This window comes from Devosia oryzisoli (assembly GCF_014837245.1).
GTDB lineage: Bacteria > Pseudomonadota > Alphaproteobacteria > Rhizobiales > Devosiaceae > Devosia > Devosia oryzisoli.
In genome coordinates this window covers 110,111-166,106 of record NZ_JACYFU010000005.1, presented here as the reverse complement: position 1 = coordinate 166,106, position 55,996 = coordinate 110,111, and the positions used below count along the sequence as shown (strand labels likewise).

Sequence of the window (55,996 nt, the reverse complement as noted above, 5' to 3'; positions counted from 1 at the left end):
GATGACGGGCAAAGCCGCTTCATCAACGAGCGGGTGCACGCCAACATCCAGAAGGACGGCACCTATTCGGTGGTGCCGCGCATGTTCGGCGGGTTGACCAATGCCGCCGAGCTGCGCGCCATCGCCGACGTGGCCGACAAGTTCAACATCCCCACCGTCAAGGTGACGGGAGGGCAGCGGATCGATCTTCTGGGCGTGCGCAAGGAGGACCTGCCTGCCGTCTGGGCTGACCTCAACCGTGCCGGGATGATGTCGGGCGCCGCCTATGCCAAGGGCTTGCGGACGGTCAAGACCTGCGTCGGCTCGGACTGGTGCCGGTTCGGCACGCAGGATTCTACCGGCCTGGGAGTGCGGATCGAAAAGTTCATGTGGGGCTCCTGGACGCCGGCCAAGCTCAAGCTCGCCGTCTCCGGATGCCCGCGCAACTGTGCCGAGGCCACCTGCAAGGATATCGGCGTCATCTGCGTGGACTCCGGGTACGAAATCCATTTCGGCGGCGCTGCCGGGCTCGAGATCAGGGGCACGGAAGTGCTCTGCCATGCCGCGAGCGAGGACGAGACGGTCGAGATCATCGCCGCCCTCACCCAGCTCTACCGGGAGCAGGGCTGGTATCTCGAGCGCATCTACAAATGGATGAAGCGGGTCGGGACCGACAGCATCAAGGCCCAGGTGGTGCAGGACAAGGACCGGCGCCGCCAGCTCTACGAGCGCTTCGTCCACTCGCAGACCTTCGCCCAGGTCGATCCATGGGAAGAGCGCGTCAATGGCAAGGATGCGCATGAGTTCGCCGCCATGGCCGACGTCCAGCTCATGCAGGCCGCGGAGTGATCGGCATGGCACGCAAACTTTCCTGCACCGCTGCTGCCCGGGGAGAAAACTCATGACCGACTGGATCGATATCGGCGCTCTCGCCGACGTGCCCTCTCGCGGTGCGCGATGCCTGACGACACCGCTTGGCAAGATCGCGATTTTTCGCACCGCCGATGACCGCGTCTTTGCCATCGACGACCGATGCCCGCATCGGGGCGGGCCCTTGAGCGAGGGGATCGTGCACGGCGCGCAGGTGACTTGCCCCCTGCACAACTGGGTCTTTTCGCTCGAGACGGGCGAGGCGCAGGGCGCCGACGCGGGCGCGGTACGGACCTATCCGCTGCGCCTGCATGACAACCGCATCCTCATCGATGCGCAAACGCTCCGCGCCCGCAGCGCGGCCTGAACGACCCCCACCACCGACCGATTTCGGGAGAGAACCATGGACTACGTAGCCCCCTCAGACTTCATCAAGAAGATGATCGATGCCGGCGAAGCCAAGATCTTCATGTCGACGCGCGACACCCTGATCCGCGCCTTCATGGCCGGCGCCATTCTGGCGCTCTCGGCCGCCTTCGCCATCACCATCACCGTCCAGACCGGCCAGCCTTTGCTGGGCGCCGTGCTGTTTCCCGTCGGCTTCTGCCTGCTCTACCTCATGGGGTTCGATCTCTTGACGGGTGTCTTCACGCTGGTGCCGCTGGCGTTGATCGACAAGCGGCCCGGCGTGACCCTCATGGGCGTCCTGCGCAACTGGGGACTCGTCTTTATCGGCAATTTTGCGGGTGCCCTGACTGTGGCGCTGATGATGGCCGTCATCGTCACCTTCGGCTTCAGCCAGGCCCCGGACGCGGTGGGCGAAAAGATCGGTCACATCGGGGAAGGCCGGACGCTCGGCTATGCCGCCCACGGCGCCGCGGGCATGCTGACGCTCTTTATCCGGGGCGTGCTCTGCAACTGGATGGTGTCGACTGGCGTGGTCGCCGCGCTGATGTCCAATTCGGTGTCCGGCAAGGTGATCGGGATGTGGATGCCCATCATGCTGTTCTTCTACATGGGCTTTGAGCATTCCATCGTGAACATGTTCCTGTTCCCCTCCGGTATCCTTTTGGGCGGCAATTTTTCCTTCCTCGACTACATGATCTGGAACGAGATCCCGACCGTCGTGGGCAATCTCGTTGGCGGCCTCACCTTTGTCGGCCTGACGCTCTATGCCACGCACGGCCGGACTGCGCCCTCCCGCGAAAAGGTGGTCCCGCTGCAGCGCGACATCGACGCCAGCGCCGTCGCCGCTGAATAAGAAGGAGGACCGGGACATGCATGTCGTGCCGCGCGTGCCCACGCCAGCTTCGCGTCCCCGCATGGCGCCTCTTGCCGTGCTCCCGGTCTTCTATGCCCTCGCCGGCAAGCGCGTCCTGCTTGCCGGCGGCTCGGAAGGGGCCGCCTGGAAAGCAGAACTCCTCGCCGCGGCAGGCGCTGACGTGGAGCTTTTCGCAGCGTCTGACGATCTGTGCCCCGAAATGCTGTCCCTGCTCGAAAGCGGCCAGGTCCGGCGTCGCGCCAATCACTGGAGTGCTGCCGCGTGGGCGGGATACGCCTTGGCCGTGGGCGAGTGTGAAAACGATGACAAAGCCATCCGCTTTTCATCTGCCGCGCGTGGGCACGGGGTGCCGGTCAACGTCATCGACAAGCCCGCCTTCTGCGATTTCCAGTTCGGCTCGATCGTCAACCGGTCCCCTGTGGTGGTCGGCATTTCGAGCAGCGGCGCAGCACCCATTCTGGGGCAGGCCGTGCGGCAACGGATCGAGGCGCTGCTGCCCCATCGCCTAGCCGATTGGGCCGCGCTTGCCCGCGATGTTCGCGAGCGGGTCACGCGCCTCCTGCGGCCGGGCGCCGAGCGGCGGCATTTCTGGGAGCGTCTGGCGCAAGCGGCCTTCAGGAGCGGAATCAGCGTCTCGGCCGTCGACGACTGGCTCGCTGCCGCAAAGGGGCGCGCTTCTGGTCGGGTCACGCTCGTCGGGGCCGGTCCGGGCGACGCCGAATATCTGACGCTCAAGGCCATGCGGGCGCTGCAGGCGGCAGACGTGATCCTGTTTGACGATCTGGTGTCCGATGAGGTGCTCGAGCTGGCCCGGCGGGAGGCAAGGCGCATCCTCGTGGGCAAGCGCGGCGGGCGCGAGAGCTGCCGTCAGGAGGACATCAATGCCACGATGATCGCTCTGGCCAGGGCCGGCCGGCACGTCGTCCGGCTGAAGTCGGGCGACCCGATGATCTTCGGTCGCGCCGGCGAGGAAATCGCTGAACTCGATGCCGCCGGCATCGCCGTGGAGGTCGTGCCCGGCATCACCACGGCGCTGGCGCTCGCCGCCGAGCTCAAGGTGTCGCTGACGCACCGGGACTGTGCCCAATCGGTGCGGTTCGTCACCGGCCACGCCCGCGATGGGCGATTGCCACGCAACCTTGACTGGGGGGCCCTGACGGATCCGGCGACGACGACGATCTTCTATATGGCTGGCCGGACGAGCGCGGAACTGTTCGCGCATCTGCTCGCGTACGGACTGTCGCCGCAGACGCCCGTGGTCCTTGCCAACAGCGTGGCCCGCCCAAGCCAGATCATCCGCAGAACCACGCTGGTTCAGGCGAACGTTGACATGCGGACCATGGACCTGACGCAGCCGATCATCATCGGTGTCGGGGCCGCCCTGGGCGAGCGCCAGGTCAGCGCCATGCCGGGTGCGGTGGCCGTCTAAACTGCGCGCCTCAGGCCGAAAGGGCCAGGGGTTCGTTCCGGGGCAGCCGGAGCGAGGAGACGAGCGCCCGATATTCCTGCCGCGCATTGACATGCGAGAGCGACGGCGGCCCGCCCAGGAGGTCCGCTTCGAGCGGATCGAACACCGTCATGCCGACCAGGAACAGCGAGCGGAAGATCACCCGCTCGGCGATCCCTTCGGCGACCCGGCAGCCCAGGCCCGCGGCCAGCCGTTCGACGGCATCCTGCACGCGGTTGGTGTTGCGGGAGGCCAGGCCCGAAATGCGGTTGCGCACCAGCACCCAATCGGTCCCGCTCCCGGTGCGAGCCTGCCGCTCGGCCCGGGCCTTCTGCACGTTGCGCGAATAGGGGCTGGCCTCGAGCGGCTCGCCGGTCCTGGCGTCGATGCGGGCCAGCACATCGAGGTCGATCATACTGTCATTGATGGGCGTGATCAGCGTGTCGGCGGCGGCATGGGCCAACCGGCCGAGATTGCCGTCAAAGCCGGGCGTGTCGATCACCACGAAGTCGACTTCCCGGCGCAAGCCATCCATGGCGCGGTTGAACAACTCCTGTTCGACGCGCTGGTTTTCGCGGATGGAATCGCCCCAGGCGGTGGGGAGATGGACATGCCTGGGCATGAGGATGTCGCGCCCGTGCGTGTCGGCGGTGGCGCGGCGATTGCGGATGTAGCGGGTCAGGGTCTGCTGGCGGCTATCGACATCGATGGTGGCGACGCTATGGCCCTGATGCAGCAGGTAGATGGCCAGGTGCAGCGCGGTGGTGGATTTCCCCGATCCGCCCTTTTCATTGCCGACGACGATGATATGCGCGTCGCGGTCCGTCATTGGTGCTGCTCCGAAGTGTCCCACTGCCACTGCGCATCAGGCAAGATTATGGTTAATGGAGTGCTAACGGATGGCTCCTGCGGGCCCGCCCGCCGGCTCTGGCGTGGTGATTTCCACAAGCATTCAGTCAGCGGTGACTTCGGAGAGGCTCAGGGTGAACCGGAACAGCGCATCGCCTTCCCACCACATGGGAAAATTGGTGCCCCATTTATTGTTGTAGAGATTGACCCGGAGCCCACCCGAATAGTCCGGAGGCTCTGGCTGGAAGGGCAGGAAGGGCGCGGTGGCAGGGCCAACGAGGGCCGCATCGAGCAGTTCCAGTTCAAGGCCCGAGCCCACTTTGCCTGTCCGCGCCGCCCCAACCGCCTGCAACTGGCCTCCGCCACGGCGGGCAATGTCGCCGCTCCTCTGCCAAAGGCCCATCTTGCGCAACTGCCACTTGGCCGCGTCGGCCGGCGTGAACTGGAAAAAACCCGCTTCCGGCATGCGATTGGCCGGCTTGTTGCGCAGGACGAGGGTGATGGCGAGGCGGTTCTCGTCGATGCCGCGGATGCCGATCTCTATCCGCTCGGGTGCGCCAAGGCGGTCATGCGCTTGGACCGGCAAGTGCGCCACTGAGATACGTCCATCTGCAATTCCATCGGCCTGGGGGACGAAGCTGGCCGTGCGCGCAGTTCTTGCCCGCTGGAGACCGGGCTTATCGTGATCGAGAATGGCCCAGACTTCCCGGTGCAGCAGGTAGCTGTCGAGATGGGTCTGCAGCGCCGCCCAGTCGTAGCTTTCGTGGGTGAAGCCGAAGAGAATGCCGTCGCGGCCCGGAATAGTCTGGCCGTCGGGTGTTACAAGCGACGCGATGCCGCCCTCGGGTGACAGCGTGGCTTGCCAGCCGCCATCTTTCAGAGTGTCACCCGGCAGCGGCGTAGCTGGCGCAGGCGGATGCGTTTGGGCCAGCGCAGCGTCGGCGTCCTGCCGATCGGCCGGGCCGAGCTGGTCCAGCGCGGTCTCCATATAGGCGCGCTGCTCGGCCCAGGACTGTTCGGTGTAGGCAAAGCGCGGATCGGTGCGGCGGGCGGTTTCGAAAGCCTCCCGATCCCAGGCCGTCTCGTCGCGCAGATAGGTTTTGATGTCGACGCCCCAGGTGTGCTCGGGCACCATGGTGAGGCCCCGGGCAAAGGCGAGCCGGGATGGGGAGGGAGATCGCTCCCATTGATCCACGAGGCGCTGCAGCGCGCGAAACCGGGCGAGCTTTATCGGATCGCTGGCGGTGCCATGGATCCAGCTATCGCCGATCTCCGATGTGACGATGGGGAACTGCTCGCGCCGCGCCCACATCTCGGCCCCGAAGGCATCCAGCGTCGAGGCCCGGATTTGCGCCTCGGGATGCTCATGGCGGAGGTGCCGCAGCGCCTCCACCGTCTGCCCCACGCTTTGCGGCCCGATATTGTCGTTGGTGTGGGCAAAGCTGATGCCGACGTCGGCGCCGGCCGGAAAGTCGGTGCCGCCATAGGACCCCTGGTACATGACCACCAGCTCGCTGCCATCGGGCGCGCGCCAGCGGAAGATGGGCGGTACATCGGGGACGGGGCTGGCGGTATTGACCCCCAGGTGGAGGAAGCGCACGCCCGCCTCGGCCAGGATGGGAACCATGCCCAGCGTATGTCCCGGCACGTCGGTCATCTTGGCCGCAGTCGTAGTGCGGCCGAAGCGCCGGTCGAGCTCCTGGGAAAAGGAGAGGCCGGCCCGCAGCAGGGCCGGGGACATCAGCTCGGTGTGCGTGGTGAAGGGCAGGGCGTGCCAGGTGATGAGGCCGCGCTCGATGGCGCGTTCAAGGCGCTGGACGCGCTCAGGGGGCTGCGAGGTGAGGTGGTCCCAGATCAGCCAGGCGCCCGTGGTCCAGATGAATTGGGAATCGTGCGGGTTCTCGAAGAAGAAGTGTTCCCCGGTGGCGATCGCCTGCGGGATGAACTGCTCGTGGTATTGCCGGCGCACCCGGGCGGCATGGTCGGTAAAGCCGATATCGAGATGGGTCTTGAAGATCAGGTGGATCAGAGGCGGGGTCATATGGTCATCCTACGGTGCCGCGCACCACGAGACGGGTGTCGAGCGTCTCCACCAGGCTCTCGGCCTGCGGATCGTTGAGACGGCGCAGGATCAGCCGGACCAGGGCCCGCACGCGCTCGTGCAGGTCGAACTTGACGGTGGTCAGGTTGTAGCTCTTCCAGTGCGACTGGGCGATGTCGTCGAACCCCACCACCTTGACGTCGCCCGGCACGCGCAGGCCGAGTTCGTGGCGGAGCGCATCGAGCGCGCCGAAGGCGCTGACATCGTTGGCCGCGAAGACGCCGTCGGCACCGCCGCGGACCCGGAAGAGATCGATGGTCGCCTGGTAGGCGGTCTCGTAGCCGAAATCGCCTGGGGCAAGGATGGGTGGCTGAAAGCCGCGCTCCTCCAGGACCTGGCGTAACGTGGCTTCGCGTGCGGCGCTGGCGCGGGACTTTCCGTGCCCCGAAAGATAGGCGATCCGCCTGGCGCCATAGCCCTGCAGCAAGGCCACCGCCTGATCGATGCCGCTGTGCTGGAGAATGTTAAGCCGGTCGTAGAGCGGCCCGTGCTCGGGTTCTGCCGGGGCGCCGGCCATGGGGTAGTCGACATAGATGGGAACCGCCCGATCGAGAAACCGGGTCAGCGTGACGGGCTTGACGTTCTCGACGAAGGCGATGACGGAGTCCGGGTTGAAGCCGCGCATATAGGCCAGCAGCTGCTCGTCCATGCTGTAGTCGGTGCGCGTCTTGAACAGCAGCGTGGCAAACCCCTCGTTCTGGAGGGCGGTTGTCAGCGCGTCGATCTCCTGGCTCTCCCAGTAGCTGTAGACGTCGGGAACGATGACGCCGATCAGGTGCGTGCGGCCGCTGACCAGGGCGCGCGCGGCGCGGTCCGGAGTGTAATTGAGCTCGCGGGCGACCCGCAGGATGCGCTCGCGCTTGTCGGCCTTCAGCGAGGCATGGGGGTTGAACGCGCGCGACACCGCCACGCGCGAGACCTGGGCCAGGGCGGCAACCATTTCGGCGGTCGCCCGCCCGCCGCGCGTCTCCTGCTCCTCGGGCATGTGGCTCCGTGACATGTATTGACAGCGTGTTCAAAATACTGCCAGTTTTCTTTCGGCAGCAAAAGTGGCGCGCAAGGAAAAAGACGCAGTACCCACCCATTATGGGGCGCAAGCGACGGTTGTGTGACGGGCGGAACTGTCCCCAGCGATCGGCATGTTTGTACACGCGTTCATTCTGCTGTCATCTGACCCGCATATGGAGGACGGGTCGCGGCGAGGCATCCCGCCTCGCTTTTCGGGAGAGGAATCCAGATGAAGACATTTGCGACCGTGAGCTTGTCGGTGCTCGCCGCTGCCCTGATGGCCGGCACAGCGCTGGCCGCCGATCTGCGCATTCTGACCGCCGTCAGCGGCGGCAAGGATGCCGCCGAGCATGAGCAATTCGTGGCGGAGCTGGAAAAGAAGCTTGGCCTCGACATCGAGATGGTCAAGCCCGCCTCGGACTATGACAACGTGATGTTCACGTCCCTGGCCAGTGGCGAGAAGTACGACCTGATCTACGGCGACTCCAAGATGCTGCCGGGTCTGGTCGAGCAGGGCGCCGTGATGGACGTCACCGATCTCGTCGCCAACTCTTCCGTGCTTTCGGATGAGGCCGAGATTCCCGCCGACGAATGGGCACTGTTCGATATCGAGGGCCGCAAATGGGCGGTGCCGAACAAGTTCGAGGGTGGCACGCTGCCCACCATCCGCCAGGACTGGCTGGACGAAGCGGGCATGGAAACGCCCGTGACGCTGGAAGACTGGCACAAGTTCTTCCAGTGGGCCAAGGAGAACAAGGACGCCTACGGGCTTTCGACCTCCAAGCTCTACGACATCCAGGGCTTCATGTCGGCGGCCGGGATCAAGGCCGGCTACGTGATGGATGGGGACAAGCGCACCATTCCCTATGCGACGCCTGCCGCCGCCGAAGTCTATGACTGGTTCGGCATGCTTTCCAAGGAAGGGCTGCTCGACCCCAACTTCACCACCAATGGCTCGGGCGATTTCCGCAATCTGTTCATGACCGACCGCGTGGCAGCCGTGACCTATTGGGACGCCTGGGTGGGCCTGTTCAACAACATCATGGCGACCGACCACCCCGACAGCCCGTTCGAGGCCAAGGGCGTCGCTGGCGTGCCGGGGCCCGATGGCGACATCATCCTGCGCCGCGGCGATGCCTCGCTCTGGATGATCCCGGCCAATGCCGAGCATCCGGAGAACGCCATCAAGTTCCTTGAATTCTGGCACTCCGAGCCGGGCTATATTCTGGGGACGTTGGGCATCGAGGGCGTTGACTACACCAAGACCGCGGACGGCAAGTACGAGCTGACCGAGCAGGGCAAGGCGCACGGCATGGACCACGGTTCGCCGCGCGTTTCCTCCACCACTTGGAAGAACCCCTTCCCGCCGCTGCCGGGCGTTCAGGAAGCGCAGGACATCATCATGGAACACGCCACGATGGAGTATCTGCCGCCGGAGTGGTCCGAGGCACAGCCGATCGTGGAAAAGCACGCGTTCCAGGCGATGCTGGGGGAAGTCACCGGTGCCGAAGCGGTCCAGGCCATGCATGACGAGCTGATGTCGGCGGGTCTGATCGACGAGTAAGTATCGCGGGCCGCCCCACCGGGCGGCCCACCCTCCCTCTGCTCGAGAGGCTCGCCATGATCGACCGCATCCGCCGGCACTGGATGCTCTACGTGCTGATCGCCCCGATCCTGGCCTATTTCGGCGCCTTCCTGTTCTATCCCATGGGCCAGGGCATCTTCCTGTCCTTCCAGAAGGCCGGGCTCCTGGGGCCGGTCGGCTTCGTCGGCTGGGACAATTATGCCAAGGTTTTTGCCACGCCCATGGTGTGGCAAGCCATCTGGAACACGCTGATCATCGCGGTGGGCATTACCCTGGTGGGCACGCTCCTGCCCATCCTGCCGGCCATCGCGCTCCTCCAGATCACGCCGGACTGGCTCAAGCGCGGGCTGCAGACGGCCATCTACACGCCGTATCTGCTGTCCTGGGTCATCATCGTCGGCGTGTGGCTCAATACGCTCTCCCCCGTGGGTCTGGTGAACAGCGTCCTCCTGGCCACAGGGATCATCGAGCAGCCCATCAGCTTCTTCGCCGACCCGGCCTGGGCGCGTCCCATGGTGATCGGGCTCACGGTCTGGAAGGATATCGGCTTTCACGCGCTCATCTACCTGGCAGCGCTGCTGTCCCTCAGCCCCGACATTCTGGAGGCGGCCTCGATCGACGGGGCGAACGACTTCAAGAAGATCCGCGACATCATCCTGCCGCACCTGATGCCGATGATCCGCGTGGTGTTTCTGCTCACCCTGCTGGGGTCGCTGCGCACCTTCGATTCCGCCTTCCTGATGCTGAACGGGCGGACGGCCGACCAGATCCGGACGCTGGCGATCTTCACCTATGAACGCGGCATCCTCAAATTCGATCTGGGGGTGGCGAGCGCCGCCGGCGTGGTGCTGCTGGCGGTCTCGCTGCTGATTTCGGCAGTAGCGCGCGTCTTCATCCGCAACGAAGATGCGGAGGCCTGAGATGCTGCAGTCCCGTTCCGCCCGCATCCTCTCCTACCTGATCCTGCTGCTCTTGGCGGCGATGATGATCATTCCGCTCTGGACGGTGGTGTCGACGGCGTTTTCCAGCAAGTTCGCTTCGCTGCAGCCCGGCATCCACCTCTGGCCCTCGCCGTTCTCGCTGGAGGGCTTCGACACGCTGTTCCGCCGCCTCGATTTCGTGCGGCCCTTCGCCAACACGCTCTATGTCACCGTGGTCGGCACGACGGTCCACGTCATCCTCTCGGCGCTCGGCGGCTATGTGCTGATCCAGAAGGACCTTCCCGGGCGGAGCATTATCGCCGGAATTATCCTGCTGACCCTGACCATCCCCACGCAGGTGATCCTCGTGCCGCTCTTCGTGGTGTTCAAGCAGTTCCACCTGCTCAACACGCTGCTCTCGCTGATCGTCTCAGAAATGGTCTCGGCCTTTTCCATTCTCCTGATGAAGACCTATTTCGAGCAGGTGCCGCGCTCGATGATCGAATCGGCGCGCATCGACGGGGCGGGACACTTCAAGCTGCTCAAGGATTTCTACCTGCCGCTGGCGCTGCCGGGCGTCTTGACGGTCGCGGCCTTCCAGATCGTGCACAAGTACAATCTCTTCATCGAGCCGCTGCTGTTCATCAACGACCCGCAAAAGGTCACGCTGCAGATCGCGCTCCAATCGGTGATCCTGGGAGAGAACTCGACCTCCACCAACGATTTCATCGCCCCCAACGTGACCATGGCCGCCATCCTGCTGGCGCTGGTGCCGCTGCTGGTCTTTTACCCCTTCATGCAAAAATATCTGATCCGCGGCCTCACGGTCGGCGGGGTCAAGGAATAGCGCTCCATGCAGATGACTGCCCATGTTACGCCGGCTGACCAGGCCGCGAACCCCTATTTCTACGTCCCGTTCGAGGTGCCTGCGGGCACGACGCGGATCGAGGTGACCCTGGTCTACCAGAAGGCGCCCGATTGCATCATCGACCTCGGCGCCTTCGACCCGCGCGATACCGGCTATCCCACCCGCGAGGGGTTCCGCGGCTGGAGCGGCGGGGCGCGCGACCGGTTCTTCATCGCCACGGACGACGCGACGCCCGGCTATGTGCACGGCGAAATCCAGCCGGGGCGGTGGAACGTCATCCTGGGGCTCTACAAGGTCCCCGAGCAAGGCGTAGACGTTACTGTCACGGTCGCCCTGGACGGGTCGCCGCGGGCGCTCGCGCCGCAGCCTGCGCGACCGGCGCCGGTGCGGGCGGGGGCAGGGTGGTATCGCGGCGATCTCCATTGCCATACCTTCCATTCGGACGCCCGAGGCGGCCCCGAACTGCTGCATGCGGCAGCAAAGCAGGCGGGGCTCGATTTCCTGGCGGTGGCCGACCACAACACGATCACGCAGCGCCGCTATTTCCACCCCCACTCCTCGCCGGACCTCGTCTTCGTGCGCGGCATGGAGGTGACGACGGCGGTGGGGCACGCCAATGTCTTCGGGGTCGATGAGTGGATCGATTTCCGCATGACGCAACCGAGCGACGCGCATGTGCTCGAACGGCTGGTGCATGAGCGCAGGGGCCTCCTCTCCATCAACCACGACAAGCCTGTCATTCCCTGGGACTATGACATGCCGGCGGCGGACTGCCAGGAAGTCTGGCAATCGACATGGCTGGACTGGAACTGGGTGTCGCTCGCGCGGTACCAGCAGCGGCTTGCAGCCGGCATGCGGCTTTCGGCCATCGGCGGGTCCGATTTCCACCAGCCGGACCGGTTACTGCCCGAGGGACCGCTGGTGCTGGCGCGGCCGACCACGGTGCTGTGGCTGCCCGAATTGTCCGAAGACGCCGTGCTGGCGGCGATGCGGGCCGGTCGCGGCTACATCACCGAAAGCCCTGACGGACCGCATCTCGAAATTACGGTCGGCGGGGCAGTGATGGGCGACAGTGTCGAGGCCGCCGGAGAAGTCGAGGTGGTGGTGCGTCGGGCGGCGGGCGACCGGCTGTGGTTGCTCGACGCCACCGGCACCATCGCCGAACTGCCGATCCCCAGCGACGACTGGTCAGCTTCGATTTCCCTTGAGGGGCCAAGCCTGTTCGTGCGCGCGGAAATCGTTGCGGACGCCAGCCGGGAGCGGCTAGTGGCTGAACTGAAAGCCATAGTTGGAGACGGGGAGCTGCCCTGGAACCTCACCCCGCGCGACGTGGCCGAGCAGCCCATCCGCCGCGCCCTCTCCAACCCAATCTATATCGAGGCGTGAACCGCCTGACGTCAGCCGCCGCCGGGAAGAAGGCGGCGGATGGCGAACGGGCTCGTGGCACCATAAAGCACCACGGACAGCAGAACGGTGAGTGCCGTGGTGGTGAGCACGTCGTGTGACCAGCCGATCGGATGGTGGGCGACGACGTAGGCGGCATAGTAGATCGAGCCGATGCCGCGGATGCCGAAGTATCCAAGGGCCGTGCGGGTGCTCCGCTCGTGGCCGCTCCCGAGGAAACCAATGGCTGTCGCGACCGGACGGACGATCAGGAGGGCGGCCGCAGCAAAGGCGACCAGTTCCAGGCGCGTTCCCTCCAAGAGCCCGTGGCTCAGCGCGAAGCCGAAGAAGAGCATGACGAACACCATGACGGCGCGCTCGATCTGCGCGGCGGCGTGCGACAGTCGCTGGGCGTAATCAAAACCCTGGGTGGTGTTGCGCACGGCGACGGCTTCGCAGAACACGGCCACGAAACCGTTGACCTCGAGCAGTTCGCAGATGCCATAGGTCACAAAGGCGAGGGCGAGGCCGGCAAGGCCACTGTTGCTGACGTGAAGGCGCCATTTCTCGGGCAGAATGCGGTTGAACTGCACGAGCCCGATGCCCACTCCGGCGCCCACCGCGACACCACCAAGGGTGCTAAACAGGAAATCGACCGCAAACCAGTGGCCCAGGCCGGCCAGGGTGCCGGCACTGCCGTCGGTCAGTTGCAGGCCCAGCAGCACGAAAGGAAAGGCCAGGCCGTCGTTGAGTGCGGCCTCCGTCGTCAGGGCGAATCGGCTTTCTCCTTCTTCGCCGACTCCCGGAGGGCCCAGCTGGAGATCGGAGGCGAGAACCGGATCGGTCGGCGCCAGCATGGCCCCCAGAAGGATCGCAGTGGCGAGGGGCAGTTGGATCAGCCATCCCGCCAGAGCGGCAAGCGCTGCGATCGAAAGAGGCATAACCACCAGCAGCAGGCGCCAGGTTGAACCCCAGCGCCGGAAGTTGAAGGGCCGATCGACCTTGAGGCCGGCTCCATAGATCGCGGAGAGAAGCACGATTTCGGTCACGTGCTCGATGACTCCGCCGTAGGTGACCAGGGGATCCTCGATGCCGGTGAAGACGGGAGCGATCCAGCCAGCGGCCACCGCGATCATCGGCAAAGAAAGCGGGCTGCCGTTCAGGATCAAAGGCAGCCAAGCCGAGAGCAGGATCACTGCTCCGGCGAAGATGAAGATTTCTGCGCTCACGCCTGACCCCGTCGCCGATCGCGATCCGGCCTCTCGATCAGGCCGGTTGTTTTGGTAACAGCCTTGGACCCGTATGGGTTTCCTGCAGGCATTCAATGGCGGTGCGCAGGGTGATGCTGCTGCCCGTGAGGGGGGAGGCCGTGACGCGCACGGCAAGTGGTTCAGGACAGCGTCGCCTGGGCGGTGAGTGACGAAATGAAGCGTTGGGTGCGCGGGTCCCTTGGCGCGCCGAAGACGTCGGCGGCCGGGCCGGCCTCGACCACTTCTCCATCCTGGAGGAACACCACATTGCTGGCGATGGAGGCGGCCAGGCGCAGATCGTGCGTCGCCATCAGCATGGTGGTACCTTCGCGGGCCAGTTGGGCCAGCACCTCCACGACTTCGCCGGCCAGCTGGGGGTCGAGGGCAGAAGTGGGTTCATCGCAAAGCAGCACCTTGGGCGCTGGCGCCAGAGCGCGCGCAATGGCGACGCGCTGTTGCTGCCCGCCCGAAAGACTGGACGGCCAGGCGTCGGCCTTTTCGCGCATGCCGACCTTGTCCAGCAATTCGAGGGCGCGGGCGTGCGCCTTCTCGCGCGGCCATTTGAGGACCACGAGAAGGCCCTCCATGACGTTCTCTATGGCGGTCAGATGCGGAAACAACTGGAAGTTCTGGAACACCATCCCGGTCTTGCGGCGCAGAGCCTGGACCTGCTGGCGCTCGACCCTGGTGCCCGGCGCGAAGGTGACCTTGACGTCGTCGATGCGCACCTCGCCCGCCTGGGGGATCTCGAGCAGGTTGACGCAGCGCAAGAGCGTGCTCTTGCCGCTTCCCGAGGGGCCAATCAGCGCAGTGACGCCACCCTCGGGGACGGCAACGGAAACGGACTTGAGGACGTGATTGTCGCCGAAGGTCTTGTCGATGCCGGTGAGCGCGATCATGCGGAGGCTCCGACAAAGCCGCCATAGCGGGCAAAGCGCTTTTCGATGCGGCCCTGCAGGCTCGAGAGGGCCGAGCTGACGACGAGGTAGACCAGCGCCACCTCGACATAGAGGATCAGCGGCTCATAGGTGGTGGCGACGATGCGCTGGCCGGCGCGGAAGAGTTCGGGCACCGTGATCGCGGCGGCGAGCGAGGTGTCCTTGACCAGCGAAATGAAGGTGTTGGAGAGCGGCGGCACGGCGATGCGCGCCGCCTGCGGCAGGATGGTGCGGCGCATGGCCTGCGGCCAGCTCATGCCGATGGAATAGGCCGCCTCCCACTGCCCCTTGGGCACGGCCAGGAGCACGGCGCGGATGATTTCGGAGGTATAGGCGCCGACATTGAGGGTGAACCCGATCAGCGCCGCGGGAAAGGCATCGAGAACGATGCCGACGCTGGGCAGGCCATAAAAGATTAGGAAGAGCTGGACCAGCAGGGGCGTGCCGCGGATGATCCAGACATAGAAGGCGACGATCGCGGCCAGCGGACGGGGCCCGAACAGCCGCGCTATCGCCACGAGGAAGCCTAGCCCCAGGCCGAGGATGAAAGAGAGCAACGTCAGCGGCACGGTAAACAGGAGGCACGCCCAGAGCAGCGAGGGCAGGGCATCGATCATCAAATTCAGCCAGTGCGGCATGCGGCGGCCTTCCGACAAACAAAGGGACCGGCACGATGGCCGGTCCCCGAGATTAGGCAATAGGAGCGATTACTGCGAGACGTCTTCGCCGAAGTACTTCTGGGAAATTTCGGCGTAGGTGCCGTCAGCCTTGATGGCTTCGAGCGCCTCGTTGATCGCCGCCAGCAGTTCTGGCTTGTTCTTGGCGAGAAGTACGCCGGAAAAATCGGCATCTTCAGCGGTCGCCACGACCTTCACCTGCGCATCGGGCTGCTGCTTCTTGAAGTCGTAGAAGGACAGACTGTCATTGATGGTGGCGTCGGCGCGGCCCTGCAGCACCAGGGCGATGGACTGGTCGAAGCCCTCGGTGCCAACCAGCTCGGCGCCGTATTCCTGGGCCAGCTTGCCGAAATTGCTGGTCAGGGTCTGGGCGGCGCGCTTGCCCTTGAGGTCCTCGAAGGTCGTGATGTCGGTGTTGTCTTGCTTGACCACCAAGGCGGCCTTGGAGGCGATATAGGGCTCGGAGAAGTCGTACTTGGCCTGGCGCTCGGGATTGATGCCGACCTGGTTGATGACCACGTCATAGCGGTTCGCGTCGATGCCAGCGATCAAGCCGTCCCACGGGCCTTCCACGAATTCGGCCTTGACGCCGAGCTTGTCGGCAATGGCTTCGCCGATCTCGACATCGAACCCCACCAGGGCGCCGGAGGCATCGTGGAAGGTGAAGGGGGCGTAGGTGCCTTCGGTGCCGATGCGCAGCGCGCCGGCCGTCTTGATATCGTCAAGCGCGGTCTGCGCGAGCGCAGGGGTCGCCAGGCTCAAGAGGGCTGCGGCGAAAAACAGCTTGGACAGTTTCATCCTTGATCTCCTTCGTGCGCCGGTCCGAAAGGCCGGGCCGGGTTTTGCGAGCAAAAATGCACAAGGCCGGGGAGGGATACAACGGTTTGGGAGAATGTTTTTCTCCGCCGGGCCGACGCAACTGCCGCATGCTGCAAAACGGGCGGCCTGCGCCGTTTCTTGCCAGTCCGGCGCCCAAAGCTAGACGGCCAGTGAATGCCGTGCCGCGCCCGCGTTGAGGTAGCGGTCAAAGCGTGCGGCGATGGTGCGCACGAAAGGGCGGCCCCGTTCGGTGACGCGGAAGGTCTCGCCGTCCATTTCCACGAGCCCGTCTTTGTCGAGCAGGGCGATGGTGCGCGCCTCCTCGAGGAGGGCCCGGCCGGCTGCGCCGAAGCCGCCCACATCGCGGGGCGTGAGCGCAAAGCGGCAAAGGAGGGTCATTATGGCGTGAGCCCGCAGCCGGTCCTCGGGGGTGAGCGCGAAGCCTTTCGCCGTGGCCCCGGCGCCGCCGCTGACGCACTCCATGTACTGGGCGGTGGGCACGAGGTTTTGCACATAGCCCTGCGGCAGCTGGCCTATGGCAGAGGCGCCGAGACCGATCAGGGCGTCGGCCGCGTCGTCGGTATAGCCCTGGAAGTTGCGGCGCAGCGTGCCGTTGCCGGTGGCGATGGCGAGGCTGTCGCCGGGCCTGGCGAAATGATCGAAGCCCACGGCGGTCATGCCGGCGCTGGTCAGCATGCGGGCGGCCATCTGGGCCTGCGCGAAGCGGGCATGGGCATCGGGCAATGCCGCGTCCGGGATCATCTTCTGGTGCGGCTTCATCCACGGCACATGCGCGTATCCGAAAAGCGCGATGCGGTCCGGGTCGAGCGAGAGGGCCGCCTCCACGGTCCGCGCCAGCGTCGCCTCGCTCTGGTAGGGCAGGCCATAGAGGAGATCGAGGTTGACCGAGCGCACGCCGCGGGCGCGCATCGCGTCGACCACGGCCTTGGTCTGCTCGAAACTCTGCAGCCGGTTGATCGCCTTCTGCACCACCGGATCAAAATCCTGCACGCCGAGCGAGGCGCGCGTGAGCCCGAACGCAACCATGGCGTCGTAACGGCCGTCGTCGATGTCGTTGGGGTCGATCTCGATGCTGATCTCGACATCGGCCGCCAGCGTGAAAGTCTTGGCCAGGTGCGCCCTGAGGGCCAGGAGGTCGGCCGGCGTCAGCAGGGTTGGTGAGCCGCCACCGAGGTGGATGGCGATGACCCGCCCCCGCCCGGCCAGTTGCTGGCCGACCCAATCGATCTCGGCAAAGAGCGCATCGAGATAGCGCGCGACCGGCTCATAGCGCAGCGTGTGCTTGGTATGGCAACCGCAGAACCAGCACAGCCGGTCGCAAAACGGGATATGGAGATAGAGCGAGAGCGTTGCGTCCTGCCCCAGCGTTTTCAGCCAGCGCGCATAGGTCTCGGGTGTGATGCCCGTGTGGAAGTGCGGCGCGGTGGGGTAGCTGGTGTAGCGGGGAACGGCCGTGGCGTAGCGGTCGACCAGTTCGGCTGGCGTGGTGGGCATTGCGGGGTCCCTCGAAGCGTGACGGGCTCCCCTTTAGCGATCCGCGGACGCGGGCTCCTTGATCGGGATCAAACGCCCAGCTTTGTCGGCGCGGTGTTGCTGGCCTGGCCGGTGGCGCGGCCGAGCGGGATGCACAATGGGCGCCCGTGCACCGGGTCGGTGATGACTTCGGCGCGCACGTCGAACACCTGGGCGATGAGGTCGGGACGCATCATCTTGTCCGGCCCGCCGGAGGCGACCACCCGGCCGTGGTGGACGAACACCAGCTTGTCGGCATAGCGGGCCGCGAGGTTGAGATCGTGCAGCACGAGGACAATGGTGCGGCCCTCCTCGCGGTTGAGGCGGGTGACGAGGTCGAGGCAATCGAGCTGGTGCGCCATGTCGAGGTGGTTGACCGGCTCGTCGAGGCAGATGACCTCGGTTTCCTGGGCCAGCACCATGGCAATCCAGGCGCGCTGCAACTGGCCGCCCGAGAGCGAGCCGATGCGGCGGCCTCGCAGATGCGTGACGCCGGTGCCGTCCATGGCGCGTTCGAGGGCGGCGGTGTCGCGGGCGCTCCAGGGCTGCAGCATGGATTGGTGCGGATAGCGACCGAGCCGCACCAGTTCCTCGACGGTCATGTCGGCGGGGGCGCTGGGGCTTTGTGCCAGCAGCCCGATCTGGCGCGCCAGGTCCTTGCTACCCAGCCTGGCAATGTCCTTGCCGTCGAGCATGATGTAGCCCGATTTGGGCGCATGGAGCCGCCGGATGGCGCGCAGCAGGGTGGACTTGCCACAACCATTGGGCCCGGCCAGCACGGTGATGCGGCCGCGCGGGATGCTCAGGTTCAGCGCATCAAGCACGATGTCGCTGCCATAGGCCAGGGTCAGGTCGGCGATGTCGATGCGGCTCGGTTCATCCATTGGCCTGATCCTTTCGCATCAGGAGAAACAGGAAATAGGGCGCGCCGACGATGGCGGTCACCGTCCCGGCGGGCACCTCGATGGGTGCGAAGGCGACGCGCACCAGAAGATCGGCGCCCATCAGCATCATGCCGCCCAGAAGCGCGGCGGCCAGCATGCCGGCCAGCCGGGCACGGCCGACGAGCAGTCGCGCCAGGTGCGGAGCGATCAGCCCGATAAAACCCACGCCGCCCACGAAGCTGACGGCGATCGCCGTCAATGCCGCGGCCGCCACGAAAACCAGCACGCGATAGAGCGGCACGTTGAGCCCGATGCCCCGCGCAGAAACATCGTCGAGATCGGCCGGCGGCAGGTGCCTGGCCAGCAGACCCGTCAGGAGGACCAGCGGGCCGAGCACCGTGGCCATGATCTGGATTTCGCCCCAGTTGATGGTGTCGACGGCGCCCGCCAGCCAGCGTGTGGCCTGGGAGGCCTGGTAGATGGGGCCGATCAGCATGAAAATGGTGGTGAGCGCCTTTGCAACAGCCGCCACCGCGATTCCGAACAGCAGCAGGCGGACGGCCGAGGTCGCCTGCCGGCCCGCCAGGGTCAGGACCAGCGTAATGGCAAGGAGCGCCCCGAGCCCGGCAGCCAGCGGTTGCCAGGTGACCGGAATGACGAGGGCATTGCTCTCGTTGGAAAAGATGGCGAGGAACAGGACGACACCAAGCGCGGCCCCGTCGACGACGCCGAGGACACCGGGCGAGGCCAGTTCGTTGCGAGTGATGCGCTGGAGGAGGTATCCGGCGAGCGCTATGGCGCCGCCGGCCAGTGCCGCAGCCACCACGCGCGGAAGGCGCAGGGTCAGCACCACGAGCCGGTCCATCTTCTCGCCGCCCCCGAGGAGCACCCCGGCGACGTGATCGAGCCCGATCCAGGTCGAGCCAAACCCGACGCCAGACAGCAGCAGCAAGACGAACAGCGCCGCAATGATCGCCACCACCGCCCAGCGGCCGCGGTTAGCCGGCACGTCCAGGGCAAGGGCGGGGGCACTCATGCGGCGCGCCTCCGGAGCAGGACGAGGAGGACGAAGGCACCCACGACAGCGGTGACGGCGCCCACGGGTGCCTCCACCGGAAAGATGACGAAACGTGCAACGATGTCGGCGAGCAGGGCATAGAGCGCCCCGACGAGGGCGCTGGCCGGCAGTTGCCAGACGTGCCGCAGGCCAACGAGGTGGCGGGCGGCGTGCGGCACGACGAGACCGACAAAGGCAACGGGTCCGGCCATGGAGACGGCTGCACCGGTCAGCAGGGCTACGGCGAGAAAGGCGAGGCCCCGCACCAGCGGCAGCGGTACCCCGAGGCTTTGGGCCGTCGCGTCGTCGGCCTGCAGCGCATCGAGCGGCCGGGACAAGGCAAATGCCACCATGGCGCCCAGGGCGATGACGGGAAAGCCGGTGGTCACGTGGCTCATGGGCCGGTCCACGAAGGCGCCGCTCAGCCAGAACAGCAATTGCTGCAACTGGGCTTCATTGCTGGTGAGAACGACTTCAACGACCGCATGGGAAAGACTGGCGAAGGTCACGCCGACGAGGACGATCTTGAGCGGCGAGAGCCCCCCGGCGCTGGCGGCGACGCCGAAGACCACAAGGCTCGTGATCAGGGCCCCCAGCGCAGCCGCGAGCGACAGGCCCGTCAGCGACTGCACCCCGAAGACGGTGCTGGCGAGGACAACGGCCAGGGCAGCGCCGCCATTGAGGCCCAGCGTGTCGGGGGAGGCAATGCGGTTGCGCGAGAGCGTCTGCACCACCGTACCCGCCACCCCCAGGGCTGCACCGGTCAGCGGCGCGATCAGCGCGCGGGGCAGGCGGAGCCCGGCGATCACCGTAGCGGCCTCGCTGCCGTCTGGCGCAAAAAAGGCCGTCCACACCTGGCCGAGCCCATAGATGCGGTAGCCGAGGCTGAGGCTGCCCAGCATGGCCAGCAACACGCCCGCCACCAGCCACGCCAGGACCCGCCCCGGCGCGGGCCGGGTGAGTTGCGGGACATCGAAGGTGGCAGCGAGGGACACAGAAGGGCCTGAAGTTGATATTGACAGTCAGGTTAAATGATGACTTTTTGCAGCCATCCAATTTCGGACACTGCTTGTCAAGATTGAATGGACGGACAATGACCAGGCTGCGCACCCTTCTCGCCCCCCTTGCCCTCCTCACCGCGATGGCGACGCCCGGCGTCGCGCGGGAGATCACCGATGCCATGGGCACGCTCGAGGTCCCGGACAATCCGCAGCGTGTCGTGGTGCTGACCAATGAGGGCACCGAGGCCCTGCTCGCCGTCGACGTCACGCCGGTCGGTGCCGTGAAATCCTGGCTGGGTGACCCTTGGTACGATCATATCGCCGACCAGATGAGCGACGTGACGGTGGTGGGCGAGGAATCGGCCGTCAATCTGGAAGTGCTGGTGTCGCTGCAACCCGACCTGATCCTGGGCAACAAGATGCGGCACGAAAAGATCTACGAGCAGCTCTCGGCCATTGCGCCGACCGTGCTCTCCGAGCGCCTGCGCGGCGACTGGAAAGTCAACATGGCGCTCTATACCGACGCCGTCGGCAAGGGCGAGGAAGGCAAGGCGGAACTGGCCAGGTTCGATGCCCGCGTCGCCAAGCTGCGCGATGAACTGGGCGATGCGGTCAACGAAAAGATTTCCGTGGCGCGCTTCATGGCGGCGCAGACCCGCATCTACTTCAAGGACAGCTTTTCGGGCCTGATCCTCGATGAAATCGGCTTTGCGCGGCCGGCAAGCCAGGACAAGGCGGATTTCGCCGAGGAAATCACCAAGGAGCGCATCCCCGAGTTCGAGGGGGATCGCCTTGTCTACTTCACCTATGAGACCGGCGATGGCGCCGGCGACACGCAGGCCAGGGACTGGACGGGAGACCCGCTGTGGCAGAACCTCGACGTGGTCAAGGCGGGCAAGGTCTATCCGGTTTCCGACGCGATCTGGAACACGGCCGGTGGCGTGATCGCGGCCAATCTGATGCTGGACGACATCGAGAAGATCTACGGCGTGCCTAGCACCCGCTGAGCGCCTACGTTCTGGACAGGATCGGAGCCGGGGTCAGCGAACGGCGACCTCGGCTTTGCCTTTGAGCGTGTTGTTCCCGAAGTAGCGCAGCGGTCGGATTTCGTAGGAGCCCTGGCCGGGATTGGCGATGGCGAGTTCCTTGGCGAAATCGAGCGCCTCGTCCATCGTCGCGCAATCGGCGACGTAAAAGCCGAGGAACTGTTCCTTGGTTTCGGCGAACGGACCATCAAGGATAACGGGATCACCCGATGTCTTGCGCAGCGTCTTGGCCTCGTCGGTGTTCCAGAGCCGGACGACAGGGCCGAGCTTGCCCTTCTGGTCCATGCCGGCCTGCACCGTGGCCAGCCGCATCATGCACGCGTCGTCTTCCTCACGCGTCCAATTGGCGACGGCCTGTTCATCATTATAGCACAATATCGCATAGAGCATGGTTGTCTCCCCGCAGTCCCGAAGGCGGACTATGCCCCCTCGGGCCATGCAAGCCAAGCGGCTCAGCAGAAGTTCTGGAAGCCGATGAAGGTCGTGCCGTCCTGGTTGAAGTGCTTGAGCACGTAGCCCGACGGCAGGTCATTTTGGCCCGGCGCGATGTGGCAGCGAATGCCCTCCGGCGTCGCCTGGCAGGCATCGATCATGAAGCACTGCCCCGCCGATGTTTCGCCCAGCTTCTGGCTGTCCATGCGCGGCTGCGCACGGATGGTGAGGGCATGGGCCCCGCGGACCCAGAGCGGAAACGCGGTGGGGACGGCAATGTCAGCCGCATCGGCGCAGTAGCCGCTGGCCGGGTGACGGATGCAATTCTGCGCTGCCGGTGGATTATTCGAGGCAACGTTCTGGCCCGACAGCGGCGCCAGGACCGCAGGTGCGCCATCGGCGAAGCGGCCATCGAGGACCCGTCCGTCGGGCGAGAAGGTCGCCACCGTGCCGCCGTCGAACCCGAGCAGGTGAAGGTTGCCGGCTTCGCTGCGCCAGCCGTTGACCATGGCCATCGGGCCAAGGCAGCCAAGGCTCGTGGCCCAGAGGCCAAACGTGCCGCTATTTGTCGCGAGGTTGATGCGGCACATGCCCGTGCCGCCGTCCCCGGTCGTCACCTGCCAGTCGCCGGCATAGCGTCCGGTGTCCTGGGCCAGGGCGGGCGTGGCCAACACAGCCAGGACGGCCAGCAAAACTCTCATGCGCATCGATTCTCTCCCCCAAACCGGACCGGCAATCTGGCGCAGAGCGTATGATTCTGCGAGGGGCTTTGGTGGCGCCATTGACCGGGCAAAGCGAACCCTTTAGCGCTTTGGACAGCGGAACAAAGGAGGAATGTGCCATGGAGTATCGTCTGCTCGGCCGGTCGGGCCTCAAAGTCTCGGTCCTGACCATGGGCACCATGACCTTTGGCGGCAGCGAGAAGATCGGCAACACCAGCCCCGCCAAGGCGGAGCGGCAGGTGGACATGTGCCTTGCGGCCGGCATCAATCTCTACGACACGGCGAACGTCTACAATGCCGGCGTCTCGGAAGAAATCCTGGGCGACGTCCTCAGCCGCAACGGACGGCGGCAGCGCGCGCTGGTGGCCACCAAGGTGCGCTTCAAGATGGGCGAGGGGCCCAACGAGATCGGCCTGTCGCGCCACCATATCATCGAGCAGTGCAAGGCGAGCCTGAAACGGCTCAAGACCGATCACATCGACCTCTACCAGGTGCATGAGTGGGATGGGCAGACGCCGATCGAGGAAACCATGGAGGCCCTCGATACGCTCGTGCGCCACGGCCACGTGCGCTACATCGGCTGCTCGAACTATTCAGGCTGGCACATCATGAAGGCCCTGATGGCGGCCGGAGCGCGCAATGGCGAACGGTTCGTGTCCCAGCAGATCCACTATTCGCTGCAATCGCGCGACGCCGAATACGAACTGGTGCCGATCTCGCAGGACCAGGGACTGGGCATGCTGATCTGGTCGCCGCTGGCGGGCGGGCTGCTTTCGGGCAAGTACCGGCGCAATGGCGGCCCCGAAAGCGGGCGGCATGTCGGCGGGTTCCGCGAGCCACCGGTCTACGATCAGGAAAAGCTTTACGACATCATCGAAGAAGTCGTGGCCATCGGCGAAGCGCGTGGCGTCTCCGGGGCCCAGGTGGCTCTAAGCTGGTTGCTCGGCCGGCCTGGTGTCACCTCCGTCATCATCGGCGGCCGCAACGAAAAGCAGTTTGCGGACAATATCGCGGCGGCTGGCCTCACCCTTTCCGAAGACGAGCGGGCGCGGCTCGACGCCATCAGCCGGCCGCCGCTCCTCTACCCCTATTGGCACCAGTCCTTCACCGCGCAGGATCGGCTGGGCGCCATCGATTTGGGCCTGATCGCGCCCTATGCCGAGGAGTTCAAGCGTGGCTGATTTCCTGTTCGAGCCGCATGCACCGGTCTCGATCCCCATCGCCCGCGGCGGCTTGTTTGCCGTGCGGCGCGTCTACTGCGTGGGCCGCAACTATGCGGAGCACATCGTCGAGATGGGCAACGACACGCGCGACCCGCCCTTCTTCTTCAGCAAGCCAGCGGACGCGGTCGTGGTGGGTGGCGCCGCCATTCCCTATCCGCCGCAGACGACGGATCTGCACCACGAGATCGAGCTCGTGGTCGCCATCGGCAAGGACGGCTCGGATATCGCAGAGGCAAACGCGCTCGATCACGTCTATGGCTATGCCGCCGGGCTCGACATGACCCGGCGCGACCTCCAGGCGGCGGCCAAGAAGGCGGGCCGGCCGTGGGAGATGGCCAAGGGCTTCGATCAGTCCGCCCCCATCGGCACCATTGAACCCGCCAGCAGCATCGGCCATCCCGACCGCGGCGCGATCACGCTCACGGTCAATGGCGTCGAGCGGCAACGCGGCGATCTTGCCGACCAGATCTGGAGCGTTGCCGAAACCATCGCTTGCCTCAGCGGCTTCGTGACGCTGCGCGCCGGCGACATCATCATGACCGGCACGCCGGCCGGGGTCGGGGCCGTGGTGCGTGGAGATGTGCTGGAGGGCGTCATCGAGGGCGTTGGTCGCGTCCGCACGAGCATCGTCTGATGCCGCCAGTCTGGTCCAGCCAGCAGGACGCGGCGCTGGTCGCCGTCAGCAAATGGCTCAAGGACAAGAACGGGCCGCAGGTGTTCCGCCTGTTCGGCTGGGCGGGCACCGGCAAGTCGACACTGGCTGTGCACTTGGCGCAGGACATGCGCTCGGTGAAATACGCCGCCTTCACTGGCAAGGCGGCGCTGGTGATGCGCAAGCGCGGCTGCAAGGGCGCGCAGACCATCCACAGCCTCATCTATACGCTGGTGAGCGAAAAGGAAGGCGAGCCGCGCTTCGTGCTCGATCCGGAAAGCCCGGCCGCCGACGCAGACCTCATCGTCATCGACGAGGTGTCGATGGTCGACGAGCAACTGGGCGCCGATCTTCTCAGCTTCGGCACCAAGGTGCTGGTGCTGGGCGACCCGTTCCAGCTGCCGCCCGTTCAGGGCGCGGGGTTCTTCATCAATGAAGAGCCCGACATCATGCTCACCGAAATCCATCGCCAGGCGGCGGATAACCCCATCATCCAGCTCTCCATGGCGGTGCGCGAGGGCGGCTTTCTCGAGCATGGCCGCTATGGCGACAGCGTGGTGGTGGGGCGCGGCGAGGTCGATCGCGACGCGGTGCTGGAGGCCGACCAAGTGCTGGTCGGGCGCAACAAGACACGCCTCACCTACAATGACAGGTTGCGCGAGCTCAAAGGCTTGCCGTTCCATGAGCCGGTCGTGGGCGACCGCATGGTGTGCCTGCGCAACAACCCGCGCAAGCGCCTGCTCAACGGGCAGATCTGGATCGTTACGGACGTGACCCGGCGCTCGAACGGGAAGTACTCGCTGCTGCTGGCCGATGACGAGGGCAAGGGCGAAACGCGCGTCTTGACCCACAAGGCGTTCTTCTCGGGCGAGGAGGACACGATGAGCTGGCCCGAGCGGCGCCAGTTCGATGAATTCACCTTCGGCTACTGCCTCACCGTCCACAAGGCGCAGGGCAGCCAGTGGGACAGCGTCTACCTGTTCGACGAAAGCTTCGTCTTCCGCGAGGAGCGCGCCCGCTGGCTCTATACGGGCATCACGCGCGCGGCGGAAAAAATCACCATCGTGAGCTGACGTTTCTTCGCCTGCGCCCAAGTTCAGACATACTTGACCTCGTCTATAGGCATTGGCGGCGTCTTGGGCCAAAGTGTTGAGACGCAAAGGTCTTGGTCCGCTTGCGCGGCGCCGTTCGATGCCGCATTGTTTCTTCCCGATAGCCCAATCAGCACATTTTCGAGGCGCCCATGCACCATGATACCCCCCTGATCACAACGATCGTCGCGGGTCTGGTGCTGGCCTATATCTTCGGCATGGTGGCCAATCGCTTCCGCATGCCGCCGCTGGTCGGATATCTCTTCGCCGGCATTCTCGTTGGCCCCTACTCTCCCGGCTTCGTGGCCGATGTCGAACTGGGCAAGGAACTGGCCGAACTCGGCGTGATCCTCCTGATGTTCGGGGTGGGGCTGCATTTTTCGCTCAAGGACCTGATGAGCGTGCGCGCGCTCGCCATTCCGGGGGCCGTGGCGCAGATCGGCTTTGCCACCATTCTGGGCATGGGCCTCGGCATCCTTCTGGGCTGGGACCTGTTCGGCGCCATTCTCTTCGGCCTCGCGCTCTCGGTCGCCTCCACCGTGGTGCTGCTCAAGGCGCTGCAGGACCGGCGCCTCATCGAGACCGAGCGCGGCCGCATCGCCGTGGGCTGGCTGATCGTGGAAGACCTGGCCATGGTGCTGGCGCTGGTGCTGGTGCCGGCCATCGCCAGCGTCAATGGCGGCGCCGAGGGAGTGCACGACCCCTTCGTGTCCTTCGTCGCCCGCATGGCGGGCATGGACATCGGCATCTGGGGGATTTTGGGCCTCACCCTCATCAAGGTGGCGGCGTTTGTCGGCTTCATGCTGGTCGTGGGGCGGCGCCTCATCCCCTGGGCGCTGCACGCCACGGCCCATACCGGCAGCCGCGAACTGTTCCGCCTGGCCGTTCTCGCCATCGCGCTCGGCGTGGCGTTGGGGTCGGCCGTCCTCTTCGGCGTCTCGCTGGCGCTGGGGGCCTTCTTTGCCGGCATGATCCTTTCGGAAAGCGAGCTGTCGCACCGGGCGGCGCAGGAGACGCTGCCGCTGCGCGACGCCTTCTCGGTGCTGTTCTTCGTGTCGGTGGGCATGCTGTTCGATCCCAGCATCATCGTCACCGATCCGCTGCCGGTGCTGGCGACCGTATTCATCATCGTCATCGGCAAGTCCGTGGCGGCCTATGGCATCGTCCTCCTGTTCCGGCGCCCGGTGAGCACGGCTTTGACCATTTCGGCGAGCCTGGCGCAGATCGGTGAGTTCTCGTTCATCCTGGCCAGCATGGGCGTGAGCCTTGCCGTCATGCCGTCCGAGGGGCAGGACCTGATCCTGGCCGGCGCGCTAATCTCGATCGTGCTCAACCCGGTGGCGTTCTTCGTGGTGGATGCGGTCAAGCCACGCCTCGAGGCCAAGGTGGCCCGGCGGCGGGGCGAACCGGCGGGTGAAGCCGCTGCGCCCATGGAACCCTCCTTTGCCGCCAACGGTCCGGCGACGACCGATGCGCCGGGAGAAGCGGCGCTGGACCGCGGCGGTCCTGGCGCCGATGACGACACGCCCGAGCCCTCCACGCAGACGGGTCACACGGTTCTGGTCGGGTACGGCCAGGTGGGGCGCATCGTGGCCGCCGGGATCAAGGCCGATGGCGGCGGGCTGGTCGTGATCGAGGATTCCGACCACGACGTTGCCGCAGCGCGGGCCGAAGGGTTCGAGGTGGTGTTCGGCAATGCGGCCAGCGAACAGGTGCTGAAGCTCGCCAATCTGGGCGCGGCGCAGACGCTGCTGGTCGCGATCTCCAATGGTTTCGAGGCCGGCTCCGTGTGCGAAAGCGGACGCAAGCTCAATAGCGGAATATCCATCATCGCCCGCGCCTATTCGGAGGAGGAAGACAGCTTCCTGCGCAGTTGCGGCGCCACCACCGTCATCCGCGGCGAGCGGGAAATCGGCAAGGGCATCCTGACCTTCATGCGGGCGGCAGGCGTGGAAACCGCGGTCGAGCCTGAGGACACCCGGTTGCCGGTGGCGGACAATATTCTCGCCAAGGCGGGTGCCGGGGTCGCCGTGGCTCACGCCCCAGAGGTCTTGGCGAGCGCGGAACTCGAGCCCGCAGCGCCACCCCAGGCCGTCATTGTCGAGGCGCCGGAATCCCCAGCGCCGGCGGCCGAGGTGGCCGATCTGGCCGTGATCGAGGCCATCGAGGGGACGCAGGTCAGCGCGGCGGTGGTGCCGGAGGGCGAGACGGCCCACGCATCCGGCCTACCCGATGTCGCGACCGAAACCGCCGCCGCCACGCCTGCGGTTGGCGAAAGCCCTGCCGCCATCGAGGAGCCTGTCGCTTCCCCGCCCGAGATGCCACCCGCCGACACCGAGCCGGTCGAGGGGACCTCCGGTGACCAGCCGGCGCAGGCGGACGATGACGCGCCGGATATGGCGCCACAGGACGAAGCGTCTCCGGCTGCGGCTCCGCCGGACGTGATCATTCTCGGTCCGCCGCCAGCGGCCGATCAGGCGCCCGGCAACTTCGACGCGGGTACGCCTGAAGGCGAGGCCGACGTTGCGCCGGCCGAAACGTCGGCCCCCGCCGAGATGCCGCCTGATACGGCCAGTTCTCCGGATGAAAGCGCTGGGGCGGCCGCTGCTGCGGGCAGCGAGGAAACGCCAAGCTCCGACACCGGCGCGGACACCGCCGGGGAGGCTGCCGCTGACAAGGAAGGCCGCGATGACAAGGCGGTGCCGCCGGTGATACCGGAGCCCAAGGGTTAGGCGGGAAAGGCAAGAGGGATGATCTCGCAAAAGGCCAAATATGCTCTGCGGGCGCTTGTGTCGCTGGCGCGGGCGGGGCGCGGGCAAACGCGCATGATCGGCGAGATCTCCAAGGACCAGGCCATCCCCAAGAAGTTCCTCGAGCAGATCCTGCTCGAGCTCAAGAGGGCCGGGCTCGTGGCCAGCCGGCGCGGGCGCATGGGGGGCTACGAACTGCTCAAGGCGCCCGAGGAGATCACCTACGGCGAAGTGCTCAGGCTGATCGACGGGCCTATCGCGCCGCTGCCGTGCCTCTCGAAAATTGCCTATCGCAAGTGCGAGGACTGCAAGGACGAGGGCAGTTGCGAAATCCGGCATGTGTTCGAGCGGGTGACGCTGGCGACGCGGGCCGTGCTCGATCGCACCAGCCTGGCTGACTCGCTCAACCTCGAGGATTTGCCCATCGACGACATCGTCTCGGCCTGAGTTAGCCGCCGCCGAAGACGCCCGCGACGAGGCCGAGCGCCATGGCGCGCAGGTCGGGGTTGTTCCAGAGGACGAAGGTGCCCAGCGCCAGTGCGGCGAGCACGATCAGCCCCAGCACCTTCTTGAGGACGGAAAAGACCAGCCAGGCGACGACCACGGCGGCAACGCCGAGGCCGATTAGGGTTGGGGTATCGGTGGGAATGGCGCTCTCCTCGGGTGGAGGCTTCGCCTACTAGCCGAATACGACCGTCTTGCGGCCGTTGAGCATGACGCGGTTTTCGAGGTGCAGCTTGACCGCCCGGGCCAGCACACGTGATTCGATGTCGCGGCCGGCGGCGACAAGGTCGTCCGGGCTCATGGCATGGGTGACGCGGGCCGTCTCCTGCTCGATGATCGGGCCTTCATCGAGGTCGGGCGTCACGTAGTGGGCGGTGGCGCCGATGATCTTGACGCCTCGCTCGTGCGCCTGGTGATAGGGCTTGGCACCCTTGAAGCTGGGCAGGAAGGAATGGTGGATGTTGATCACCTGGCCGAAGAGACGGGTCGAGAGATTGTCGGACAGAACCTGCATGTAGCGCGCCAGCACCACGAGATCGGCGCCGGTCGACTTGACGATGTCGAGCACTTGGGCCTCCTGCTCCGCCTTTGTCTCCTTCGTGACCGGCAGGTAGTGGAACGGCACGCCGGCATCCTCGGCAATCTTGCGCGTGTCTTCGTGGTTCGAGATCACGGCGGCGACCTCGGCGTCGAGCCAGCCGACGCGGATCTGGTAGAGCAGGTGCAGGAGCGTGTGGTCGAATTTGGAGACCAGGATGACGATGCGCTTCTTGCGGCTTTCGTCGCTGAGCGCGGTCTTCATGTCGAAGCGCTCGATCGGTGATTTGAGGGCCTTCTCGATCGCCTCGCGGCTCACCCCCTCGGGCGCGGTGAAGGCCAGGCGCATGAAGAAACGACCGGTCTCGCGATCCCAGAACTGGTTGGATTCGGCGATGTTGGCCTTGAGCGCCGCCAGCTCGGTGGTGACGGCGGCGACGATGCCGGGCCGATCCGTGCAGGAGAGGGTAAGGACGAAATTGGCTGCAGACACGCTCGGACCTCCCGGGGGACTTTACGGGCAGCGGTATCAATGGCTTGGCGCCTGCCGTCAAGGGCCCGCGGGGTGCCGGGCGGCTTAGGGGTCAACCCCGGCGCGGGTGACCGCGAGAGGCAGTTATCCCAGTGCCATGAAAAAGGGCCGCCCTTGCGGACGGCCCTTTCCGAGCATTCGGCCTCGAGGGCCGTGGAGGGGTGCTAGCCGAGATCACTCCCTGCCATCACCTTGAACCCCAGGCCACACTCGAGAACCTTAATCTCTTTAGACACTGGATCACCTCCTTCCGATTGGTTGAACATGGCAGAAGCTTGCGACACATTTTTAGCCCTGTAAAGCCTTGAAAAAATGCGCGACCGACCCAAGGCCGAACGCTGGAGGGAACAGGTTTGGGCGCCAGCAGTTTTGCCGCTGCAACGTAAGCCTTGGGACGACACGCATGCTGACACGAGTGACGATAAGCCTGATCGCCTTGACGGTCCTCTCGGGGACCGCCCTTGCCCACCACAAGCCAGGCCATCACATGCCTCCGGGTCAAGCCAAGAAAATGGAACGCGCCACACGCGTGATCCCGCCTGATGTGCAGGTTGTCGTCCCCGCGCAAGTGCAGGTCGTCGTGCCGGACCAGATGCAGTTCGTGTGCCTCATCACCAGCGAGGTTCCCGGCGATCCCTATGCCGGTGTCGTCTCCTCCTATTGGTTGCCGCGCGCCGAAGCAGAAGCGGAGGCCAATCTGGGCGACAGCTTCATCATCTACCATCCCGACTTCAACACCGAAGACGGCTGCCTGAGCATTTAGAACCTCGCCGCGACGGGCGCTGTCACGCCCGTGACGAGCGTGGCCGGTTGCGGAGCTGGATGATGGTGGCGGTGAGGACGCCGAGCGAAACGATGCCGATGATGATGGTGGCGAGCGCATTGACGTCGGGCGAAACGCCGAGGCGCACCTTGGAAAAGATGACCATCGGCAGGGTCGAGGAGCCGGGGCCGGAAACGAAGCTGGCGATCACCAGGTCATCGAGCGACAGCGTGAAGCCCAGGAGCCATCCGGACACCAGGGCGGGGGCGATGATGGGCAGGGTGATGTCGAAAAAGGTCCTGAGCGGGCTCGCGCCCAGGTCCATCGCCGCTTCCTCGAGACTCCGGTCGAAATCGGAGAGGCGCGACTGCACCACGACACACACATAGGCGGTGCAGAAGGTGGAGTGGGCGATGACGATGGTCAGCATGCCGCGACCCTGCGGCCAGCCAAGCACCGATTCCATGGCGACGAACAGCAGCAGCAGGGAGAGCCCGGTGATGACGTCGGGCATCACCAGCGGCGCCGAGACCATGCCGGAAAACAGCGTGCGGCCGCGGAAGCGGCGGAAGCGCACCAGCGCTATGGCGGCCAGCGTGCCGAGCACGAGGGCAATGGAGGCGCTGATCGCCGCGATCTGGAGGCTCAGCCAGGCGGCCCCGAGCATCTGCGGATCGCTGAAGAGTTCGCCATACCATTTGAGCGAGAAGCCGGACCAGACCGTGACCAGCCGGTTTTCGTTGAAGGAGAAGACCACGAGCGAAATGATCGGCGCGTAGAGGAACGAGAAGCCCAGCGCCGCAACGATCGGAATGAACCAGCCCCGGCGCATGCTACTTCTCCACCACGGCGTTCTGGGCGCGCTGCAACAGCATGATCGGGACCACGACGACCACCAGCATGGCGATGGCCACGGCGGCGGCGCGGGGCCAGTTGGTGCTGGTGAAGAATTCGTCCCAGAGCACGCGGCCGATCATCAGGGTTTCCGGACCACCGAGCAGCGAGGGAATGACGAACTCGCCGATGGCGGGAATGAAGACCAGCATGGATCCCGCGACGATGCCGGGCAGCGAGAGCGGCAGGGTGATGGTGAGGAAGGTGCGCAGGGGACGCGCGCCGAGATCGGCCGAGGCCTCGAGCAGCGAGCCGTCGAGTTTGACGAGGTTGGTATAGAGCGGCAGGATCATGAAGGGCAGGTAGGTGTAGACGATGCCGACATAGACGGCGAAATCGGTCTGCATCATCACCAGCGGCGGGATGCCGAAGAGGCCCAGGAACTGGTTGATGACGCCATTGCCGCGCATGAAGCCGGTCAGCGCATAGACGCGCAAGAGGAACGAAGTCCAGAACGGCAGGATCACCAGCATCAGGAGGATGTTGCGCCAGCGATCCGGGACCCGCGCGATGGCATAGGCCATGGGGTAGCCGATCAGGAGCGTGATGATGGTCGAGATCAGCGCGATGCGGATCGAGGAGAAATAGGCCGCGACATAGAGATTGTCGGTGAAGAGGCGGATGTAGTTGGAGAGGTGCAGCGTCAGTTGCACCGTGCCTTCCTCGGTGGAGAGGAGGGCTGAATAGGGCGGGCGGCCGAACTGCTTGGTGGCGAGCGAAATGCCGAACACCACGGCCAGGGGCACGAGGAAGAAGACCAGCAGCCAGAGCACCGGCGCGGCCAGCACCAGCATGCGCCCGGTGATACCCATCCGCGCCAGGCGCCGCTCGAACACGTTCCAGGGCTTGAGGCGCCGCGGCGGCGGGATGGTGGGGTCGTGCGCGGTGGTCATGCCCCGGTCTCCATCGGAGAGAAAGTGTCCCCCTCATCCGGCGCTGCGCGCCACCTTCTCCCCGAGGGGGAGAAGAATGGGCCGGTGCGCGCCTTGTTCCTCTCCCTCTCGGGGAGAGGTGGCTGGAGCGGAGCGGAGGCCGGTGAGGGGGTTTTTGCGCCCATCACGACGTCAGCACCGAGCCGGAGCTGTCGCCCCAGGTGACGAAGACGCGCTCTTCCCAGGTGATGGCGTCGGGGTTGCCGCGGGAGGCGTTGGTCTGGCTGACGCGGATGCGTTTGCCGCTGTCGAGCGCGATCTGGTAGACCGAAATATCGCCCAGATAGGCGATTTCCTCGACCACGCCGCTGGTCACGTTGGCATCGTGGCCAACCTCGGGGCGCTCACGGCTCAGATGCATCTTTTCGGGGCGGATGGCCCACCAGAGCAGCTGGTCGGGCGCGCAATCGACGCCGTGGCCCACATAGATGTCGCAGCCCAGTTCGCCCGAGCGGATGCGGATGTGGTCGGGCTCGTCTTCGGTGACGATGCCTTCCACCATGTTCACCGAGCCGATGAAGCCGGCGACGAAGCGGGAATTGGGAAATTCGTAGATGTCGGCGGGCTCGCCGATCATGGCGATCTCGCCCTGGTTCATGACGCCGATGCGGGTGGCAAGGGTCATGGCCTCTTCCTGGTCGTGCGTGACGACGATAAAGGTGACACCGAGCTGTTCCTGGATTTTTACCAGCTCGAACTGGGTCTCCTCGCGCAGCTTCTTGTCGAGCGCGCCCAGCGGTTCGTCGAGGAGGAGAAGCTTGGGACGCTTAGCGAGGGCGCGGGCGAGGGCGACGCGCTGGCGCTGGCCGCCCGAGAGCTGATGCGGCTTGCGCTTGCCGTAATCCTGGAGCTTGACCAGCGTCAGCAGCTCGCTGACGCGCGCGGCGATCTCGGCGCGGGGCAGGTGATCGCGCTTGAGGCCATAGGCGACGTTCTGCTCGACGGTCATATGCGGGAAGAGCGCATAGGACTGGAACATCATGTTCACGGGCCGGTTGTAGGGCGCGACGTCGGTCATGTCCTGGCCGTCGATCTCTATGGTGCCCGAGGTCGGCGTCTCGAAGCCCGCCAGCATGCGCAAAAGCGTCGACTTGCCCGAGCCCGAGCCGCCAAGCAGGCAGAAGAGCTCGGAGCGGTAGATGTCGAGGGACACGTCGTTGACGGCAGCCACGTCGCCGAACTTCTTGGTTACGTTGCGGATGCGCACGAAAGGCTTGTTGTTGGCGGGATCACGCCAGGGCCGGGTGTCGATCGCGAGCTGCGGTTTCTTGGCCATTCTATTTCCTAGCCGCTTTGGCGACACACAGTCAGGTAAGGCACTTTTTCGCGGCTTTCACCGCGGTCCCTCCCCCTGGACGGGGCAGGCCAGGAGGGGGCGACAGCACGACTATCGTGGCTCACCACCCCACCCTTGATCCCTCCCCGCAAGGGGGAGGGTATCGACTGATGGCTCAAATCCCGATTACTGGCCGGTCTTGATCCGGGTCCAGGTGCGGGTGAGGATTTCCTCGTAGTCAGGCGAGTGCGCCTGCATCACGAAGGCCTTGGCGATGGTCTCGGCGGGCGGATAGATGCCCGGGTTGTTCTTGACTTCGTCGTCGACAAATTCCAGCGCCGGCAGGTTCGGATTGGCATAGAAGACGTAATTGGTGATCGCCGCGACCACCTCGGGCTCCATGATGTAGTTGATGAACTTGTGCGCATTGTCCGGGTGCGGCGCATCGATCGGGATGGCCAGGAAGTCAAAGAGCGTCGCGGCGCCTTCCTTGGGGATCAGGTAGTTGACCTCCGTCCCCTGACCAGCCTCGGCGGCAGCGTCGGAGGCGATGAAGATGTCGCCCGAATAGCCCAGCGACAGGCACACTTCGCCGTTGCCCAGATCGTCGATGTACTGGGAGGAGTGGAAGTAGCGGATATAGGGCTTGATGGAATTCATCAGCTCTTCGGCCTTGGCGAGATCTTCCTCGCTTTCCGAATTGGGGTCGAGGCCGAGATAGTGCAGCGCGATGCCCATGACTTCGGAGGGGCTATCGAGCACGGTGACCCCGCACCCGGCGAGCTTCTCCACCACTTCGGGCTTGAACAGCAGATCCCAGCTGTCGATGGGGGCGTCGGCGCCCAGCGCTTCCTTGACCTTGGCGACGTTGTAGCCAAGGCCAATGGTGTTGATCATGTAGGGGACGCCGTGCGCATTGCCCGGATCCTGGCTTTCGGCCGTCTTCATGACGGCAGGGTCCATGTTCTTGAGGTTCGGAAGTTTGGACTTGTCGAGCTCGTGGATCAGGCCCGCCTTGATCTGGCGCTCGAGGAAATTGCCCGAGGGGACCACGATGTCGTAGCCCGAGGAACCGGCGAGGAGCTTCGCGTCGACGATCTCGTTGTTGTCGTAGACGTCGTAATTGACCTTGATGCCGGTCTCCGCCTCGAAATTGGCGATGGTATCCTCGGCGATGTAGTCGGACCAGTTATAGACGTTAAGGACCGGTTCTTCCTGGGCGAGGGCGGGGCTGGCGATGGCGAGCGCGCCGAAGGCAAGGGCAAGCGTCTTGTTCATTTTCGGGAAGTCTCCTCGTGGGGACGGCGGGTGGCGTCGCGGGGACGGCCGGTGGTGCGCAAAGCGCGGTGGGGAGCCAATGCCGCGGCTCAGCCCCGGGCCCTCATGGGCGAGAACCCGGAATGGGAAAGTGTGATACTGGAAGATATGCCGTCAGGGGCTGCCAGATGGCGCCCGGGGCAGTCGCTGCGATGGGCCCGGAGCCGGGCGCGTATCGAGGCGCGAAGACTGCGCCATCAACAATGGACCGTGTCAGCGAAGTGCCCTTTCCCTCGTCAATGGCGGGCAAATTATCGCCAAATCGGTGGCCCGACAAGGCGGTGAAACAGAGATTTTGGGGGACTTGACCACCCTGTTGTCGCAGCGCACAAGCGGACGCTGAAGCGGCCTTTCCGCCGGCCGCGACCGACCAAGCGGGAGAGCTCCCCCATGAGTGCGAAAGCCTATCTATCGGTTTCGGGCGAGGTGAAGACGGCGTTGGGGAGCGGCAAGGCCGTCGTGGCGCTCGAGAGCACCATTATCACCCATGGCATGCCCTACCCGCAAAACCTCGAAATGGCGCGGCAGGTGGAGGCGGTGGTGCGCAGCGCCGGCGCTGTGCCGGCCACCATCGCCATCATGGACGGCCGGCTTTGCGTGGGCGTGTCGGGGGAGGACCTGGAGAGGCTGGCGCTGGAAGGCCACAAGGCGGCCAAGGCGAGCCGGCGCGACGTGGCCGCCCTTTTGGCGAGCGGAGAAATGGCCGGCACCACCGTTGCCACCACCATGCAGATCGCCGCGCTGGCCGGCATCCGGCTCTTCGCCACGGGCGGTATTGGCGGCGTGCATCGCGGCGCCGAGGACAGCTTCGACATCTCGGCTGACCTCGAGGAAATGGGGCGGACGCCGGTGACCGTGGTCTGTGCCGGCGCCAAGTCCATTCTCGACATCGCCAAGACACTCGAAGTGCTCGAAACCAATGGCGTGCCGGTGATCGGCTACGGCACCGACGACTTTCCCGCCTTCTGGGCCCGCACCAGCGGCTTCAAGGCAGACCGCCGCATCGATAGCGCCGAAGAGCTTGCCCGGCTGATCGCCATCCAGAACGATCTGGGCATGGGCGGCATGTTGGTTGCCAATCCCATCCCCGAGGCCGACGCCTGGGAGGCGGCCGTCATCGAAGACTTCATTGCCGAGGCGCTGGATGATGCGCAGGCAGAGGGCATCAAGGGCAAGGCCACGACCCCGTTCCTGCTGCAGCGCATTTTCGAATTAACCGAGGGCAAGTCGCTGCAGTCGAATATCGCGCTGGTGCTCAACAATGCCCGCGTGGCCGCGGACATCGCCGTGGCGCTCGCCGCCCTCAAGAACCAGGCGCCCGTCCGGCTGGCATGAGCGGCACGGTCCTCGTCATTGGCGATGTGATGACCGACATCATCGTGGCGTCCGAAGGGCCGATCGTGCCGGGGTCGGATCGGCGTGCCGCCATTGTGCAGCGCCCGGGCGGTTCGGGCGCCAATCAGGCGGTGTGGCTGGCTGCGGCGGGCGTGCCGGTGCGCTTTGCGGCGCGTGTCGGGGCGGCTGACTTAGCGCTTTATCGTGATCGTTTCAGGCAATGGGGCGTGGAGCCGTGCCTTGCTGCCGATGCCACGCTGGGGTCGGGGGTCCTCGTGACCCTGCTCGATCCTTTGGGCGAGCGGAGTTTTCTCACCGACAGGGGCGCCAACCTCAACCTCTGTACCGCCGACCTGCCGGCCACGCTGCTCGATGGGGTGGAGCTCCTGCTGGTCTCGGGCTACAGCCTGTTTGCGCCGGTGCCGCGCGCGGCCGTGCAGGGGCTGATGCGGGCGGCGCGGTCGCGCGGCGTGGCGATCGCCGTGGACCCGGCGTCCACCGGCTTTCTTGCAGAAGTCGGACCACAAAACTTTCTCGATTGGGTTGGCCCCCTCGATTGGCTGTTCGCCAACGATGCGGAAGCGGAGTTCCTGACGGGGGTGGCCGACCTCGATGAGCAGGTGCGGCGGCTTGGGGCGCAATTTGAGCACGTCATCATCAAGCGCGGTCGCTTCGGCGCCACCCTCGGGGGCCGGGATGGCGTGACCCTGGGCCAAGCCGCGCCCGTGGTGCGTGCGGTGGATACCACTGGGGCGGGCGACGCCTTCGCCGCCGGTTTCGTGGCCGCCCTGCTGGCCGGGGAAGCGCCGGAAACCTGCCTCGAACGGGGTATCGCCAATGGCACCCGGGCCGTGCAGCGGGTTGGCGGACAACCAGAGCGACCCTAGGGCGAGAGGGCTCGGCGCGCTGCCTCGCCTTGTCTGGTGCGTCCCCACGCCTATCTTCCAGCTTCGGACATGTAGAGGAGACAAGCATGAAGAGCGCAGTCTACGAGAGCTTCGGAGCGCCCGAAAACGTCCTGAGGGCAACCGAGCGGGATCGGCCCATCCCCGGTCCGGGCCAGGCTTTGGTGCGGATGCGGCTCTCTCCGGTGCACAACCATGACCTCATGACCATCGCCGGCCAATATGGCCTGAAACCGAGCTTGCCGGCAGTGCCCGGCACGGAAGCGGTCGGGGTGGTCGAGGCGCTGGGCGAGGGCGTCGAATCGCTTGCGGTCGGCCAGCGGGTGGCCGGCGGGGCGCAGGAGACCTGGGCCGAGTTCTACCTCGCCGATGCGGCGCGGGTCGTGCCTGTCCCGGACAGCGTCGATGACGAGACCGCGTGCCAGCTGGTGTCGATGCCGCTCAGCGCCAAGATGCTCCTCGACACGCTCGAGGTGACGGCAGGCGACTGGATCGCGCTCAACGCCGCCAACGGGGCGGTGGGCAAACTGGTCAGCCAGTATGGGGCCGAGAAGGGGATCAAGGTGCTTGGACTGGTCCGGCGCGCCGAGGCGGTGGACGAGATGGCCGCGCTGGGCTTTTCATCGGTGGTCGCAACAGAGGGCGAGGGCTGGCAGGAGAAGGTGCGGGCGCTGACCGGGGGCGCGCCGATCGTTCGCGGGATCGAGTCGCTGGGCGGGGACGGCGCCAGCCAGCTCGCGTCCATTCTGGCCGATGGGGCGCAGTTGGTCAGCTTCGGCGCCATGACCGGGCGACCCCTGAAACTCTCGGCTGGCGACCTGTTGTTCCGCGGGATCACGGTCAAGGGGTTCTGGGGCGCCAGGCCGCCGGTCAAGCCGGAGCGCATCGGCGAACTCCTGGGCGAGCTGGTGCGCGATGCCGCGGCGGGGACACTGAAGCTGCCTATCGAGAAGGCCTATGGTATCGACGAGGTTGCCGAGGCCGCCCGCGCCAGCGGCGAGCCGGGCCGCAAGGGCAAGATCGCGATCCGCGGGAGCTGAGGGCGGCCCGACGATCGTATGGAATGGTGTCTCGCTCGCGCTTTTTATTGGCGGGAGCGAGGCGGAGGGGCTTTCACCCCTCACCCCGGCCCCCTCCCCTGAGGGGCGAGGGGGCGCAGGACGGGTATTCTCGGGGTCGGACCAGGCTTATCTTTTTCAGGCGTCGCCCAGCATGCGGTCCTGTTCCTGGCGCAGGGCGAAGAGGCGGGTGGTGGTGTCGGGCTGGCAATTGGCTTGGGTCAGCAGCGCCCCCTTGGGGACGGGGGCGGTGACGGTGCCCCCTTCAAGCAGGCCCACCGGCACCGCGCCGGCGGCGCGGGCATCGGTGACCGTCATGGCATAAGAGCGATAGCAGGTCTCCCCGATGGCATCGAGGCTGTCGCCGGGCTTGAGGTCGCGCTTGGCGACGGCACACACCTCCGCCACGGGGCGGGGCAGGGGCACCATGTCCGGCTTGCCCGTCAGCATGATGCGCGCGCAGGTCAGCGGCACTTCGAGGCTCGTCAGGTGATAGGGGCGGAAAAAGCCGTAGTAGGGGCCGTGGCCGATGTGCAGGTCGTCCATCCGCTCGATGATGCGCGGATGCTCGGCCTTGACGATGACGAAGACGCCCGGGGCCACACCCTTGCCGATGGTGAAATCCACCACGCCGGAAGTGTTGAGGATGCCGCCGTCGGCCTTCGGAATGAGCACCTTGGCCATATCGTCGCGATTGGCGGCAGGGCCATGCATGCCCGGCACGTCGGGGACGAGGCCGGTGGCGTTGGCGATGGCGGTCATCTCGACGGCGGTTTTCGAGCCATCGACGAACTCGACCAGCATGCGCGGGTTCATGTTGCGGCGCGTCGCTTCTTCCCGATAGTCGTCCGGGACGGCATCGTGTTTTAGAGGATTGTTCTTGCCCTTGCCGGCGGCAACGATGTCGAGCCCGAGTGCGGAAACGAACTCGATCAGTTCCATGCAGGAGGACGGCTCGTCGCCCGCACCGACGGAATAGACGACGCCAAGCCGGTCGGCCTGGGCCTTCAAGTAGGGGCCGATGGTGACGTCGGCCTCGACATTCATCATCACCAGATGCTTGCCGTGTTCCATGGCCATGAGATCGTAGTCGGCGGCCACGCCCGGCTTGCCGGTGGCATCGATCACCACGTCGATATTGGGCGTCGTGACCAGCGTTTCGGCCGAGGTGATGGCGATCTTTCCTGCCTCGATGGCGGCCAGCGCCTGGGCCGGCGTTTCGGCCTCCCGCCCCCGCGAATCGTCGCCATAGGCAATGGTCATGGCGTCAAGCGCGGTGTGCGGGCGGCGGGTGGCGATGGCGGCCATCTCGATGCCCTGCATCAGGCTCATCTGGGTGACGAGGTCGGTGCCCATCTCACCTGAACCAATGACGCCGACGCGAATGGTCTTGCCTTCATCGGCGCGGGCGGCGAGGTCTCGGGCGAGACCGGTGAGGGCGATCTTGGCGGGCATGGGGCTTCCAGTTTTCTCGGACGGCCTGCGATAGCCTTCCGGCAGGGCAAACCGCAAGGGGCGCAATACGGTTGCGTTGAGGCCAAGTCGCTGCGGATTAGCACTTCTTAAACCGTTCCTCTCGAATATGCTCCTTGGAGAGGACTCCGGGGGGCAGGCCTTACGCCTATGGCTACGAAAACCAACCAAGAGATCGCGCTGCCGGCGGTGATCGATCTGGATGCCATCGATCACGTGCGCGACAGCCTGATCGATGCGCTCGAGGAGGGATCGGTGACGGTCAAGGCCGGCGGTGTGGAGCGGGTATCCACCAATGCTCTGTTCCTGTTGCTGAGCGCGGCCGAAACTGCCCGAAGAAACCATTTTGAGTTTGCCATTGATGCGCCGAGCGCGGTGATGAACGCCGCCATCGAGCGACTGGGCCTCACTGCCCAGTTTTCGGGGATAATGAGATAATGACGCTGCGTGTTCTGACGGTCGACGATTCACGGACCATCCTGGCCATGCTGCACCACACCCTCAGCAATGCTGGGTTCGAGGTGCTGCAGGCCGAGGATGGCAAGCAGGGGCTCGACATGCTCCGCGCCGAGGCGGTCGACGTGGTGATTACCGACATCAACATGCCGGTGATGGACGGCATCGAGTTCATCCGCAATGTCCGGGCGACAGGCCAGCACAATTCGCTGCCCATCCTCATCCTCACCACCGAGACCAGCCAGGACAAGCGCGACCAGGGCAAGGCGGCCGGTGGCACGGGCTGGATCGTCAAACCCTTCGACCCCGAAAAGCTGATCTCGGTGATCCACCGCGTGGTGCACTGACCTTCCCCACCTGACCCAGAAGGGTTGTAAGAGCCGCAGATGAGCGACCTCGACGACTTCAAAGCCACTTATTTCGACGAGTGTTCGGAACTCCTGACGGAGCTCGAGGAGCAGTTTTCTGCCATCGAGGAGGGTGAGCGCGATGCCGACCGCCTCAACGCGGTGTTTCGCGCCATCCATTCCATCAAGGGCGGCGCCGGGGCCTTCGGCTTTTCCGCTCTGGTGGGGTTTGCCCATGCCTACGAGACACTGCTCGATTATGTGCGCGACGGCCGGGTGGACCTGACCGACGAGGTCGTCAACCTCTGCATCCGCGCCAATGACATCGTGGCCGACCACGTCAACGCTGCGCAAACCGGCGAGGCCCTACCCGCCAACTACGGCGCGGCCGAGAAGACGCGGTTCGACGCGATCGCGCGCGGCGACGCCGTCGAAACCGACGATGACGGCGGCGCGCCGATGGACGAGTTCGACATCGAGTTTACCCCCGTCCGGGTGGACCTCGAGGTGTTCGCGGATGGCGAAGCCCCGGTGGACGATGCCTTCGAGGTGCCGCCCATGACCACGATGGAGGCGGGCCAGTGGGAGATCCGCTTCACGCCGCACCAGGCGCTCTACGCCCGCGCCAACGACCCGTTGCTGCTGTTCCGTGAACTTGCGGCGCTGGGGCGGATGAGCGTGCGGCCAGTGCTGCGGGCCATCCCGCCGATCAGCGACTTCGAGCCCTTCGGCGTCTATGCCAGCTGGGAAATCAGCATCGTATCGCCCACCGTGACCGAAGCCGCGATCCGGGAAGTCTTCGAATTCGTCGAGGGCGACTGCGACATCTCGATCGTCGATGCGTCGCTCGGCGGAGTGAATCCGCCCCCCGAGGTTCTGGTGGAGCCTGTCTGGGAGGCGCCCGACGAAATCGCGAGCCTGCTGCAATTGAGCGACGACGAGGTCGCTCCTGCCTTCACGCCGGAACCCGCCGCGGTGGCCGTCGGCGCACAGGATCATTTCGAGGAGGCGCCGGGCCTGAGCTTTGCGGCGCTGGCCGAAGAGCTCAAGACGCTGGCACCGCCCAAGGCGCCACCGGCCCCCGTTGAGAGCGCTCCCGTTGCGGCGGCGCCGAAGGCGGCCTTGCCAAGCAGCGGCGACGGCGACGAGCATGGCGCCCGGACAGCCGGGGTGCAGTCGATCCGTGTCGACCTCGACAAGGTGGATCGGGTGGTCAACATGGTGGGCGAGCTGGTGATCACCCAGTCCATGCTGACCCAGCAGATGGATGAGACCTTGCGCGCGCGCTACACCGAACTGGTGCGGGGCCTTGAAGTCCTGGCGCAGACCACGCGCGGCCTGCAGGATTCGGTGATGGCGATCCGCGCGCAGCCGGTCAAATCGGTGTTCTCGCGCATGCCGCGCCTGGTGCGCGAGCTCGCCACCAAGACGGGCAAGAAGATCAAGCTCGAAACCATCGGCGAAGCGACCGAAATCGACAAGACGGTGATCGAGCAGCTATCCGATCCGCTGACCCACATGATCCGGAACTCCGCCGACCACGGCATCGAGACGCCGGAAAAGCGCCTCGCCGGTGGCAAGTCCGAGACGGGCACGATCCGGCTTTCGGCCGAGCAGGCGGGCGGCAACATTCTCATTATCGTCGAGGACGACGGCGCGGGTATCAACCGCGAGCGCGTGCTCAAGCTGGCACGCGACAAGGGCATCGTAGCGCCCGAGCTCACCCCAACCGACGAGCAGATCGACCAACTGATCTTTGCTCCGGGCTTTTCCACCGCCGAGGCGGTGAGCGACATTTCCGGCCGCGGCGTCGGCATGGACGTTGTGCTTTCCAACATCAAGAAGATCGGCGGCTCGGTGCATGTGCGCTCCTGGACCGGCAAGGGCACGCGCATGACACTGCGCCTGCCGCTGACCCTGGCGGTGCTCGACGTCATGCTGGTCAAGGTCGGTGGCGGACCCTATGTGGTGCCGCTCTCCTCGATCGTTGAAACCATGCAGTGTTCCCGCGCCAGCTTCGAGCGCGTCCCCTCCGGCGGCAAGGTCCTGCAGGTACGGGGCGAATATGTACAGGTGATCGACCTGGCGCAGCGGTTCGAGATCGGCACCGAGGTCGCGGCCGCGGACCGCTTCGTCGTGCTCTGCGAAACCGAGGGCAGCCACAAGGTGGCGCTGGTTGTGGACGACATCATCGGCCAGCAGCAGGTGGTCATCAAGTCGCTCGAGGAAAACTTCGAGCGGGTCGAGGGCATTGCCGGCGGCACCATCCTCGGCGACGGCAACGTCGCGCTGATCGTGGATGTCCAGGGCCTCAAGACCACGCCCTTGCACCAGAGCGCTGCCTAGGGTTGTCCGGTTGCCGTTAACGGCTTGGCGTCACTTGGCGCGATAGTATTGCGAAGGCCCAGAAGGGGCGGAAGAAAGGCACGAGACCATGGAAGCGCTGAGCCTGCGCGACGATGTCAGCGACAAGACGGCCTTGGCAGGCCAGAACACCCTACAGCTGATCGCCTTCTCGATCGGCGAGCAGACCTATGGCGTGGAAATCACCACGGTGCGCGAGATCCGCGCCTGGAACGGCGCGACCCCGCTGCCCAACACGCGCGAGTTCGTGCGCGGCGTGATCAATCTGCGCGGCACCATCGTGCCGATCTTCGACCTGCGCGCGCGCTTCGGCGACGGCCAGACCTCACCCACCAAGAACCACGTCGTGGTGGTGATGAGCGTCGGCGACAAATGGGTCGGCATCCTGGTGGACGCCGTCAGCGACATCCTGACCGTCTCCAAGGACGACATCCACAACGTGCCCGAGGGCAATTCCATCGACACCGAACTGCTCAACGGCATCGTCACCCATGACAGCCGCATGGTCGGCCTCATCGACCTGCACGCCGTGGTCAGCGGCGCCAAGATGGACGGCTAGGGCCGAAATTTTTTCCGCGTTCAGAAGGGGCGCCGCTGGCGCCCTTTTTTGTTGCCGGCAGCGTGCAGCCTAAGCCGCAACCCCGAACAGTGCGCCGATGACAGCGGTTGCCGCCATGGCGATGGCGCCCCAGAAGGTCACCCGGACCGCTCCCCGCACCATGTCGGCGCCACCGGCTGAGGCCCCCAATGCTCCGAGGATGGCAAGGCCCACCAGCGTAAAGATCGCCACGATCCAGGCGACCTGCGCCGCCGGCGAGAACAGTGCGACCAGGATCGGCATCACGGCCCCGGCGGCAAAGGTCAGGGCCGACACCAGTGCGGCCTGAACGGGGCGCGTTTCTATGGTTTCGGAAATGCCCAGTTCGTCCCGGGCGTGCGCGGCCAGGACGTCGCCTTGGGTCAATTGCTCCGCCACCTGCCGGGCGAGGACCGGATCAAGGCCCCGCGCCTGATAGATGCCGGTCAGTTCGTCCAGTTCCGCCTGCGGGTTGGCCGCGAGTTCGGCGCGTTCGCGGCTGAGGTCGGCCTGTTCGGCATCGGCCTGCGAACTGACCGAGACGTACTCACCAGCGGCCATCGACATGGCGCCCGCGACGAGACCCGCCAGGCCTGCGATCAGAATGTTCTGGTGGTCCGAGCCGGCGGAGGCTACGCCCACCACCAGGCTCGAGGTTGAAACCAGCCCGTCATTGGCACCCAGGACGGCTGCGCGGAGCCAGCCGATGCGGTGCACCATATGCAGTTCGCTGTGGGTCAGTCGGCTCATGGTGGCTATTCCCCCCGATCGGAGCCAAGCCTGTTTTTGTCAGGCCTTGAGCACGATCACCTTGGTGTTGACCGGCGTGCGATCATAGAGGTGGACCATGTCCTGGGTCAGCAGGCCGATGCAGCCGCTCGAGACGCCCTTGCCGATCGTTTCCGGCATGATGGTGCTGTAGATGGTGAACAGCGTGTAGCGCCCATCCTGGTAAAGGTAGAGGACGCGGGCGCCTAAGGGGTTGTCGAGCCCGGGCTTCATGCCGTTGGCGTAGGGCGCGGCCTCGGGCTGGCGCAGGATCATTTCGCGCGGCGGCGTCCAGACCGGCCACTCGGCCTTGCGCCCGATATAGGCGTCGCCGCTCCACAGGAACCCGGCGCGCCCCACATTGGCGCCATAGCGCGTGGCTTCGTCATTGCCCTCGATGCGATAGACGAAGTAGTTGCGCGGATCGACGATGATCGTGCCCGGCGCTTCCTTGCTGTCGTAGCGCACGGTGCGGCGCAGATATTTGGGGTTGATCTTGCTGACATCGGCGGCAGGAACCGGGAAGCGCTCGTTGGGGAGGGGCCCGTAGACGCGCTTCGCCTCGGCCATGCTCATGGTCGTGCCAGTGCCGACGCACCCGGCGAGACCCAGCGCCGCAAGGCTTGCCGAGCCGAAGAGGAAAGCACGGCGGCCCAATGAGGACGTCCCGGAGTCCTGCTCAGGCAGGCCTGCACCGCTGCTCATCTGGTCAATCATGTGCTACCCCTCTGCTGCCCGGGCGGTCCCTGGGTAGGCCAAGATGGTCTTGAATCCCCCCGATTGGCAAGGGGCGATAGCGGCGTCTGGTCCCAACGCAAAAAAGGCGCCTGTGGCGCCCCGGACGGATTTTCGGACGAAAGGCTAGACTTAGAACAGCTCGGCTTCGCCGTGCACCTGATGGGCCGCGATGCCCGAAAGAGAAGGGACCCGCAGCTCGTCAAGCGTGAGGCTCGCCCAGATTTCGTCATAGACGCTGTCCGGAGCGGTCGGCGGAAGCAGCGCGAACTGGCGCACGGCGAGCGCCATGTTGTGGCAGCGCTGTTCGATGCGGTCCTGCCCCTGAAGAGCGGTGATGATCATCTGGGCCGCTTCACGGACCGAGGGATCGCGGGCCAGGTTCCTGTCGGCCAGGATTTGAAGAGCCTCGGTGATGCCCTCGACCATGGCGGCGGTCTGGCGCGCCGTTTCGTCGAGCTCTCTCGCCAGTTTCTGCAATGACATCGTCTTCAATCCCTGCCCTGTCCGGACCACCCTAAGCACCATCTGTAAACCATCTGTTGCCGGGGGCGGTGGCGGTGGTCGGGTCGCTCGGCTTGGTTAGCGTTTGGCTAACGAGTTTGCCCGTACGTTCGGGGGAATCTGCCCGTAGAGGTTTAGTGACTACCAAATGGCCTTCAACAGCTCTTTGCCCCCGGAGTTCGATCGTGGGGTGGTGACAACCGTGCATCAGGGCGATTGTCACATCTCTGCGGCAGCCGACGTGACCTTCTCCACCGTTCTGGGCTCGTGCATCGCGGCCTGCGTGCGCGACCGCGTCGCGGGCGTGGGCGGCATGAACCATTTCCTCCTGGCCGAGCAGTCGGGCTCCGCCAAGGATCGCTATGGGGCCTCCGCCCGCTATGGCGCTTTCGCCATGGAGCAACTGATCAACAAGGTGTTGAGTCAGGGGTCGGGCAAGAAGGCCAATCTCGAGCTCAAGGTGTTCGGCGGGGGCAAGATCAACTCGATGCTGGACGACGTGGGCGCCAAGAACATCGAGTTCGTGCGCCAGTTCCTCAAGGACGAAGGCTATGTCGCCGCCAGCGAAGATTTGGGGGGCACCTATGCCCGCCGGGTCCTCTTCAAGCCCAATTCGGGCCGGGCGTTCGTCAAGCGCCTCGACAGCGACGTGGGCGCGAACGTGGCCCGCGAAGAACTGGCGATCGCAAGGCGTCGTGTCGTGGTGCCGGGTCCGGCTGCCGATATCGAACTGTTCTAAGCGGCAAGGAATAGAGCGCTTGCCGAAGTATTACCGGCCGCGCCGCTCCGTCAGGGTTGGTTAACCATTCCGCTTCTATTGTTGCCCCATGCGTGGGCCTCTCAGTTTCTTTGATGATTCGTGCCATCCGGCTCCGGGGTTGCGGCTGGCCCTGTTCGGCAGCGGTCTCTGGCTGGGCAGTGTGGCGCTCACGGGCGGTCTTCTTCTGGCCCTGGGTCCGGGGGCGGCATTCTTCGCCGTCGCCGGCAGCCTTGCCGGTCTTGCGGCAGCGGGGAGCCTGGCGCTGGGCATGGCGGCGGACCAGGGCCGGCATCGTGGCCTTGTGGTTCTGGCGCGGCGGGCCGGTCTCGAGGATCGGCCGGACTTGCTCGGCACCCCGCGGGACCTTGTCGAGGCCCTGGCGCGGCGCATCGACCGCGCGGACCATTTTCGCGAAGCCATCGAGACGCTGGCCGTGCCGTTGCTGGTGGTCGAAGCCGATGGCCGGATCGTGGCGGCGAGCGCCGGGGCGCGTGCTATTGACCCGGCAGTCGCGCCCGCCCGGACGCTCGATGATGTTTTTGGCCGGGGGTACCTCGAAAATGGCGGCGGGGCGCCCGAGGAGGCCATGGTGCTGCTCGGGGCGCGCCGCATGGTGGCGACGCGCCGGGCGCTCGGCCCGGGCCGCTATGCCCTGCAGTTCACGCCCGCGGGCCAGTTCGTGCCCGATGACGATTTCGACGCGTTCGTCGAAGCCTTGCGCACCGGGCAATGCGGTTTCCGCTTCGAAGACGATGTCGCGCGCCTCAACCCGGCACTGGCCGAGTTCAACCGCGCCCTGACGGCGCTCGATGCGGGCGTAGCGCAGGTACAGCGGGCGCTGGGGGATGGTGTCGAGCCGGCGCTGCCGGACCTGCCGCTGGGAACGGTGGCGGGGCAGGTGGCCGAGTTCTACGGCCTGCTTAGCGAAGCGCAGGCCGCCAGCGAAGCGGCGCTCACCGAGATGACCGGGCAGTTGCGCGACATCCACGCCGCCCTTGCCCGGCGGGAAAGCGAGCGCGCGAGCCTGGCGAGCGAACACGAGGCGCTTCGACAGGCTCATCATCGGGCAGAGGCGGAAGTTGTGGCTCTGGCCGCCCGGCTCAAGGCACAGGGCGACCGGGACGCCGAAGCGGCAAACCTGGCTACCGCCACCGGCACTTCGGCCGACCGGATGCAGACCATGCTCATCGAGCTGGCGCGCTGGATGGGCGAGATCGACCGCCTGACGGCAACCGTGGAAGGCGTCTCGTTCCGCACCAACCTGTTGGCGATCAATGCGGCCATCGAGGCGGCGCGGGCCGGCGAGAAGGGGGCTGGCTTTGCCGTTGTGGCCGACGAGGTGCGCCAGATGGCGCAGATCAGCACCCGCGCGGCCAAGGAGATTCGCGGCGCGATCGGCGGCGCGGCGGCCGAGCTCGGGGCAGCATCCGCGCAGGCTGAGGAGACGAAAAAAATCGTCGGGCGCCTCGACCAGAATTTACGCAATCTAAGGAATGAAACCGCCACACTCCCAGCGATTTCCGGGACTGCGCCGGCGGCCGTGCCGCTGCAGCCTGGAATGGCCCGAAACGATGCGGCACAGCATCGGGCAAGGGCGTGACCGGGGCAGAAGGCGCCGGCAAGCTAGGGGGCAGAATGGATCAGGGAGAGTTTTCCCTTAGCGAGCGCGAGTTTTCGCGGATCAAGGCGCGCGTCTACGCCGTCGCCGGCATTTCTCTCAGCGACGCCAAGCGGACCCTGGTCGTTTCGCGCCTGAGCAAGATCGTGCGCACGCTGGGCCTGTCCAGTTTCGATGCCTATGTGGACCACCTCGAGCGCGGGGCGTCCGCCGCAGACGGCCAGGCCTTCGTCAACGCGCTGACCACCAACCTCACCCGCTTTTATCGCGAAGATCATCACTTCGAGCATCTGCGCGGCTACGTGGCCCAGTTGGTGGCGAGCCAGCCGCGCGGCCAGCGCCTGCGCATCTGGTCTGCCGGCTGTTCGACGGGGCAGGAGCCGTACACGATCGGCATGGATCTGCTCGCGGCCATTCCCGAACTCAGGCGCTGGGACTTCAGGATCCTTGCCACCGACATCGACACGGCCGTCATCGCCAAGGCGGCTGGCGGGGTCTATCCTGGCAGTGAACTCAACGGCCTGTCGCCGGAGCGGGCAGAACCCTTCGAAAAGCTGGCAGACGGCACGGTGCGGGTCCCGGCAGCGGTGCGCGACCTCGTGTCCTTCAAGCCCCTCAATCTCATCGGCACGCCCTGGCCGATGAAGGGACCGTTCGACGCCATCTTCTGCCGCAACGTCGCCATCTATTTCGACAAGCCGACGCAGGGTGCCCTCTTCGGGCGGCTGGGATCGCTGCTGGCGCCGCGGGCTTTCCTCTATATCGGCCACTCGGAAAACGTGGGCACCGGCGGCGATGCGCTCCGGCTGGTGGGCAAGACGATTTACCAAGCGCGTGAGCCCGGCAACAAACGAGCAGCAGCATGACAATCAAGGTCCTCGTGGTCGATGACTCGGCGCTTATCCGCGAGGTGCTGGCGCGCGTGCTGGCCCGCGAGAGCGACATCAACGTCATCGGCACCGCCGTCGATCCGATCGACGCGCGCGAAAAGATCAAGCAACTCAACCCCGACGTCGTGACGCTCGACATCGAAATGCCCAACATGAACGGCCTCGCCTTCTTGGAGCGCCTGATGCGCCTCAGGCCCACGCCGGTCGTGATGGTGTCGACGCTGACCACGAGGGGCGCGAGCGAGACGCTCCTGGCCCTCGAACTGGGCGCGGTGGATTTCGTGGCCAAGCCTAACGCCGATCTGGCCGGCGGCCTCGAGGGGTTCGGAGCCTCGCTGCGCGACAAGATTCGCGCCGCCGCCCGGTCCGACGTCCGCGGGCGCTCCGTCAGCCGGGCTGAAGCGACCGCGACGACCAAGGTGCCGATCCGCACCGCCGCCGCCCCCGAGGGCGCGCTCATCGCCATTGGCGCCTCCACCGGTGGCGTCGAAGCGATCCGCGAGGTGCTCTCGAGCCTGCCGGCAGATTGCCCGCCGATCGTCATCACGCAGCACATGCCGGCCGGGTTCACCAGCCGGTTTGCAGCGCGGCTCGATGAGCTGTGTGTCCTCACTGTCGTGGAGGCGGAGGACCGCATGGTGCTGCAGGCCGGCCATGCCTATGTCGCGCGCGGCGATCACCACCTCCGGGTGGAGCGTCTTTCGGGCCAGCTCAAGTGCCGCTTGGGGCAGGATGGCCTCGAAAGCGGTCACCGCCCCAGCGTCGATGTCCTTTTCGAATCCGTGGCCCGCTCGGTGGGCCCGATGGCGGTGGGCGCCATTCTCACCGGCATGGGACGTGACGGCGCGCGGGGGCTCAAACTCATGCGCGAGGCGGGGGCATACACGATCGGCCAGAACCAGGCGACCGCGCTGGTCTATGGCATGCCGCGTGTCGCCTTCGAGGAAGGGGCGGTGGTGGAGCAGGCGCCGATCGACCAGATCGCGGCCCGGCTGGCCAACGCCCTGGTCCGGCTCAAGAGCGCGGCCTGAACCCGTGTGCAAAGCTTGGGTCGGGATTGAGAGATTTGTAACCCCTCGGCCCTAGTGTTTTCCCTAATTAACGGGGGCCAGAAAGCTCCCGGGCGCTAAGAAGGTCAGAATACCATGCCAAAAGCCAGTGCTGTCAGCGTTCTCGTCGTCGATGACCAGCAGTCCATGCGTGGCATCTGCAAGTACATCCTCAACCAGCTCGGGTTCAAGGACATCATCGAGGCCAAGTCGGGCCGCGACGCCTTGGGCAAGCTCGAAAAATCCAATGTCGACCTGATCATTTCCGACTGGAACATGGAAGACATCGACGGATTGACGCTGCTCAAGGTCATCCGCAAGCATCCGCGCACGCAGAACATGCCGTTCATCATGGCCACCGGCCGCTCCGACAAGGAGCAAGTGAAAGAGGCCATCTCGTTCGGCGTCAACAACTACATCATCAAGCCATTCGACGCCTCGACCATGAAAAAGCGCATCGAGGCGGTGATCGGCGCCTTGACCTGAGCCGGCCCTGAACAGGACGTCCAATGCACCCCGGCTCCGTCCGGGGTGCTTTCATTTTGGGCATGATGCACGTTTGTCATGCAACCGAAGCTGGAAGCGCTCCCCGCGTAAGGAGTGGTTAATGCCCGCTCCTGTATCGTTTGCCGGTTGAGTTTTTGGCCGGATGATGGCGCTGCACGAGGGGCAGGATGATCCCTGCACACGTGCGCATCGCCGGAAGGGCGTTAGGGGGAGCAGAAGTTCCATGGGGTTTTTTCCGAAGCTGCAGATTGCGCAGAAGCTGCCACTTGCGCTGGTGGGCTCGGCGCTGGTGGTCAGCGCCGGCGTGGGCATCGCCAGCTATTTCATCGGCCTGTCGACGGTGCGCGAGCAGCGGGACGTGTCGATGCAGGCAGCGCTGACGACGGCCGCGGAATTCGTCACCGACTATTATGAGAGCGCCGAGGTGGACCTGCGGCTGTTCGTGGAACGATCCGACACCGTCACCGCCATGAAGAACCTCACCCGTGCGCTTGGCGAATTGCGCATGGGCCTGGGCGATCGCGCCGCAGCGCAACTGCAGACCGCCTACATCACCGACAATCCCAATCCCGAAGATCGCGCGGCCCTTGATAGCGCCAATGGCAAGGGCGCAACCTATGACGCGCCACACAAGCGCTACCATCCCGGTTTCCGGACCCTGATGCTCGAGCGCGGCTATAGCGATGTCCTGCTGCTCAGTGCCGAAGGCGATGTCGTCTATTCGGTGGCCAAGAACACCGACTTCGCTCTCAACGTGCTCACCGACGAGACCCTCAAGTCCTCCGGTCTGGGCGCTGCCTTTGCGGCGGCCAAGGAACTGCCAGCCGGGGAAGCGACGATCGTCGACTTTTCCGTCTATGGACCCGCAGGTGCCGCGGAAAGTTTCGTGGCCATGCCGGTCTTTGATGGTGACACGGCCAGCGGCGTCATGGTCCTCGCCATTTCGCCGGCAACGCTGAGCGCCAGGGTCTCGAACCTCTCCGGCCTCGGGCGGAGCGGCGAAGTGGTGGTGGTGGGCCAGGATGGCCTCCTCCGCTCGGAATCGCCGCGCACCGAAGAAGAGGACGTGCTCAAGACCAGCCTCACCTCCGATGTTGTCAGCGGCGCCTTCAGCGGCGAAACGGGCGAAGGGATCAGCACCGACTATCGCGGCGACCGCATGGTCGTGCGCGCCGCTCCAGTCACCGTGGGCGACGTGCACTGGGCCGTGGTTGCGGTGCAGCCCGAACAGGAGGCCTATGCCCCCATCGTCGAGATGCGCAACATGACGCTTCTGGTCGGCGGTGGCCTTCTGGCGCTGGCGGCCGTGGTGGGTGTGCTCTTTGCGCGCTCGATCAGCCGGCCGCTGTCGCGTCTTACCGGCACCATGCAGAAACTTGCCGATGGCGATCTCAGCGTGGAGGTCGAAGGCGGACAGCGCCACGACGAGGTCGGCGCCATGGCGCGGACCGTGGAAGTGTTCCGCGAGAACGGCCTCAAGGTGCACGAAATGACCGAGGCTGAAGCCGCCCGGATCGTGGCCACTCAGGCCGAGCGTGCGGCCATGATGCAGGATCTGCAGCGCGCCTTCGGCGCCGTCGTTGATGCCGCCATCGAGGGTGATTTCTCGCGCCGGGTCGAAACCGAGTTCCCCGACGACGAGCTCAACACGCTGGCCCGCTCGGTCAACGAGCTGGTCGAGACGGTGGATCGCGGCGTCAGCGAAACCGGCGCCGTGCTGTCGGCCCTGGCCGACACAGACCTCACCAAGCGCATGCATGGGGACTATCGCGGCGCCTTCGCGCGCCTCAAGGCCGACACCAACGCGGTGGCCGACAAGCTGAGCGACATCGTGGGCCAGCTGCGGCAGACCTCGCGCACGCTCAAGACGGCGACCAACGAGATCCTGTCCGGCGCCAACGATCTTTCCGAACGCACCACCAAGCAGGCGGCAACCATCGAGGAAACCTCGGCCGCCATGGAACAGCTTGCAGCGATCGTCGCCAAGAATGCCGACCAGGCGCGCGAAGCCAGTGGTGTGGCCACCGGCGTCACCCGCACGGCCGAAGAAGGCGGCGTGGTGATGAACCAGGCGACCGTAGCCATGGAGCGGATCACCGTATCGTCGGGCAAGATTTCCAACATCATCGGCCTCATCGACGACATCGCCTTCCAGACCAACCTCTTGGCCCTCAACGCCTCGGTGGAAGCGGCGCGCGCCGGCGAGGCGGGCAAGGGCTTTGCCGTGGTGGCCGTTGAAGTGCGGCGCCTGGCGCAGAGTGCGGCCAGCGCCTCTTCGGACGTCAAGGCCCTCATCGAGCAGAGCGCGGGTCAGGTCAAGGACGGCTCCAAGCTCGTGTCTGATGCGGCCTCCAAGCTCGAAGCCATGCTTCTGGCCGCTCGCTCTTCCAGCGAGCTCATGAATGACATCGCCCTCAAGAGCCGCGAACAGGCGTCAGCCATCGACGAGGTCAACACGGCCGTGCGCACCATGGACGAGATGACCCAGCACAACGCGGCGCTGGTCGAGGAGATGAACGCGGCCATCGAGCAGACCGAGGCGCAGGCCACCCAGCTCGACGGCATCGTCGACATCTTCGCCATCGGCGGCGAAGACAAGGCCAGCGCCCCCGCTGCCCCCGCACAGGCCAAGCCTGCAAGGAGCTTTGTCGATGGGGCCCGCGGCCTGCAGCAAAAGCTCAAGACCGCCGCCAAGTCCTATCTCAGTCACGGCAATGCGGCCGTGGATGCTGACTGGAACGAGTTCTGACGTCGCCTTCTTCCGCTCAAGCAAAAGGCGCCGTCTGGCGCCTTTTTTGTTTTCTGACAGCATGTTGGTCTTCCATACAAGAAAACCGTCCATTAACCGCCTCTCGCTAGGATGCGCCCGACGAGTAGAGGGGCGCCCCGGCGAGGGTGAAGTGCGATGCGGTTTTCCTTGGGGCTGGGCAATATCCGGTTGACGACGGCGATTGCCGGGCTGGTGCTGGGGAGTATCTGCGTCACCATCGCCGCCTTTTCGGTGAGCAACTACATGGCGCTGCGCGATCAGGTGACGCGGCAGGTCACGACGCAGGTCAATGCCGATCTCAAGACCGCCGCCACCATCTACGAAAAGCGCATCAATGGCTCGATCGTGAACTGGGGCGAAAACAACGACGTCGCCAGCTTCCAGACCTATGCCATTCCCTTCTTCTACGACACCAGCGCCGTCGACTCGGTCACCCGCATCACGGGCGGCGAGACGGCGGTCTTCGCGCTTGATCCCGCCACTGGTCAACTGACGGCCAAGACCACCAGTTTCGAGGGCGAGGACGGGGCCCGGGTGAGCGAGTTCGCGCTCCATCCCGCCAGCCCCGCCGCGACCGCCATTGCCGCCGGCGAGCGCTGGTCGGGGGAGATTGACCTCGCCGGGCAGCAGCTGACCGGCGCCTTCCAGCCGATTTACAAGCTGGACAACACGCTCCTGGGCGCTTTCTTCGTCGGCATCGACGGGTCAGGTGCGCTGGCGGCGGCAAACGCGGCCATTCCCGGCATGGCGATCATGGGCGGCGCCATTCTCCTGATCCTGGGTGCCGTGAGCCTCTTCGGCTCGCGGGCGCTGACTCGGCCGATCCCCCACCTGGCCGAAGCGATGGATGCCATCGCCGAGGGGCGGTACGACACCGAAGTGCCGTTCGTCGACCGGGGCAACGAGATCGGCGCCATGGCCCGCGCGGTGGAAGTGTTCCGCGAAAACGGCCTCAGGGTCAGCCAGATGACGGAGGCCGAGGCGGCCCGCATCATCGCCGAGCAGGACGAGCGCAAGCGCATGATGGCAGAGCTGCAGAATGCCTTCGGTGCCGTGGTGGACGCCGCCGTGGACGGCGACTTCAGCCGGCGTGTCAGCGTGGACTTCCCCGATCCCGAGCTCAATGCGCTATCAGGCAGCGTCAACAATCTGGTCGAGACGGTCGACCGGGGCATTTCGGAGGTCGGCCAGGTGCTTGGGGCACTGGCCAACACGGATTTGACGCGGCGCATGGAGGGCGCCTACCGCGGCGCCTTCGCCCAGCTCAAGGCCGACACCAACGCCGTGGCGGACAAGCTGAGCGATGTGGTCGGGCAATTGCGCGCCACCTCGCGCACCATCAAGACGGCGACGGGCGAAATCCTCTCGGGCGCCAATGATCTCTCCGAGCGCACCACGCGCCAGGCGGCCACCATCGAGGAAACCTCGGCGACCATGGAGCAGCTTGCGGCGACCGTTCTGGGCAATGCCGAACGGGCGCAGGCTGCCAGCCGGAGCGCAGCCACGGTGACCGCAACCGCCGAGGACGGTGGCGCGGTGATGGCGCAGGCGACCGATGCCATGGGCAAGATCACCACCTCCTCGGGCAAGATTTCCAACATCATCGGGCTGATCGACGACATCGCCTTCCAGACCAACCTCCTGGCGCTCAACGCCTCGGTGGAAGCGGCGCGCGCGGGCGAGGCCGGCAAGGGGTTCGCGGTGGTTGCCGTGGAGGTGCGGCGCCTGGCGCAGAGCGCGGCCAGCGCCTCGGCCGACGTCAAGGCGCTGATCGAGCAAAGCGCGGACGAGGTGCGGGGCGGCTCGCGCCTGGTCGAGGACGCGGCGCACAAGCTGCAGGCCATTCTCGATGCCGCGCGTATTTCCAACGACCTGATGAGCACCATCGCCCGCGAAAGCCGCGAACAGGCCGCCTCCATCGAGGAGGTGAACACGGCCGTGCGCACCATGGACGAGATGACCCAGCACAATGCGGCCCTGGTCGAGCAGATGAACGCCGCCATCGAGCAGACCGAAGGGCAGGCCACCGAACTCGACAGCATTGTCGATGTGTTCGAGGTTGCCGAGATGAAGCCCGCTGCGAGAGGTCACCAGCAGGCCGCTCGTTCCGCCGCGCGACCGGCACCGCGACCGGCCTCAGGACAGGCTGCCCGCGCCTATCTCACACAGGGCAATGCAGCAGTGGATCTAGACTGGAGCGAGTTCTGATTTCGCCCGATTTCTGGAAAAAGATGCGAATCTTGCATTAAATCCGTCCGCAAACGATTTCGAGCTGCTCTTGGACAACACTCGATTAACTGCTTTTGCCTAGCGTTTTCCCAAGGCCCACCAGTGGGCATGGGGGTATTATGCCAAAGCTCAGCCAGTTCCTGGGGAACATCCGCATGACCACGGCCATCATGGTCCTGGTCATGATCGCCATCATCGGTTCGATCGCCGCCGTTTCGGGCGCCATCTATTTCAACCTGCGACAGCAATCCATCGCCGAGAGCGAGGTGCGCGAGCAGACCAATGTCGGCGTCGCCGCCACGATCCTGGAGCGGCGCATCTCCGGATCTGTCCTCAGCTGGAACGAAGACGGCACCATGGGCTCGTTCCAGAGCTGGGCCATCCCGCCCTTCTACGACACGGACATCATCGATTCCGTCACCCGCGTGACCAAGGACGAGGCGGCCATCTTCGTGATGGACGCGGCAGCCGGCGACATGCAGGTCAAGACGACCAGTCTTGTGGCCAGTGATGGCGAGACGCCGCTGAC

52 protein-coding genes and 1 pseudogene (2 of these 53 cut by a window edge) are annotated in these 55,996 nt (G+C 65.6%); 30 read left to right on the top strand and 23 right to left on the bottom strand.

Translation table 11 applies throughout. From position 1 onward, the window contains the following. The 4 genes in view from nirB to cysG are tightly spaced (at most 52 nt apart) and all read left to right on the top strand, a layout consistent with a single transcriptional unit that may run on beyond the window. Positions 1-828 carry the 3' end of a nitrite reductase large subunit NirB gene (gene nirB, locus IC608_RS16965; RefSeq protein WP_191777956.1) on the top strand. 1,620 nt of this gene lie to the left of the window's left edge, so 828 of the gene's 2,448 nt are visible here — the last part of the coding sequence; the start codon falls outside the window, past its left edge; its stop codon occupies positions 826-828. Between the two features lie 52 nt (positions 829-880). After that, a complete protein-coding gene (gene nirD, locus IC608_RS16960) occupies positions 881-1,216 on the top strand; it encodes a nitrite reductase small subunit NirD (RefSeq protein ID WP_191777954.1) in 336 nt (111 codons plus the stop codon). A gap of 36 nt (positions 1,217-1,252) precedes the next feature. Continuing rightward, complete coding sequence (locus tag IC608_RS16955) at positions 1,253-2,110, top strand: formate/nitrite transporter family protein (RefSeq protein WP_191777952.1); 858 nt, start codon at positions 1,253-1,255, stop codon at positions 2,108-2,110. Between the two features lie 16 nt (positions 2,111-2,126). Next, a complete protein-coding gene (gene cysG / locus IC608_RS16950; RefSeq protein WP_248306469.1) occupies positions 2,127-3,560 on the top strand; it encodes a siroheme synthase CysG in 1,434 nt (477 codons plus the stop codon). Positions 3,561-3,570: 10 nt separating this feature from the next. On the opposite strand, the gene IC608_RS16945 is transcribed toward cysG, so the two are convergent. The 3 genes from IC608_RS16945 to IC608_RS16935 all read right to left on the bottom strand — a co-directional run bounded on the left by IC608_RS16945 (position 3,571) and on the right by IC608_RS16935 (position 7,513). Beyond that, positions 3,571-4,407, bottom strand: coding sequence for a division plane positioning ATPase MipZ (locus tag IC608_RS16945; RefSeq protein ID WP_191777950.1), 837 nt, complete (start codon positions 4,405-4,407; stop codon positions 3,571-3,573). Between the two features lie 123 nt (positions 4,408-4,530). Then, entirely contained in the window at positions 4,531-6,468 is a 1,938-nt protein-coding gene (locus IC608_RS16940; protein WP_191777948.1) for a DUF5054 domain-containing protein, read from the bottom strand. A gap of 4 nt (positions 6,469-6,472) precedes the next feature. Beyond that, a complete protein-coding gene (locus IC608_RS16935) occupies positions 6,473-7,513 on the bottom strand; it encodes a LacI family DNA-binding transcriptional regulator (protein WP_248306468.1) in 1,041 nt (346 codons plus the stop codon). Between the two features lie 252 nt (positions 7,514-7,765). Between IC608_RS16935 and IC608_RS16930 the strand changes: the two genes are divergently transcribed. The 4 genes from IC608_RS16930 to IC608_RS16915 are packed head-to-tail and all read left to right on the top strand — an operon-like array spanning position 7,766 to position 12,295. Next, the gene (locus IC608_RS16930; RefSeq protein WP_191777946.1) at positions 7,766-9,100 is read left to right on the top strand and encodes an extracellular solute-binding protein; all 1,335 of its coding nucleotides are present in this window, start codon (positions 7,766-7,768) and stop codon (positions 9,098-9,100) included. Between the two features lie 56 nt (positions 9,101-9,156). Continuing rightward, positions 9,157-10,041: a carbohydrate ABC transporter permease gene (locus IC608_RS16925; RefSeq protein ID WP_191777944.1), complete on the top strand. Its 885-nt coding sequence runs from the start codon at positions 9,157-9,159 to the stop codon at positions 10,039-10,041. A gap of 1 nt (position 10,042) precedes the next feature. Further along, positions 10,043-10,888, top strand: a complete 846-nt coding sequence (locus IC608_RS16920; protein ID WP_210316403.1) for a carbohydrate ABC transporter permease — start codon at positions 10,043-10,045, stop codon at positions 10,886-10,888. Positions 10,889-10,894: 6 nt separating this feature from the next. Next, a complete protein-coding gene (locus tag IC608_RS16915) occupies positions 10,895-12,295 on the top strand; it encodes a CehA/McbA family metallohydrolase (protein WP_191777940.1) in 1,401 nt (466 codons plus the stop codon). A gap of 11 nt (positions 12,296-12,306) precedes the next feature. On the opposite strand, the gene IC608_RS16910 is transcribed toward IC608_RS16915, so the two are convergent. The 8 genes from IC608_RS16910 to IC608_RS16875 all read right to left on the bottom strand — a co-directional run bounded on the left by IC608_RS16910 (position 12,307) and on the right by IC608_RS16875 (position 20,445). Then, on the bottom strand, positions 12,307-13,521 hold the full coding sequence (locus IC608_RS16910; protein ID WP_191777938.1) for a cation:proton antiporter domain-containing protein: 1,215 nt from the start codon (positions 13,519-13,521) through the stop codon (positions 12,307-12,309). 161 nt (positions 13,522-13,682) lie between these two features. Continuing rightward, entirely contained in the window at positions 13,683-14,441 is a 759-nt protein-coding gene (locus IC608_RS16905) for an amino acid ABC transporter ATP-binding protein (RefSeq protein WP_191777935.1), read from the bottom strand. Continuing rightward, entirely contained in the window at positions 14,438-15,118 is a 681-nt protein-coding gene (locus tag IC608_RS16900; protein ID WP_191777933.1) for an amino acid ABC transporter permease, read from the bottom strand. The genes IC608_RS16905 and IC608_RS16900 overlap by 4 nt, the downstream gene beginning before the upstream one ends. A gap of 69 nt (positions 15,119-15,187) precedes the next feature. Next, the gene (locus tag IC608_RS16895; RefSeq protein ID WP_191777931.1) at positions 15,188-15,955 is read right to left on the bottom strand and encodes an amino acid ABC transporter substrate-binding protein; all 768 of its coding nucleotides are present in this window, start codon (positions 15,953-15,955) and stop codon (positions 15,188-15,190) included. Positions 15,956-16,135: 180 nt separating this feature from the next. Next, entirely contained in the window at positions 16,136-17,491 is a 1,356-nt protein-coding gene (gene hemN / locus IC608_RS16890; RefSeq protein WP_191777929.1) for an oxygen-independent coproporphyrinogen III oxidase, read from the bottom strand. A 68-nt stretch (positions 17,492-17,559) separates the two neighbouring features. Next, the gene (locus IC608_RS16885) at positions 17,560-18,393 is read right to left on the bottom strand and encodes an ABC transporter ATP-binding protein (protein WP_191777927.1); all 834 of its coding nucleotides are present in this window, start codon (positions 18,391-18,393) and stop codon (positions 17,560-17,562) included. Further along, positions 18,386-19,429, bottom strand: a complete 1,044-nt coding sequence (locus tag IC608_RS16880; RefSeq protein WP_191777926.1) for a FecCD family ABC transporter permease — start codon at positions 19,427-19,429, stop codon at positions 18,386-18,388. The genes IC608_RS16885 and IC608_RS16880 overlap by 8 nt, the downstream gene beginning before the upstream one ends. Beyond that, complete coding sequence (locus tag IC608_RS16875; RefSeq protein ID WP_345890920.1) at positions 19,426-20,445, bottom strand: FecCD family ABC transporter permease; 1,020 nt, start codon at positions 20,443-20,445, stop codon at positions 19,426-19,428. Before IC608_RS16875 ends, IC608_RS16880 begins: the two co-directional genes overlap by 4 nt. A gap of 98 nt (positions 20,446-20,543) precedes the next feature. Between IC608_RS16875 and IC608_RS16870 the strand changes: the two genes are divergently transcribed. Continuing rightward, entirely contained in the window at positions 20,544-21,458 is a 915-nt protein-coding gene (locus tag IC608_RS16870; protein WP_191777923.1) for an ABC transporter substrate-binding protein, read from the top strand. Between the two features lie 33 nt (positions 21,459-21,491). Here the strand turns inward: IC608_RS16870 and IC608_RS16865 are convergent, their stop codons facing one another. Both IC608_RS16865 and IC608_RS16860 read right to left on the bottom strand, forming a co-directional pair. Next, positions 21,492-21,887 carry a YciI family protein gene (locus tag IC608_RS16865; protein WP_191777921.1) on the bottom strand — a complete coding sequence of 132 codons (396 nt, stop codon included), beginning with the start codon at positions 21,885-21,887 and terminating at the stop codon, positions 21,492-21,494. A gap of 62 nt (positions 21,888-21,949) precedes the next feature. After that, on the bottom strand, positions 21,950-22,636 hold the full coding sequence (locus tag IC608_RS16860) for an AprI/Inh family metalloprotease inhibitor (RefSeq protein WP_191777920.1): 687 nt from the start codon (positions 22,634-22,636) through the stop codon (positions 21,950-21,952). Positions 22,637-22,770: 134 nt separating this feature from the next. Between IC608_RS16860 and IC608_RS16855 the strand changes: the two genes are divergently transcribed. The 5 genes and pseudogenes from IC608_RS16855 (at position 22,771) to IC608_RS16835 (ending at position 28,814) form a co-directional block, all read left to right on the top strand. Further along, positions 22,771-23,832: an aldo/keto reductase gene (locus IC608_RS16855; RefSeq protein ID WP_191777919.1), complete on the top strand. Its 1,062-nt coding sequence runs from the start codon at positions 22,771-22,773 to the stop codon at positions 23,830-23,832. Then, a complete protein-coding gene (locus IC608_RS16850) occupies positions 23,807-24,508 on the top strand; it encodes a fumarylacetoacetate hydrolase family protein (RefSeq protein WP_191777918.1) in 702 nt (233 codons plus the stop codon). The genes IC608_RS16855 and IC608_RS16850 overlap by 26 nt, the downstream gene beginning before the upstream one ends. Beyond that, positions 24,508-25,599: an ATP-dependent DNA helicase gene (locus tag IC608_RS16845; RefSeq protein WP_191777917.1), complete on the top strand. Its 1,092-nt coding sequence runs from the start codon at positions 24,508-24,510 to the stop codon at positions 25,597-25,599. Before IC608_RS16850 ends, IC608_RS16845 begins: the two co-directional genes overlap by 1 nt. 170 nt (positions 25,600-25,769) lie before the next feature. Next, positions 25,770-27,614, top strand: a pseudogene (locus IC608_RS16840) (cation:proton antiporter domain-containing protein); the annotation flags it as partial. Between the two features lie 753 nt (positions 27,615-28,367). After that, a complete protein-coding gene (locus tag IC608_RS16835) occupies positions 28,368-28,814 on the top strand; it encodes an RrF2 family transcriptional regulator (protein ID WP_191777915.1) in 447 nt (148 codons plus the stop codon). A gap of 1 nt (position 28,815) precedes the next feature. On the opposite strand, the gene IC608_RS16830 is transcribed toward IC608_RS16835, so the two are convergent. Together IC608_RS16830 and purU are read right to left on the bottom strand one after the other, a co-directional pair. Further along, the gene (locus IC608_RS16830) at positions 28,816-28,971 is read right to left on the bottom strand and encodes a hypothetical protein (protein WP_191777914.1); all 156 of its coding nucleotides are present in this window, start codon (positions 28,969-28,971) and stop codon (positions 28,816-28,818) included. A gap of 75 nt (positions 28,972-29,046) precedes the next feature. Continuing rightward, positions 29,047-29,901 (bottom strand): formyltetrahydrofolate deformylase, encoded by an 855-nt coding sequence (gene purU / locus IC608_RS16825; protein WP_191777913.1) that lies wholly within the window; start codon positions 29,899-29,901, stop codon positions 29,047-29,049. Positions 29,902-30,343: 442 nt separating this feature from the next. Here purU and IC608_RS16820 point away from each other — a divergent pair, with 442 nt between their 5' ends. Then, entirely contained in the window at positions 30,344-30,703 is a 360-nt protein-coding gene (locus tag IC608_RS16820) for a hypothetical protein (protein ID WP_191777912.1), read from the top strand. 22 nt (positions 30,704-30,725) lie between these two features. Here the strand turns inward: IC608_RS16820 and IC608_RS16815 are convergent, their stop codons facing one another. The 4 genes from IC608_RS16815 to IC608_RS16800 all read right to left on the bottom strand — a co-directional run bounded on the left by IC608_RS16815 (position 30,726) and on the right by IC608_RS16800 (position 35,083). Then, the gene (locus IC608_RS16815) at positions 30,726-31,535 is read right to left on the bottom strand and encodes an ABC transporter permease subunit (protein ID WP_191777911.1); all 810 of its coding nucleotides are present in this window, start codon (positions 31,533-31,535) and stop codon (positions 30,726-30,728) included. A 1-nt stretch (position 31,536) separates the two neighbouring features. Further along, positions 31,537-32,490, bottom strand: coding sequence for an ABC transporter permease subunit (locus IC608_RS16810; protein WP_191777910.1), 954 nt, complete (start codon positions 32,488-32,490; stop codon positions 31,537-31,539). A 163-nt stretch (positions 32,491-32,653) separates the two neighbouring features. Next, complete coding sequence (locus IC608_RS16805; protein WP_191777909.1) at positions 32,654-33,805, bottom strand: ABC transporter ATP-binding protein; 1,152 nt, start codon at positions 33,803-33,805, stop codon at positions 32,654-32,656. Positions 33,806-33,991: 186 nt separating this feature from the next. Continuing rightward, the gene (locus tag IC608_RS16800; protein WP_191777908.1) at positions 33,992-35,083 is read right to left on the bottom strand and encodes a polyamine ABC transporter substrate-binding protein; all 1,092 of its coding nucleotides are present in this window, start codon (positions 35,081-35,083) and stop codon (positions 33,992-33,994) included. Positions 35,084-35,512: 429 nt separating this feature from the next. Between IC608_RS16800 and IC608_RS16795 the strand changes: the two genes are divergently transcribed. From IC608_RS16795 to IC608_RS16785, 3 genes are all read left to right on the top strand, one after another. Continuing rightward, positions 35,513-36,457 carry a pseudouridine-5'-phosphate glycosidase gene (locus IC608_RS16795; RefSeq protein ID WP_191777906.1) on the top strand — a complete coding sequence of 315 codons (945 nt, stop codon included), beginning with the start codon at positions 35,513-35,515 and terminating at the stop codon, positions 36,455-36,457. Next, complete coding sequence (locus IC608_RS16790; protein ID WP_191777904.1) at positions 36,454-37,344, top strand: carbohydrate kinase family protein; 891 nt, start codon at positions 36,454-36,456, stop codon at positions 37,342-37,344. Before IC608_RS16795 ends, IC608_RS16790 begins: the two co-directional genes overlap by 4 nt. 86 nt (positions 37,345-37,430) lie before the next feature. After that, positions 37,431-38,402 carry a zinc-binding dehydrogenase gene (locus tag IC608_RS16785; protein WP_191777903.1) on the top strand — a complete coding sequence of 324 codons (972 nt, stop codon included), beginning with the start codon at positions 37,431-37,433 and terminating at the stop codon, positions 38,400-38,402. A gap of 156 nt (positions 38,403-38,558) precedes the next feature. Here IC608_RS16785 and IC608_RS16780 read toward each other — a convergent pair whose 3' ends face one another. Beyond that, positions 38,559-39,875: an NAD(P)H-dependent oxidoreductase gene (locus IC608_RS16780; protein WP_191777901.1), complete on the bottom strand. Its 1,317-nt coding sequence runs from the start codon at positions 39,873-39,875 to the stop codon at positions 38,559-38,561. 168 nt (positions 39,876-40,043) lie between these two features. Between IC608_RS16780 and IC608_RS16775 the strand changes: the two genes are divergently transcribed. The 4 genes from IC608_RS16775 (at position 40,044) to IC608_RS16760 (ending at position 43,619) form a co-directional block, all read left to right on the top strand. Next, complete coding sequence (locus tag IC608_RS16775; protein ID WP_191777898.1) at positions 40,044-40,331, top strand: STAS domain-containing protein; 288 nt, start codon at positions 40,044-40,046, stop codon at positions 40,329-40,331. Further along, entirely contained in the window at positions 40,331-40,696 is a 366-nt protein-coding gene (locus IC608_RS16770; protein ID WP_191777896.1) for a response regulator, read from the top strand. The genes IC608_RS16775 and IC608_RS16770 overlap by 1 nt, the downstream gene beginning before the upstream one ends. 39 nt (positions 40,697-40,735) lie before the next feature. Continuing rightward, positions 40,736-43,042 (top strand): chemotaxis protein CheA, encoded by a 2,307-nt coding sequence (locus IC608_RS16765; RefSeq protein WP_191777894.1) that lies wholly within the window; start codon positions 40,736-40,738, stop codon positions 43,040-43,042. Between the two features lie 88 nt (positions 43,043-43,130). Continuing rightward, positions 43,131-43,619, top strand: coding sequence for a chemotaxis protein CheW (locus IC608_RS16760; RefSeq protein ID WP_191777892.1), 489 nt, complete (start codon positions 43,131-43,133; stop codon positions 43,617-43,619). Positions 43,620-43,688: 69 nt separating this feature from the next. On the opposite strand, the gene IC608_RS16755 is transcribed toward IC608_RS16760, so the two are convergent. From IC608_RS16755 to IC608_RS16745, 3 genes are all read right to left on the bottom strand, one after another. Beyond that, complete coding sequence (locus tag IC608_RS16755) at positions 43,689-44,387, bottom strand: VIT1/CCC1 transporter family protein (protein ID WP_191777890.1); 699 nt, start codon at positions 44,385-44,387, stop codon at positions 43,689-43,691. A 39-nt stretch (positions 44,388-44,426) separates the two neighbouring features. After that, positions 44,427-45,122: a L,D-transpeptidase gene (locus tag IC608_RS16750; RefSeq protein ID WP_191777888.1), complete on the bottom strand. Its 696-nt coding sequence runs from the start codon at positions 45,120-45,122 to the stop codon at positions 44,427-44,429. Between the two features lie 150 nt (positions 45,123-45,272). Next, a complete protein-coding gene (locus IC608_RS16745; RefSeq protein ID WP_191777887.1) occupies positions 45,273-45,626 on the bottom strand; it encodes a hypothetical protein in 354 nt (117 codons plus the stop codon). A gap of 166 nt (positions 45,627-45,792) precedes the next feature. Between IC608_RS16745 and IC608_RS16740 the strand changes: the two genes are divergently transcribed. From IC608_RS16740 to IC608_RS16705, 8 genes are all read left to right on the top strand, one after another. Continuing rightward, the gene (locus IC608_RS16740) at positions 45,793-46,383 is read left to right on the top strand and encodes a chemotaxis protein CheD (RefSeq protein WP_191777885.1); all 591 of its coding nucleotides are present in this window, start codon (positions 45,793-45,795) and stop codon (positions 46,381-46,383) included. An 88-nt stretch (positions 46,384-46,471) separates the two neighbouring features. Beyond that, positions 46,472-48,004 (top strand): methyl-accepting chemotaxis protein, encoded by a 1,533-nt coding sequence (locus IC608_RS17970; RefSeq protein ID WP_210316402.1) that lies wholly within the window; start codon positions 46,472-46,474, stop codon positions 48,002-48,004. 35 nt (positions 48,005-48,039) lie between these two features. Beyond that, positions 48,040-48,888, top strand: a complete 849-nt coding sequence (locus IC608_RS16730) for a CheR family methyltransferase (protein WP_191777883.1) — start codon at positions 48,040-48,042, stop codon at positions 48,886-48,888. Next, positions 48,885-49,943 (top strand): protein-glutamate methylesterase/protein-glutamine glutaminase, encoded by a 1,059-nt coding sequence (locus IC608_RS16725; protein WP_191777881.1) that lies wholly within the window; start codon positions 48,885-48,887, stop codon positions 49,941-49,943. Before IC608_RS16730 ends, IC608_RS16725 begins: the two co-directional genes overlap by 4 nt. 114 nt (positions 49,944-50,057) lie before the next feature. After that, entirely contained in the window at positions 50,058-50,447 is a 390-nt protein-coding gene (locus IC608_RS16720) for a response regulator (protein WP_191777879.1), read from the top strand. A gap of 244 nt (positions 50,448-50,691) precedes the next feature. Next, positions 50,692-53,217 (top strand): methyl-accepting chemotaxis protein, encoded by a 2,526-nt coding sequence (locus IC608_RS18235; RefSeq protein ID WP_248306467.1) that lies wholly within the window; start codon positions 50,692-50,694, stop codon positions 53,215-53,217. Positions 53,218-53,373: 156 nt separating this feature from the next. Then, positions 53,374-55,446 carry a methyl-accepting chemotaxis protein gene (locus tag IC608_RS16710; protein ID WP_191777877.1) on the top strand — a complete coding sequence of 691 codons (2,073 nt, stop codon included), beginning with the start codon at positions 53,374-53,376 and terminating at the stop codon, positions 55,444-55,446. A gap of 140 nt (positions 55,447-55,586) precedes the next feature. Next, on the top strand, positions 55,587-55,996 hold the start of the coding sequence (locus IC608_RS16705; protein ID WP_248306466.1) for a methyl-accepting chemotaxis protein. The gene runs 1,639 nt beyond the window's last position; 410 of the gene's 2,049 nt are visible here — the first part of the coding sequence; its start codon is at positions 55,587-55,589; the stop codon falls past the right edge of the window.

What these genes read in the sequence shown, in the direction of transcription:
- IC608_RS16920 (WP_210316403.1), top strand. Translation starts at nt 10,043, where the DNA reads ATGCTGCAGTCCCGTTCCGCCCGCATCCTCTCCTACCTGATCCTGCTG.
- IC608_RS16850 (WP_191777918.1), top strand. Translation starts at nt 23,807, where the DNA reads ATGCCGAGGAGTTCAAGCGTGGCTGATTTCCTGTTCGAGCCGCATGCA.
- IC608_RS16710 (WP_191777877.1), top strand. Translation starts at nt 53,374, where the DNA reads ATGCGGTTTTCCTTGGGGCTGGGCAATATCCGGTTGACGACGGCGATT.
- IC608_RS16930 (WP_191777946.1), top strand. Translation starts at nt 7,766, where the DNA reads ATGAAGACATTTGCGACCGTGAGCTTGTCGGTGCTCGCCGCTGCCCTG.
- IC608_RS16895 (WP_191777931.1), bottom strand. Translation starts at nt 15,955, where the DNA reads ATGAAACTGTCCAAGCTGTTTTTCGCCGCAGCCCTCTTGAGCCTGGCG.
- IC608_RS16820 (WP_191777912.1), top strand. Translation starts at nt 30,344, where the DNA reads ATGCTGACACGAGTGACGATAAGCCTGATCGCCTTGACGGTCCTCTCG.
- IC608_RS16795 (WP_191777906.1), top strand. Translation starts at nt 35,513, where the DNA reads ATGAGTGCGAAAGCCTATCTATCGGTTTCGGGCGAGGTGAAGACGGCG.
- hemN (WP_191777929.1), bottom strand. Translation starts at nt 17,491, where the DNA reads ATGCCCACCACGCCAGCCGAACTGGTCGACCGCTACGCCACGGCCGTT.
- IC608_RS16750 (WP_191777888.1), bottom strand. Translation starts at nt 45,122, where the DNA reads ATGATTGACCAGATGAGCAGCGGTGCAGGCCTGCCTGAGCAGGACTCC.
- IC608_RS16945 (WP_191777950.1), bottom strand. Translation starts at nt 4,407, where the DNA reads ATGACGGACCGCGACGCGCATATCATCGTCGTCGGCAATGAAAAGGGC.
- IC608_RS16870 (WP_191777923.1), top strand. Translation starts at nt 20,544, where the DNA reads ATGACCAGGCTGCGCACCCTTCTCGCCCCCCTTGCCCTCCTCACCGCG.
- IC608_RS16935 (WP_248306468.1), bottom strand. Translation starts at nt 7,513, where the DNA reads ATGCCCGAGGAGCAGGAGACGCGCGGCGGGCGGGCGACCGCCGAAATG.
- IC608_RS16845 (WP_191777917.1), top strand. Translation starts at nt 24,508, where the DNA reads ATGCCGCCAGTCTGGTCCAGCCAGCAGGACGCGGCGCTGGTCGCCGTC.
- IC608_RS16865 (WP_191777921.1), bottom strand. Translation starts at nt 21,887, where the DNA reads ATGCTCTATGCGATATTGTGCTATAATGATGAACAGGCCGTCGCCAAT.
- IC608_RS16925 (WP_191777944.1), top strand. Translation starts at nt 9,157, where the DNA reads ATGATCGACCGCATCCGCCGGCACTGGATGCTCTACGTGCTGATCGCC.
- IC608_RS16780 (WP_191777901.1), bottom strand. Translation starts at nt 39,875, where the DNA reads ATGCCCGCCAAGATCGCCCTCACCGGTCTCGCCCGAGACCTCGCCGCC.
- IC608_RS16755 (WP_191777890.1), bottom strand. Translation starts at nt 44,387, where the DNA reads ATGAGCCGACTGACCCACAGCGAACTGCATATGGTGCACCGCATCGGC.
- IC608_RS16915 (WP_191777940.1), top strand. Translation starts at nt 10,895, where the DNA reads ATGCAGATGACTGCCCATGTTACGCCGGCTGACCAGGCCGCGAACCCC.
- IC608_RS16775 (WP_191777898.1), top strand. Translation starts at nt 40,044, where the DNA reads ATGGCTACGAAAACCAACCAAGAGATCGCGCTGCCGGCGGTGATCGAT.
- IC608_RS16880 (WP_191777926.1), bottom strand. Translation starts at nt 19,429, where the DNA reads ATGAGTGCCCCCGCCCTTGCCCTGGACGTGCCGGCTAACCGCGGCCGC.
- IC608_RS16740 (WP_191777885.1), top strand. Translation starts at nt 45,793, where the DNA reads ATGGCCTTCAACAGCTCTTTGCCCCCGGAGTTCGATCGTGGGGTGGTG.
- IC608_RS16905 (WP_191777935.1), bottom strand. Translation starts at nt 14,441, where the DNA reads ATGATCGCGCTCACCGGCATCGACAAGACCTTCGGCGACAATCACGTC.
- IC608_RS16725 (WP_191777881.1), top strand. Translation starts at nt 48,885, where the DNA reads ATGACAATCAAGGTCCTCGTGGTCGATGACTCGGCGCTTATCCGCGAG.
- IC608_RS16760 (WP_191777892.1), top strand. Translation starts at nt 43,131, where the DNA reads ATGGAAGCGCTGAGCCTGCGCGACGATGTCAGCGACAAGACGGCCTTG.
- IC608_RS16770 (WP_191777896.1), top strand. Translation starts at nt 40,331, where the DNA reads ATGACGCTGCGTGTTCTGACGGTCGACGATTCACGGACCATCCTGGCC.
- IC608_RS16855 (WP_191777919.1), top strand. Translation starts at nt 22,771, where the DNA reads ATGGAGTATCGTCTGCTCGGCCGGTCGGGCCTCAAAGTCTCGGTCCTG.
- IC608_RS16940 (WP_191777948.1), bottom strand. Translation starts at nt 6,468, where the DNA reads ATGACCCCGCCTCTGATCCACCTGATCTTCAAGACCCATCTCGATATC.
- cysG (WP_248306469.1), top strand. Translation starts at nt 2,127, where the DNA reads ATGCATGTCGTGCCGCGCGTGCCCACGCCAGCTTCGCGTCCCCGCATG.
- IC608_RS17970 (WP_210316402.1), top strand. Translation starts at nt 46,472, where the DNA reads ATGCGTGGGCCTCTCAGTTTCTTTGATGATTCGTGCCATCCGGCTCCG.
- IC608_RS16785 (WP_191777903.1), top strand. Translation starts at nt 37,431, where the DNA reads ATGAAGAGCGCAGTCTACGAGAGCTTCGGAGCGCCCGAAAACGTCCTG.
- IC608_RS16885 (WP_191777927.1), bottom strand. Translation starts at nt 18,393, where the DNA reads ATGGATGAACCGAGCCGCATCGACATCGCCGACCTGACCCTGGCCTAT.
- IC608_RS16805 (WP_191777909.1), bottom strand. Translation starts at nt 33,805, where the DNA reads ATGGCCAAGAAACCGCAGCTCGCGATCGACACCCGGCCCTGGCGTGAT.
- IC608_RS16720 (WP_191777879.1), top strand. Translation starts at nt 50,058, where the DNA reads ATGCCAAAAGCCAGTGCTGTCAGCGTTCTCGTCGTCGATGACCAGCAG.
- IC608_RS16765 (WP_191777894.1), top strand. Translation starts at nt 40,736, where the DNA reads ATGAGCGACCTCGACGACTTCAAAGCCACTTATTTCGACGAGTGTTCG.
- IC608_RS16745 (WP_191777887.1), bottom strand. Translation starts at nt 45,626, where the DNA reads ATGTCATTGCAGAAACTGGCGAGAGAGCTCGACGAAACGGCGCGCCAG.
- IC608_RS16900 (WP_191777933.1), bottom strand. Translation starts at nt 15,118, where the DNA reads ATGCCGCACTGGCTGAATTTGATGATCGATGCCCTGCCCTCGCTGCTC.
- IC608_RS16800 (WP_191777908.1), bottom strand. Translation starts at nt 35,083, where the DNA reads ATGAACAAGACGCTTGCCCTTGCCTTCGGCGCGCTCGCCATCGCCAGC.
- IC608_RS16815 (WP_191777911.1), bottom strand. Translation starts at nt 31,535, where the DNA reads ATGCGCCGGGGCTGGTTCATTCCGATCGTTGCGGCGCTGGGCTTCTCG.
- IC608_RS16860 (WP_191777920.1), bottom strand. Translation starts at nt 22,636, where the DNA reads ATGCGCATGAGAGTTTTGCTGGCCGTCCTGGCTGTGTTGGCCACGCCC.
- IC608_RS18235 (WP_248306467.1), top strand. Translation starts at nt 50,692, where the DNA reads ATGGGGTTTTTTCCGAAGCTGCAGATTGCGCAGAAGCTGCCACTTGCG.
- IC608_RS16790 (WP_191777904.1), top strand. Translation starts at nt 36,454, where the DNA reads ATGAGCGGCACGGTCCTCGTCATTGGCGATGTGATGACCGACATCATC.
- nirD (WP_191777954.1), top strand. Translation starts at nt 881, where the DNA reads ATGACCGACTGGATCGATATCGGCGCTCTCGCCGACGTGCCCTCTCGC.
- IC608_RS16810 (WP_191777910.1), bottom strand. Translation starts at nt 32,490, where the DNA reads ATGACCACCGCGCACGACCCCACCATCCCGCCGCCGCGGCGCCTCAAG.
- IC608_RS16730 (WP_191777883.1), top strand. Translation starts at nt 48,040, where the DNA reads ATGGATCAGGGAGAGTTTTCCCTTAGCGAGCGCGAGTTTTCGCGGATC.
- IC608_RS16955 (WP_191777952.1), top strand. Translation starts at nt 1,253, where the DNA reads ATGGACTACGTAGCCCCCTCAGACTTCATCAAGAAGATGATCGATGCC.
- IC608_RS16835 (WP_191777915.1), top strand. Translation starts at nt 28,368, where the DNA reads ATGATCTCGCAAAAGGCCAAATATGCTCTGCGGGCGCTTGTGTCGCTG.